Below are 54,725 nucleotides of genomic sequence, written 5' to 3' on the forward strand. Positions count from 1 at the left end.
GCTAACGTCATAGAAGCAAGCTTCTAATCAGTTCGCTCGACTTGCATGTATTAGGCACGCCGCCAGCGTTCATCCTGAGCCAGGATCAAACTCTCCGAAGAAATGTTTGACTTGCTCAATTTAAAAACAAAAATTAACGTTGACGTTTGTCGCTTTGTTCAGTTTTCAAAGTTCAACCGCCGCTCTTAAGCGACTTTATTATCTTATCAAGTTATCAACGTAATGTCAACAACTTTTTAAAATTCTTTTTTCAGCTTCGCTGTTAAGAGTATGTCTCAACGACGCTTTATAATAATATAACGCTTTGCATATAAAGTCAATATGTTTCAAGAAGAAAAATGTTTTTTTCTCTTGTTTAATTTCTTCCCTTACCGAGAAGTAGTTAAACATAAATAAACTAAATTTTCTAATTTTTCATCTGTAACCTATATGTAATCTATATTAAGAAAGAAGCTCTTCACAAAAAGAGCTTCTTTCTTATCTTACTGATTAAGGTAAATAACGACGTGCACCTGCATACTCTTCAATATATCCCTTTGTGTTTAAAGGAATAATCTCTACTGTCCGCTCGGAGTTCGGCGAATGAATCATCATGCCATCTCCAGCATACATCGCTACATGGTGGACGCTTCCTTTTCCTTGGTTATAGGCAAAGAACAATAAGTCTCCAGGTTGAAGGTTGTTCATATCTACTGGTTTCCCTGCTCGAGACTGTGGCCCTGAGTCACGTGGAATCGTCATACCATGGGATTGGTACATCGTAAACGTAAATCCAGAGCAGTCAAATCCAAAACCACTCATGCCAGCCCATAAATATGGAAGATTTAAAAATGCCTTTCCACTTTCAACAAGCTCCGTGCCAGTTGGTACAGGAATATCTTTTTGAGACGCGTAGATTTTTCCTGCTTTTGTAGAAATCCATGCTGTCTTTCCATTTGGTTTTAATACTTTATATGCACTCTTTGACTTTGCCAAAAGAGGTAAGCGCGTATTATAGCTAACTTCAATACCTTTCTTTTTCAAAGAAGGCGAATGATATAAATAAGTAGTCGGAGCCGTCACCATTACAAAAGGCTTCTTTGCATACTGTTCGTACCTTTTGCTATAGATTAATTGTTTAGTAGGCATCCATCCGGGATATCCTAATTCATTTCGAGAAGTAGGCTGTCCGTCTACAGCTACTTTGACCCAGTCTCCTTGTTCGTCTAAAACCGTTACTTTGTTTCCATATAACGCTTGTGTCTCAAGCATCCCATCGCTAGATAACTGCTGCTTCTGTTTCAAATTCATCGATGTGGTCCACTTTCTCATATCTACAGGATTAGTAGCTGACGGAGCGTCCACTTCCCGCAAGATGTTTGGTGCTGTCCACAGAGTAGCTGCTGCGACATCTATATAAGCAGTTTCTTTTTCTTCAGAAGCATGAACAGAAGGAACTGCACTGACCCCAAATGTAGCTAAAATAACTGTTGTTGCCGTTAAAAGCCAACGCTTTATATTCATCGTCTCTCTCCTTCTATTATATTATTATCCTTTTATTTTGAGATAGGAACGGTGATTTCTCCTATTCCAGGAAGATCTGATAAGAAAATCTCTTGACCGCTGTACTTTAACACATCCAGTTCAGTTGAAAGCCAAAGAGGAGCATCTAAGTCAAAATACGTGATATTCGGATGAGCGGCTGCCAGATGAGCAGCTGCTCCCACGGAAAGTGATGGTTCCATCATGCTTCCAATCATACATGCAACACCGTTCGCCTCAGCAATACTTGCGATTTTTCTTGCTTCATTAATTCCTCCGCACTTCATTAGCTTAATATTCAAAAGATCCACGTACCGCCCGCTTACAAGCCTTAATGCATCTTTGGAAGAAAATAGACTCTCATCTGCCATAATGGGTACGTTTACTCGTTCAGTCACAAACTTTAACCCTTCCCAATCATGAGCAGGGACAGGTTGTTCTACCAATTCAATACCAAAGTTGAAAGTTTCCATTTTATTAATTAATTGCACTGCTTGTTTTGGAGTCCACCCTTGATTTGCATCCAAACGAAGTTTTATATGATCCGGAATGACAGAGCGAATATGTTTAATACGCTCAAGGTCTAGCTCAGGAATTGAACCTACCTTTACTTTTAAAATGTCAAATCCGTCCGCTGCACTTTTTTGTGCGTCTTCAGCCATTTTCTCAGGTGTATCAACACTTATCGTCATACACGTAGAGATAGGCTGCTTATCGCCCAAGAAAGCATATAAAGGAATGTTAAGAAACTTTGTATAGGCATCATGCAAAGCGATATCAGCAGCTGCTTTAGCACTTGAATTGTGAATACAGCAGCTTTGAATTTTTTTTAAGAGTTTTTGAAAATGACGTATATCCTCCCCTATTAGCGCTAGTTTAATTGGTCCTTGAAGTGCAGCTTGAATGCCTTCTAAAGAATCGCCTGTAATAACATATGTTGGCGAAGCCGCTCCTTTTCCTTTTATTCCGTTTTCTAACTGAATCTCTACACTTATGCTGTCTATCTCTGTTGCTGTTCGAAGCGCTGTTTTAAACGGAACGAGCAGTGGAACGGTTTGATGCTTTACAGTTATGTCTTTAATTATCATTTCAATCGCTTCCTTTCGATTCAGCACAAATATTCTTTCATACGTATTTTTGGTTTATTCTTAGATCGCCCCTAAAATTTTGGCGATCATCATACCAAAATAAGTACCTAAGAAGGAACCCATCAGAGCCATAATAACTCCTACCGGAATTAGTGCACGGTTATAGGCAGCTGCAAGCATTGGAGCAGACGCCATTCCACCAATATTAGCTAAACTTGCTACTCCGAGCGTAAATAAATCATATTTAAATAGTTTAGCTAGCAACAGCATGATCACTAAGTGCACGAACATAATAAGAAAACCAGATACTAAGTAAATAGGAGCCTGAGCTAAATTTGAAAAATCTGATTGGGAAGCAATTAACGCTACAACGATGTATAACATAACATTTGATACATCGAGCGTACCTGGAATTTTTGCCGCTGGGGTTACAGCAAGCACTAGACCAACCACAGAAGCAATCATAATCGTCCAGCTCGTTGCATTAATAACCGCTCCCACTTCAGGCAAACGCCCTCCGATAAACGTAGAAAATGCTGAAACGAACAAACCTAGACCAAGTAAATAAAGAAGATGCTGAAACTGCGGGCCTTCTTTTTCGCTTTCAGAAGTTGCTGCGACTTCATCTATACTATTCTCAATAAAGCTGACGTCTGCTTTTGTCCATTTATTAAATTTAGATGCAAATGGTACAAGCCAAAACATAAACATAACCCATACGGCATAGTTAATCGTATCCATCATAAGAGCGTAGCCAAATATATTTTCTGGAACATCCAAAATCCCTTGGAGAGCAACCATGTTAGCTGATCCTCCGGTCCAACTTCCTGATAAAGCACCAAAAGCTTTCCACGTGTCCTCTACATAGAAATTCTTAAAGATGGCATAGACGAGGATAAAACCTACCATTATGCTAAAAACCGCAACGATGAATCCTCCCAGCATTCTTGGACCAAGTTTAATTACACTTCGAACATCACACTTTAACAGCATAAGCATCAGCATGGCCGGAAGCAGTGCATTTTTAACGCCCGTATACATGGCGACATTTGATTCGCTATCCCCAAATACCCCTGCCGTTTGCATAAGAGCAGCTCCTATATAAATAAGTACAATACCCGGGATAAATTTAAAAAATCGATTGGCTTTAAATCTTTTTTCAATCCCTACCATGAGCGCAGCAAAGGCAGTTAACACACTCACATACATAAATCCATCTTGAATCATTTATTCTTCCCCCTTCATCTCCACGAAAATATTTTTATACAAAACAAAATCCAGCCCAACGTTTGAAAACGTCAGGCTGGATTTCGTCTAGGTCTATGTAGACAAAGCAGCTGTTATTTGCTGATATTTTTTCTGTGCATCATGAAACGCTACCACCAGCGCTTTTTGGGAAGACCCGAAGTAGCGGCTGTTAATGTCGTCTGTAAGGGTGAGATCACTTATATGACGTCCAATAAAAATTGATTGAACAAATCGAACGGTCAACTCAATCGTCGCTGAGCATTCCACATCAATAATTTTTCCATTTGTTTTATCAACTACCAGTCCTAAAAAATACTGATTGAACTTTTTAGTAATCGGATTGCTTTGAGGAGCTTTGGCATCTCCAATAATATAGATAGTATCTTGATCATACATGATTTTTTATTCCTCCTAAAAGAGATAACAGACGATGCTAGGGACCGGCAAATGAACGTTTGCGGAGCTACGCAACATGTATTCGCTTTCATAAGGAACATTATAATCTATTCTCAATATATCATCTATAAAACAATTTCACAACATAACTTTTATACTATTCAGAATAAAATAATATTTTTTCAAAAAAAGAGATTGAGACATAACAAACTTAATCCAACCTAAAGACGAACAAATGGGAGACATGAGCCGAACCGCTTGTTACACCGCAGTTGATTTCCATGCAAGACTTCGCTTTCCGCGGGCGGTGGCTGAGCCTCCTCGTTGCTTGCGCTTTTTCCGCAGGAGTCTTCGCCTTGCCCTCCAATCAACTGCTAGAAGGACCGAAACAGATGAAACTCACGTTCACCACAACAAAAAAACGAACCACTAATCAAACATGTTGATCAAGGGTTCGTTTTTCACTGTGGATCAAGTACTTTTGTCACAGCTTCTTTCTACGTCATCCTTTGAACATGGTAGAGGAAAAACGGTTAGGGTAATCTGTCATCACGACTTTTACTGAAACCTGCTGGAGCTTTAAAAAATTATCCATTTCATTAATCGTATATACCCGCAAGTCTAATCCTTCTTGCTTTGCTTTTTTCCCATACGCAGAAAGAGCAAACGACATATCACAGTGTAGGTGCGCTCCTATCGATTTTGCTTTTCCAATCGCATCTTTGCTCACCCCTTCAAATAAAAAACCTGTTGGTATATATGAATGGAGAGATCTCACTTTAGCCAAACTATCATAGTTAAAAGATGACAAAATAACCTGATCTTCTAAATCAAACTCATCGATTAGACGAAGAACTTTTTCTTCAAGTTTTGGATAGTAAATTCGGTCATTTTTTAATTCAATATTCACCGTTAATTTTGTCTTTTTGTCCATCATCCACTCAAACACTTCTACTAATGTCGGGATCGATTGTTTAGAAAAACGAGAGTCATACCAACTGCCAGCATCGAATAAACGCAGCTGTTTGTATGAAAATTCTTGAACATACCCCATTCCATTCGTCGTTCTGTCAATTCGTTCATCGTGAATAACTACTATTTCCCCGTCTTTTGTTAATTGTACATCTAATTCAATACCTGCAACTTGCATTTTCCTAGCTTCTTCAAATGCAATCATTGTATTTTCAGGATATCGTCCGCTAAAGCCGCGATGCGCATAAAGATCAATTGAACTATTCATTGTCCTCTATCTCTCCTAACTAGTCATTCACTAAGTAAAAAGCTCGTCCTCAAAATAACTTGAAAGACGAGCTTCGTAATCATACGTTATTTTTGATTGGCTACTTCTAATGCTCTATTTGTTTCTTTTGCTGCTTGATCAAGCGCTTTTTTTGGCTTTACTCCTTGATATAGGCTTTCCATCCCTGTTACTACTTTTTGACGCGATTCAGGAAACACAGAAATTAAAGCACCTTGTGTAGCTGGAGTAGGCTTTGTTTCACGAAGCTGATCAACCGTTACTTTTAACTGCGGATATTTCTCCCACTCTTTTTTCACAATATCTTGTTCATACGCTTTTGGGTTAACTGCAAAGTATCCACTTTCTACGTGCCATTTTGCTTGAACTTCTGGTGTTGCTAAATATTTCATGAAGTCCCAGGCTGCTTTTGATGTTTCATCACTGATTCCTTTAGACATCCATAAAGATGCTCCGCCAATAGCTACTCCTTGGCGATCCTCTTCTTTTGGGACAGGAATATAAGCTACGCCTACATCAAATGGAGCATTGTCTACTAGTGTTTTAATACCTGCTGATGAGTCCAGGAACATTGCAATTTTTTTAGATTGAAATGCTGCGCGCATATCATCCCAGTTTTGTCCTACATTGTAGAATGTACCTTCTTTATACATATCATTGATTAAATTAAATGCGTTTTGTCCTTCTTTTCCATTAAATACTGCCTTCTCAGCATCACCTTTACGGCCGTTTTCGTGATCTACATACAAGCCGCCCTGAGAAGCAACTAGCTCTTCAAAGAACCATCCGTAATTTAGAATTGAAAAACCGTATTGCGATGTTTTATTTCCTTGTTTTTCTGTTAATTTCTTTGCAGCCGCCTTTAATTCATCATACGTTTTTGGAGGATTTTCAGGATCTAACCCTGCTTTTTTAAAGGCATCTTTATTATAAACAAGAACAGGTGTTGAAGAGTTGAACGGCATTGAGTATTGCTTTCCATCTACTTGGTAATAGCTTGAAATGTTTTTCTCCCACTGTGAAGTATCATAGTGGTCTTGATCGATAAACTTTTGAACAGGCTGAATCTTACCGCTGTCTATCATGAATTTTGTTCCCACTTCGAACGTTTGCATAATAGCCGGTGCATCCTTTGTTCCTGCTACTGTGTTAAATTTTGTTTGTGCTTCTTCATACGTTCCTTGGAAAACAGGCTTTACTTCGACTTTGTCCTGAGATTTGTTGTACTCATCGACAATTTTATTGAGTGATTTTTCAAGGTCACCGCTCATAGCGTGCCAAAATACGACTTCTGTTTTACCTGATGCTGTTTTTTTTGTTTCTTGCGCTTCCGAAGAACCAGTTGAATTTGAGCAAGCACCTAGAATAACTAGCAAGCATGCCGTTACGATAGCCAATATCTTTTTCATCACATTCACTCTCCTATTTAATTGCACCTTGGGTTAATCCTTTTTGAAGACGTTTTTGACCTAGGAATAATAGTAATAATGTCGGTAAGATTACAACAATGACAGCGGCCATAACCACTCCCCAATCAGTTGAAATCTCCTGTGTTTGCATTTGCTTTAAACCAATCTGAACGGTGCGAACATCCTCTGTATTTGTCACTAATAGTGGCCATAAATACATATTCCATGTTGTTAAAAAGCTATATACACCAAGCGTAACTAGACTTGTTTTAGACACAGGGAGCACGACGTTCCAAAAGAAACGAAAGCGGCTGATCCCTGCAACTTGAGAAGCTTCATATAACTCATTCGGAATGGTTTTAAACTGCTGACGCAACAAAAATGTCCCAAACGCTAAAGCAAAAAAAGGAATCGTTAATCCTAAATAATTGTTAATCCATCCTAGCTTTTGTGCTGTTAAAAAGTTAGGAACCATCGTTGCTTCCCATGGAATCATCATCGTAGAAATAAAGAGAAAGAAAATAGCATCTCTTCCTTTAAATTTAATAAATACAAATGCAAAAGCTGCCAAACTTGAAACTAACAGCTGCCCGGCCATGACAAAGATAGACACAGCAAAACTGTTAATTAAATAATGAAGCAGCGGAACTTTTTCAAAAGCGTCCCGATAGTTTTCAAATGAAAAAGATGACGGCCAAATCTTCCCTTCTAACACTTCCGCTCCACTCATAAAACTAATGGAAAAAGCGTATAGGATAGGAAACATCAATACTAAAGTAGCTGCAATGAGTAACAAATAAGTTGTCCATTTTCTCGTGATGCTCATTGATAATGTACCTTCCTTTCTCCAAGCTTGAATTGAAGAGCGGTAACCAGTAGAATACAGAAAAATAATATTGTAGCTTGAGCACTTGCAGAGCCAACATTGTAGTTTATAAATGCATCTTTGTAGATTGAATAAACAATGACATTTGTGGAATCTGTAGGTCCGCCTTTTGTTAAAATGTCAATTTGTCCAAACGTTTGAAACGCGTTAATAAAGGAAACCGTAATAATAAAAAACAGCGTTGGCGAAAGCATAGGAAGCGTAATTTTACGGAGCTGATACCAATAGCTAACTCCAGCAATACGCGCGTTTTCATACAGCTTTTCATCAATATTTTGCAACCCGCCAAGTAAAATTAAAAAGGTAAACCCAATGTTCATCCAAATCGTCGAGATAGACACAGCAACCAATGCATACTTAGGATCTAATAACCACTGCACGTCGTGAATCCCTACAAGGTTTAATACTTTATTGATAACCCCGATTGTCGGATTATACATAAACATCCAAATCACAGAAGAAGCCGCTACGCTCATTCCCATCGTAGATGAAAACATTGTTCTGAAAAAACCAATTCCTTTTAGCTTTTCATTTGCGATTAGCGCTAGGAATAAGGCAATAACTAAGCCAATAGGTACTGTGTAGAGTACAAATAGAAAAGTAGCTTTCATACTTTGTAAGAAATTAGGATCTGTAAATAGATATAAGAAATTTTGCAGTCCTACAAAATTCAAGGGATTTCCCTGTGTGTCCGTAATAAAAAGACTTAAATATAATGTCTTAATCATTGGGTAGAAAAGAAATACACTAAATAACAGTAATGATGGCAGTAAATAAGCTAGTCCAACAATGATAGTAGGCATTGATTTTTTTTCTTTTGGGTTTGCTAAAACAGAAACAGGTGAGTTTGCTGTTTTGGTAACAGCACTCATACTAATGCCCCCTTTACAGTTAAATCTTCTGCTGATGGTTCGTAGTGCAAGCATGATCCTGTATCGCCATCAAATAAAAACAGGTGTTTTGGATCGATAAAAATAGGAACTCGCTCCCCCACCTTTATAGTCCATTGACCGTTCCACTTAGCCATCCACTGCTTGTCACCCATATGAAATGTAAGCAGTGTTTCCGTGCCTAGAATTTCTACATTATCTACTTCCACAATAAAACTCGTATTATCGTTTGTGGCAAGCTGTATATGCTCAGGTCTCACTCCAACCACAACTTCTTTTTTACCGTTAAGGTTACTGTGTTGTGTACTCATAGAAATAGCTCTTCTATCTTCAAAAACTAGTAAGTTATTTTCTATAGAAACGTTTGATAAATTCATAGGGGGAGAACCTATAAAAGATGCTACAAACGTGTTCTTTGGTGCATTGTAAATATCAAGCGGACGTCCAACTTGTTGAATATTTCCTCCATTTAAAATCATCATTCGATCCGCCATCGTCATCGCCTCTGTTTGATCGTGCGTGACATAAATCATCGTAATACCTAACTTACGCTGAATCTGGCGAATTTCTGACCTCATTTTCGCGCGCAGCTTCGCATCTAAATTTGATAACGGCTCATCCATCAAGCAAATAGGCGAATGAGTAACAATAGCACGTGCAAGCGCTACACGCTGACGCTGTCCTCCCGAAAGCTGTCTAGGCTTTCTCTTTAGATATTCACTTAAACCAAGCATCTCTGCTGCTTCCCTGCAGCGCTTTTGCTGTTCTCGCTTTGAAATATTCTTTGTATGCAGGCCAAAAAGAATATTTTGTTCCACTGTCAAATGCGGATATAAGGCATAGTTTTGAAACACCATTGACAAATCGCGCTGACTTGGAAGCAGTTTATTTGCTTTTACATCTCCAATTAGTAGCTCTCCCTGCGTGACTTCTTCTAATCCGGCAATCATTCTCAGCATTGTACTTTTCCCACATCCGGAAGGACCTACTAGTACGAAAAACTCTCCCGGTTCAATTATGACGTTAATATCTTGAATAACATTTGTTTTTTGATCGTATGACTTCCCAATGTTAACTAGCTCTACTTTTTTCATTAAAAACGCTCCTTTCTCTATCATTCATATTTTTTCCACAACCATGATTTCCCTGTAGAAACTGCCGTAGCTCCCGCTTTTAAAGCAGCTTGGATATGGCTTTCATTTTGAATGAGTCCACCTGTAATAATAGGGATACTTGTTTTTTTAACGACTTTTTCTATCATCTCCGGAATTAATCCTGGCATTAGTTCTAATGCATCCGGTTTAATATCTTGAACGGTTTTCAACCCTTGTGCTACCGCGTCTGTATCCACTAGAAACAGCCGCTGAATAGCAACCAGTCCTTCTTGCTTTGCGTAATTAATGAGTGAACTTTTAGTGGTTACGATACCTGTAGGTTTTACAAACTTAGCAAGGAATTTAAGCCCTTCTCGGTCATAGCTAATCCCTGGAATTTTTTCAACGTGTAAAAAAACCGTTCGATTATGCTGTTTGAGTAAATCTACATAGTGTTTAATCACACTAATATTGCCCGTTAATAAAAAGGCGGCCTGGATCTCTGTTTCTAAAAATTGTTCTAAATTTTTCGGGCTTTTAATGGATGCAATCAAACGGTCTTGCCCAAGCTGTTGTAAGAAATCTGCTTCCTTATTCAAAACGATGCCTTCCTTTCATTCACAAAAAACCACAAAAAACGCATAGGGTATTGATATAGACCTATTGTTTTTTGTGGTTTCTCAATTTCATAACCTTAGTAACTATTCACTTATCGTTCACATGTTTTATAATAATGGTTATTTATGAAGGAAATATAAAGAAGCTGTTGAGTTTTGTAAAAAAACCGTATAGTTCCTGTAAATCGCCTAAAAATCAAAAAGCCGTTGATTTCTCAACGGCTTTACAGTGCACATTCTTCAATTTCAAATCCTAAATCTTCAATCAGACCCCAGTCAGCTGTAGGTTCTTGACCTTGAGTCGTTAAATAGTCACCTACAAAAATTGAGTTTGCAGCAAACAAACCAAGCGGCTGAAGTGATCTGAGATTGACTTCTCTGCCTCCTGAAATTCGAATTTCTTTCGTTGGATTTACAAAACGCATCATCGCTAACAGCTTTAAGCATTGCATTGGCTTTAACGCCTTTTTGTCTTCTAGAGGCGTTCCTGGAACGGCAACAAGAAAGTTGCATGGAATAGAATCTGCATCTAACTTTTTAATTTGAAAAGCTAATTCCACGGCTTGTTCATTTGTCTCGCCCATTCCAAAAATCGCACCGGAACAAGGTGACAAACCTGCTTTTTTAGATGTAGTAACCGTATCAACTCGATCTTCATAGCCATGCGTAGAACAAATATTGTCATAGTTATCAGCGTGAGTATTTAAATTATGATTATAGCGATGAACACCCGCCTCGACTAGTTCGTGTGCTTGATCATCTGTTAAAAATCCTAGACAAGCACAGATTTTTAAGTCTGTCTTTTGACGGATCTCTTTTACCGCTCCCACTACGTGCGCTACTTCTTTATCCGTAGGGCGGCGGCCTGATGCCACGATACAATATGTACCTGCTTTTCTTTTTTGAGCTTCAAAAGCACCTTCTATAATTTTCTCTTTTGTTAACCACGCATACTTATCAATCGGCGCTTCTGATACGATCGACTGCGAACAATATCCACAGTCTTCTGGGCATAAACCCGATTTAGTATTAATAATCATATTAAGCTTTACTTTTTTTCCATAATGATGATGACGAATTAAGTACGCGGCATTCATGACCTCTAACACTTCTTCATCCGGTACATAAAGAAGTTGAAGCGCTTCATTATATGTAATTTCTTTCCCTTTAATAATAGACTGAGCAAGTGCTTTCCAATTTCTTAAACTTGTGGTTTCCATTGATTCCCCTCCACTTTAGTAAACTAAAAAAATATAAAGTTAACAATTATAACTAAAAGTTACCATTACTTCTCCTTTTATGTCAACACCGTATAAATAATAGTTAACTAAAAAAGCCGCTTCTATGATATAGAAGTGGCTTTTTGCTTATTGTGCTTGCAGTGTGTAAATAACCGATACAAAGTCTCCAGATTTTTCAGCGTATGCTTCAACACCCGGATACTCATGAGTTAGAGCAATACCTGCGTACATGAGCTCATCTCCATAAGCTGTTTGATCTGTTTCCATCACTGTATATTCATAATCAGGATGAAGCCCTTTTAGCTCAATGTGTTCGTAAGAAGGATTTGGTCTAGACAATACTTGATAATAACCGATGATTGCCTGTTTTTGATCGGATGAAACAACCATCCAGCTCGTCACATTTCCATCTTGTTCAAACGGACTTTTTAAACGATAGAATATGCCATTTTGAATAAGGGATCGGTGTTTTTTATAATACTGAATTTGTTGTTTTACAGTTTCTTTTTCATCTTCTGTCATCAGCGTAACATCTAACTCATAACCAAATGCGCCAAAATACGCAACGTCTCCTCTTGTTTCTAGACTTGTTACTCTGCGTACTTGATGATTTGGTACGGCCGATACGTGTGCTCCCATTGAACTGATTGGATAGGCAAAAGACGTGCCGTACTGAATTTTTAGACGTTCAATCGCGTCCGTGTTATCACTCGTCCAAGCTTGAGGAGCATAATAAAGCATTCCCGGATCAAATCTAGCGCCCCCGCTTGCACATGATTCAAATAAAATATCCGGAAACTTCCTTGTTAGTCGCTCATACAAGTCATACACACCTAAAATATAGCGATGTACTACTTCAAACTGACGGTTCGCGGGCAGCCCTACAGATCCAATCTCCGTTATATTTCGATTCATATCCCATTTTATATAAGAGATAGGCGCTTCACTTAAAATAGCTTCCATTCGTTCATAGATATAATTCACTACTTCTTCTCTTGAAAAATCAAGCACGTATTGATTTCGTCCATGAGACTGATGACGATTTGGCACATGAATCAACCAATCTGGATGCTTTTCATACAAGTTGCTTTGCTTTGAAATCATTTCAGGTTCAAACCATAACCCAAAGTCCATACCTAAATCCGTTACTTTTTGAGCCAATGACTTCATACCGCCCGGAAGCTTATTTTCATCTACAAACCAATCTCCAAGAGAAGTGGTATCATCGTTACGTTTACCGAACCAGCCGTCATCCAATACAAAAAGTTCAACGCCTAGCTTTTGCGCTTCTTTGGCAATATGTACAATTTTCTCTTCGTTAAAATCAAAATACGTCGCTTCCCAGTTATTGATTAAAACTGGTCGCTCCAAATCCCGCCATTTTCCTCTAGCAAGACGCTTGCGATAAAGCTCATGATACTCTTGGCTAAGGCCGTTTAGCCCGCTATTTGAATAAGCTAGTACTAGTTCTGGTGATTGAAAAGTTTGTCCCCTTTCTAGTCGCCACTGAAAATCAAAAGGATGAATGCCGATCGTTATTCTTGATACATCATAATGATCTACTTCCACTTGTCCAAGAAAGTTTCCGCTGTATACAAGACTAAAACCATACGCTTCTCCACTGTGTTCAGTTGCAGCTGGATTCTTTAAAATTAAAAATGGGTTTTGCTGACTGCTGCTTGTACCTCTCGCACTAGAAATACTTTGAATACCTGGCTGAAGCATTCGTGTTTTCACGTGTCTTTCTCGAATCCACGCACCGGAAAGCTGAACCATCTCATAATTTGATGTAGGCAAATCAATGCTGCCGCTCATGATACGCAAAATATCGACTGGTTCTTCTCCTCTATGCTCAAATCGTGCGTGACGCGTAATAATATTTCGGTCTTCGTAAACGGTATACGTTAAAATAAGTGATGCATTGAGCAATTTATCAATCAGTTCAACTTCTACACTCGTGGCTTCACTCTCTTCTTCTACATATGTAGCAGGTAAGCCGTTTAATGGCTTCTTGCCTTTGTAAATTTTATGGTTATCGTATTCAAAATTTGTGATTCGGCTTCCGTTTTGTTGAAGAAGTTGATAGGCTGGCTCTCTGAAATCTGTTGTTCCATAAGAAGGATACTCTTGTTTGATTGTTTCAAGAGAAAATGCTAGTTCTCCTTCATATACCGAAGCGCTAGCTCCTCTTGTTTCTACACGTAAAAAATGCTGAAAAGATGAACGGTGCTTAAGCTTTTTTCCATAGTACAAGTGACCAAGCTGCCCGTTTCTCAACACTGAAAAGATATAACTTACATCGCGTCCCTGCAGGTGAAATTCCTTTGTACGTTCATTAAATAAGATTCCCACTTTATCCCTCTCCTTACCATCAAATATCTAACGAGACATTTCCTTTTTCATCTATTGCCGTTGCATGCTCAAAAGCAGATGCTAGATTAATCTCTTTTCTCTCATACCATTTCGCTAAATCTTTGAATAACTCTTCTGTTTCAACCATTCTTGTGTCTACTCGCAGTTCAGTTTCATAGCTATGAAGAGACCAAGTGCTTTCACTAAATAAAGTCATTTCTACATCTAGACACATTTCTTTCCAATTAGTGGCACACAGAATAGGCTGATGCATGTCTGAACATGCAATGGTGTAACGGTTAGAGCCATTCTTATTCATAAAACAATGAACAAAAGAGGCACTCACATCGCCCTTACTAGTTTGTAAAGATTTATATAGTTGGATATCTAATAATGGAACGCTCCATTTTAATTTCATTTTTGGAAGAATTCTTTTTTTAACCGACTTGACCGTTAATTTAATAAAATAAACACCATCTTTTTTCGTTTCATCCAATACGACATGCACACCTGGTTCCTTGTTTATCTCCAAGTTTATATAGGGTGTAGCAATCACTTCCTTCATCTCCTTTACCATCATTCTTAACTTTGTATACCAACAAAAATGTAACCGCATTCAAAAATTTGTTTTCATATTTATTACAAGTAGATCACCCTAAACGAAGCTTTTTTACTTTCTTTCATTTTATGTAAAATACTTTCTAGACTCAATGGTAAAAATCAAAGTGAAAAAAAGCATTTTTTTGCTTTATCTAGTAATCAATTAAACGCTTTTTATCTCTTAGCGCGCAATTTTCTCTTCTTTTTCAAAAAAAGATGACAAACCTAATAATATAGTATAATAATAAATAATGCAGAATGATTATACACAGAAAGGATGACAAATATGAATCATGAACCTTCTCTTCTTAAACAACTAAAATTATGGCATATCGTCGTGATAGGCTTAGGCTACATGGCACCTATGGCCGTTTTTGATACATTTGGCATTGTAACTGAATCAACAGATGGACATGTTTCAGGCGCTTATGCATTCACGTTGATTGCTATTTTATTTACAGCCATTAGTTATGGAAAAATGGTAAAAGCTTTTCCCGGAGCTGGTTCCTCTTATACATACGCACAGCAAGTAATGAATCCAAGCATTGGTTTTTTGGTAGGATGGACGGCTCTTCTTGATTATCTATTTCTGCCAATGATCAATGCACTTTTGACAAATATTTACCTAAGCTCTCTGTTTCCAGGTGTTCCAAAGGCCGTATGGATTATCAGCTTTGTTGTGATCATGACCATAATGAATATTTTTAGCGTTCATTTAACCGTTTCTTTGGGTACGCTATTAGTTGCTTTTCAAATTTTAGTCGCTATTATCTTTATTATTTTAAGTGCTACAACTCAAGGCCAAGAGCTATCATTTAAACCGTTTATAAGTGAATCGGCCTCTATATCTCTGTTATTAAACGGAGCAGCTATTTTATGCTTTTCTTTTTTAGGATTTGATGCTGTAACCACCATGGCCGAAGAAACACTTAAGCCTGAGAAAACCATTCCTAAAGGGATTCTCATTATTGCATGTACGGGAGGCGCCTTATTTATCACAGTTTCTTACTTTGCTCAGCTCCTTTTCCCTTCAGCCTCTTTGTTTCATGATTTAGAAGGTGCATCAGCGGAAATTGCTTATAAAATTGGCGGCCAGCTTTTTCAATCTATTTTTGTAGCAGCGGCCTTGACTTCAACTATTGCTTCTGGACTTGTCTCACATATGAGTGCATCAAGACTTCTCTATGCAATTGGGAAAGATGGTTATCTTCCTCGGAGAATTTTTGGCTATATTCACCCTAAAACAAAGACGCCTATTTGGAACGTGGTGATTATTGGTGGCCTCTCTTTAATTTCACTAGGTCTGTCTCTTGAAAAAGCTACCTCTTTAATTAATTTTGGTGCTTTAATTGCTTTCAGTTCAGTGAACATAGCGGTTTTTATCCATTATTTTATTCATCAAAATAAGCGGTCTTTCAGTGGATATATTTCATATGTACTTATGCCTTTACTTGGCAGTTTATTTTTGTTTTTTATGTGGCTTAACTTAGAAACAACATCCTTATTTATCGGTATTATATGGAGTATAATCGGAATTATTTATTTACTGATTGCTAGACGAAAAAATACTATTACCATTCCTACTTTTTATTTTGATTAAGGAACTAGACTTAACACATGAAAGCTACATTTACTATACCAATGAAAAAATCCGAACGTATTTGATTCTCAACCAAGAATCAAACTCGTTCGGATTTTTCTTCAACTAAAATACTTTCGTACCAGTCTCTTTTTATTTTTGCGATTGTGAGACTTTTTCCAAAATACGTCTTTTACGATAAAGCATCATTCCAACTTCCCCTATATCGCTAATTGCTTGTTTGTTAATATACGCTCCAAATACCATTCCTGCTATAGGAATCATTTGGAACAGCTTTTTCCAGCCCAAGTTGTCCCTGTAGGTTAGAAACACTTCTCTCCACCCTTGCAGCTGCTGCAAGCTCTGCGTTCGATTTCCGCTTGCTAATTCTTCTAAAATCGCACGTTTCCCTACAATGTCAGAAGACGAAAACTGCATGCATTTGACCATAAAAATTCGTTCCTCTTGCTCAGTGGGGTCGTAACCATAAGAAACAGCCACTTCTTGCAGTGTCTTAAGTGTAAGCCCTAATACAAAAGGAACATCAATAGCTAGTGTAAAAATCCCGCCTATCCCGGTTGTGGCTCCTTGAAGCTGTGCGTTCTTTTTTCGGACTTCAATAAAATGCTCTGCCAATTCATCCATTTCTTGCAGAGATAAATGCTGAATATCCTCTATCGAAAGCTGTTTCTTTTCTTGTAATTGTGCTGATGCTTTTTCTAGCGTGGCAGACGTATTAGCTAAATACTGGCCTCCATTATCAACATACTTAGCAATTTCATCTAATAATTTTTCTATTTTTTGATGAATGAATTTTGGCGTTACTTTATCTAAAGCTGAAAAAGGCAAACGAGCCAGCCGCTCCCAGAAAAAAAGTCCTTTTTGGTCTTTCTCCCACTTTTCAATTTTTCGTAACTCTACTCTTAACTGCTCATGCTCTGACATATCCTCACTCTTTTCCTCGATTTATCAGCTCTGCCCTACTTGTTTATTTCGCACATATTTAATGATAAAAAACAATGCAATTAAAACAACAATTCCGATTCCAATAGGCTGCATATATTGAGACACAATCGGCCCCACCTCTTTCCACTTAGGTCCTAACTTATATCCTAAATATACGTAAATAGCCGTTACTGGAAGCATCGCCACAAATGTATAAATAGAAAACAGCCATACATTCATTTTTGCCATCCCGCACGGAAAAGAGATAGCCGTGCGCACTCCTGGAATAAAGCGTCCAAAAAAAGCAACCCCGCTGCCGTACTTATTAAAAAAGCGATCGGCGGCGTCAATTTCTTTTTCTTTCACCAAAAAGTATTTTCCATATTTTAAAACCAGCGGTCGTCCACCGTAACGTCCCAGTCCATAAAGAGTCAACGGTCCACAAACACCGCCTACTGTACCTGCAAGGATAGCCAGATACAAGTTCATATCACCTTGGTACACCCAATAACCTACTAAAGGTAAAACAAGCTCTGCCGGGACAAACTCAAACGTTAATGCTAGAATTACGCCAAAATAAGAGAGCTGTTTTAGCGCTTCAATTAAAGAAAGTAAAACCGACTCTAACAAAAATTCTCCTCCTCATATCATTAAATCTAAGACTGCAAAACTATAATTTAGCCGATTGATAGATAAAAACCAACGCGGCATAGTTTTTTCCTTTCCCTCTTTACGTATTACGTACTACAAAAGTTTCAATAAAAAAAAGCGCTAGTTTTATCCAGCACTTTTATAGTTTAAAGTTAATTTGAATAATACCTACTTTACGAAGAGCATCGTATAAAATAACTAAAGCCGGTCCTAAAAATAATCCGACAAAGCCTAAAAGTTTAAATCCAATGTACAAACTAACTAGTGCAGCCAAAGGTGAAATACCCATATTTGTAGAAAATACTTTTGGTTCTACTACACGTCTTACTACCGTAATGACTCCAAATAGAATAAATAAGCCGATTGCTAATGAGTCATGCCCTTGCGTAAGAGCAAAAATCCCCCATGGAACGAGCACCGAGCCTGTCCCAAGGATTGGTAAGATATCGACAATTACAATTAATAAACTAAGCAGCGCGGTATACGGAACATCTAATAACCAAAGCCCTACATAAGCCATTACAAACGTCATGACACTTAAGATAATTTGTGCCTTAATAAAACCAACCCCCGCTTGGATAAGCTGAGTGATGACAACTTGTAGCTTATATTTCGTTTCTTCTGTTAAAAATGACTTAATTTTATTTTTAATAGCAGGCAGCTCAAGGCTGATAAATACAAGTGCTACTAAATAAATAAGAAACTCTAATAGAAACCCAGGAACAGTAGCAGCAAAACTAATGATGATTTCCACGGTACTTTTTAATAGAGAATCTAATGAATTTACGGTTTTTTCAAGCGTGCGCTCGATAGAAGAAATCACTTCTGTAGGAAGAGCGTTTGAATAGTATTTCCACTTAATAATAGTTGGAAAAATCGCGGTTTCATAGATTTCTTTTACAAAGGAAGGCGCTATTTTTGAAAGAGCAACCACTTGCGTAACGATTGTCCGAACAATAAAAAATCCAATAAGTATGAGCGAAACAACATATAAAATGAAGGTCATAAGCACTGCATAGACTCTCTTCATTTTAAAAGATTGATGCAATTTTTGAACAATACCCTCAAGCGCTAATGCTGTTAATAAAGCAAACACAATTGGTAAACTGTAAGGGATTAACAAACATACGATTACTATCGAGGCGATGACCCATATTCGCTTTTTCCACATACTCTACTATCCCCCTACTAGCTAAGCTATCTCTATATTTATTGATAAAGAAAGGAACCAGTGACTGCTTTTATGTAAGAATAAAATTTGGATATATTTATACCTGATGTTACATATTATAGGGTCAATTCCCATAATAATAAAGGAATTATTATGAAAAAAGCTACTTATTCTAATTTTTCGAATAGAATAAGTAGCTTTTTAATTTATAAATTAGCCGGCTCTCATGATCTCTGTACCTTTTTTAGGGTCAAATTTGCCTTCAGATTTAGACATCACAATTGCTGCTAGTGTGTTTCCTACTAAGTTAACAACCGTACGTGCCATATCCATGATTCTGTCTACTCCAGCAATGAAGGCTAATCCTTCTGCCGGAACACCGATTGTTCCAAGAGTAGCCAGTAATACAACAAATGATGTTCCTGGCACGGCAGCCATTCCTTTAGATGTAACCATCAATACCAGGATAAGCGTCAGCTGTTGAACGATCGTTAAATCAATACCGTACACCTGCGCTAAGAATAACGCTGCAATCGCTTGATAAAGAACGGAACCATCTAGGTTAAATGTATAACCAATTGGTACAACGAACGATACGATAGCTTTTGGACAGCCCATCTTTTCAAGTTTTTCCATAATACGCGGAAGAACTGTCTCAGAACTAGATGTACTGTATGCTAACAATAGTTCATCTTTCATATAGCGGAATAAGTGGAAAATGTTAATTCCTGCCCATTTCGCAATTCCTCCTAATACAACAAGTAGGAAGAAAATTAAAGCTAAGTAAACTAAGATAACAAGCTTTCCTAATGAAAGAAGTGAATCTAAGCCGAATTTTGAAACTGTTACACCAATTAAAGCAAATACACCAATTGGCGCCACTTTCATTACAAGGTTTACCACGTGAAACATTGCGTGAGAAACACCGTCGAAGAATTGTACAACTGGCTTTCCTCTTTCTCCAATTGCCGCTACTCCAAGTGCAAATAACACTGTAAAGAAGATAATTGCTAGCATGTCTCCTTCAACAATTGACTGGAAAAAGTTTGTCGGAACAATGTGTAAGAAAGTTTCAGCCACTGACTTTCCTTCTTGCTGTTCGGATGTTTCAACGTATTGTGAAATATCACTCTTCTGTGCTGAATGAATGTCTACACCTTGCCCAGGATGAAAAATATTAGCAATCAATACACCGATTACAATTGCAAAAGTCGTAATAATTTCAAAATAGAGAATGGTTTTAACGCCGAGCTTTCCGACCTGTTTACCGCTCCCTGCTCCTGCAACTCCAACGACTAAGCTTGAGATAACAATTGGAATAACAATCATCTTAATTAATCTTAAAAACAGGTCTCCTAGCGGCTGTAGGTATGTTACTACACGCGGATCATTAAACCAAATTACCCCTACAAGAACACCGAGGATTAATCCGGTAAAAATCTGCGTAGCCAAACCAAAACGAATTTTTTTCATAGATGTACCTCCCCAAAGATGTATGACATTTGTATATACTTTTCTGAAAAAACAAAAAAAGACTATTCTTAAGAAAGAACAGCCTTTTACTTACGCTATTTTGGGCTCTTTCTCTCAATGAAGCAAACGGGGTTAACTGTCGGATTCGGAATTGAGAGTTTCCTACCTTTTGTAAGGATTCACCCCAAGGCAGCTTTACTGCCGATAATGATTCCCCCGCTCTATACGATTAAGCTTATTATTCAGTTTTTATAAAATTAAAACGATCTATACGTTGTCATACGTTTTTTACAGTCAATAAAACTAAACAGAAGTCTTACTTTTACTTAACTTTATACTGCACAAATATTAATTTACTATTTTTCGACACGTTTTGTCAATACCTATGTTTATAAAACGCTTTCAAAAGGCGATAATATATATTTATGCAAAAAAGCTATTGCAATGTTGCAATAGCTTTTTCTTGCTCTTTGAGTCTCTATTAGAAGTTTAAGGGAATAAAGAACACGCGTATTTTTTTATAAAAATACAAAATATAGAATAGCTGCTAAAACAATTCGATATAGTGCAAATGGTACTAATTTGATACGATTAATTAATTTCAAGAAAAAGCGAATAGATACCAGCGCAAAAATAAAGGCGCTGATAAAACCAGCAATAAAAAACGGTAGTGCATCTGATGTGAAATACTGCCAGTTTTTAACCAATGAAAGTCCACTTGCTCCTGCCATGATTGGCACTGCCATAATAAATGTAAAATCTGCCGCTGCCTTATGGCTCATTCCAAGAAGAACCCCTCCTGAAATCGTTGAGCCTGAACGAGAAAAACCTGGCCAAAGAGCAATACATTGAAACAGTCCTATACCCAGTGCTTGTCCATAAGACATTTGGTCCACCGTCTCTACACGCGGACGTTTAGGTCCAAACAAATCTGCTAGAATCATTAATACAGCTCCGACTACTAAGCCAATTAGTACCGTATTTAAAGAAAACAAATGTTCATCAATGTAATCATCAAACAAAAGTCCTAACACTCCTGCAGGTAACAGTCCAACAATTACCTGCATTAAATTCAAGCGATTTGTCGGTCCAATTGGAGCAGCTGGCTTTTTTCCCAATCCTAATAAATTAATGAAACGATCTTTAAAAATAACTACTACTGCTAAGATCGAACCTAGCTGAATAACAATTTTAAATGTATTAGCTACTGGAGATGAAAATAATTCTTTGGAATTTAACCACAGGTCATCCACAATAATCATATGCCCAGTTGACGAAACAGGAGCAAACTCTGTTAAACCTTCTACAATCCCTAAAATGATTGCTACAATAATTTCCCACATAAAGCTATGTACCTTGCCTTTCTTTCAAATTAATAAGCTTATCGCTTCGTTTTACATGCTCAACTATTTTCCTATTTTGACACTTGCTTTTTTATCATAATTGTTAAAACTATGAAATACAATGTGTATTTGCAAAAAGATAAGAATCTTTAATAATTCGTAATAAAAACCTTACATGCTATAATCAAAAAACACGATATCAGCTTTTATTTATTTTAGAAAGCAGTCACTATGTTCGGTATAAATTCCGGTCCCTTAGCTAAAAATGAATCATCTAGACTATTTTTCTTTAGTATAAAAAATGACTAAATCATTATGTTTTTTCCATCCCCTTTACTGTCATCTATCATTTTAATCAACTAGTGCTTGCTTATACGACATATCCCCTAAGTAATTTGAAACTTTTTTCTCTCTTTTCTCGTATATAGTAGTATCTTTTTTAGGAGGCTTTTTACTATGAATGGAAATGTACGTACAATGAAATGGGTCACTGCTGGGTATGAAGCCTTGCTGGGAATTCCTTTAATTGGCGCGGGGATTGTTATGGGCTTTAGTTATACTCCTCTTTTTATTGGATTTATTCTTCATGCTATCACGCTCATTTTAGCTAATAGACGAGGGTTATCTGCGTATGGAAACATACTAGGGATTGTTACTTCACTGATTGCTTGGATTCCATTTTTAGGGTTTATCATGCATATTATTACAGCTATTGTGATTGCAATCGATGCTGCTAGACAACGCTAATTGTCTAGCTTTTTTTATTTAAGGGTTGATTTTTTACTGAATGATGGTAAACTTAAGCCGTAAATTGAATAATTTGAATGTTATTTCTACTAGGGGTGTCTGATAGCTCAGACTGAGAGAAGAGTGCAATAAAACTCTTTAACCCTTTGAACCTGATTTGGGTTATACCAGCGGAGGGAAGTAGTCTTGAAAAGAATAGTATATGTTTATTCTTTTTTCGCCTATTCCATCGGGTTCTGTCTATCACAGAACCCGATTTTTTTATGGTTCGGTATAGCTACACTTTATGCGAAACCGGAGGAATATGTAATGTCAAAACAAAATGTATCAGTTTCTATGAAAAAGCCTTTTCCAAACAGTCACAAAGTATATGTCCAAGGATCTAGAGAAGACCTTAAAGTGCCTATGCGTGAAATTCATCAGTCTCCTACTACAGGATCTTTTGGGGAAGAAGAAAATAGTCCCGTACGTGTATACGACACGAGCGGTGTTTATACAGATCCCTGTTATGAAATTAATTTACAAAAAGGATTACCGGCTCTGCGTGAAAAGTGGATTGCAGAACGAAACGATGTAGAAACATATCAAGGCCGTACGGTTCAGCCACAGGATAACGGGTATTATGATGGTGATCCAAGAGATCAGTATGAGCGCTTTATCACTAATCGTTTACCTTTGCGCGCGAAAAAAAATCAAAATGTAACGCAAATGCACTATGCAAAAAAAGGAATCATCACGCCCGAAATGGAATTTATCGCTATTCGTGAACAGATGGATCCTGAAGTCGTGCGTGAAGAAGTAGCAAGAGGACGTGCGATTATCCCTAATAATATCAATCACCCTGAGAGCGAACCGATGATTATCGGCCGCAAATTCCATGTGAAAATCAATGCTAATATCGGAAATTCAGCTATTCGTTCAGCTATTGAAGATGAAGTAGAAAAAATGACATGGGCAACGCGTTGGGGAGCCGATACAATTATGGATTTATCAACAGGAAAGGATATCCACACAACGCGCGAATGGATTATCCGCAACTCGCCTGTTCCTGTAGGGACCGTTCCTATTTACCAAGCGCTTGAAAAAGTAAAAGGTGTAGCAGAAGATCTAACGTGGGAAGCATATCGCGATACATTAATTGAACAAGCAGAGCAAGGTGTTGATTACTTTACTATTCACGCAGGTGTACTTTTACGCTATATTCCTCTAACAGCGAAACGTACGACAGGTATTGTTTCACGCGGAGGATCCATCTTGGCGCAGTGGTGTTTAGCTCATCATGAAGAGAACTTTTTATATACTCGCTTTGAAGAAATCTGTGAAATCTGTAAAGCATACGATATTTCTATTTCGCTTGGCGATGGGCTACGTCCTGGTTCCATTGCAGATGCTAATGATGAGGCACAGTTCGGTGAATTAGAAACGCTTGGTGAATTAACTAAAATTGCTTGGAAACACGATGTTCAAGTTATGATTGAAGGCCCTGGACATGTCCCTATGCACCTCATCAAAGAAAACGTAGATAAACAAATGGAAATATGCCAAGAAGCTCCCTTCTATACTCTTGGACCGCTTACAACCGACATCGCTCCAGGCTATGACCATATTACATCAGGTATCGGGGCTGCAATGATTGGCTGGTTTGGGACAGCTATGCTTTGCTACGTAACGCCAAAAGAACATTTAGGTCTGCCAAATAAAGAAGACGTTCGAGAAGGCGTTATCACCTATAAAATTGCTGCGCATGCCGCTGACCTAGCAAAAGGCCATCCAGGAGCACAAAAACGCGATAACGCGCTGTCTAAAGCAAGATTTGAATTTAGATGGAATGATCAATTTAACCTGTCACTAGATCCAGAGCGCGCAAAAGAATATCACGATGAAACACTTCCCGCTGAAGGTGCTAAAACAGCCCATTTCTGTTCAATGTGTGGACCTAAATTCTGTTCGATGCGTATTTCTCAAGATATTCGTAACATGGCTCAAGAAAATGAAAAAGATGTAAACGAAGTAAGAAAAGAAGGAATGAAAGAAAAAGCTAAAGAGTTTGTTAACAGTGGTTCAAATATCTATCAATAATGAAGTAGAACAGCTTAAAGAACAAATTAAGCAGCTTGAAAGAAAGTTATTATTTGTTCAGCAAAATTGTCAGCACATTATCGTTGAATCCTCACATTCTTCCGTAAGACGCTGCATTAAGTGTTTCTATCAGCAAGAAGCAAAAGCTGAGCCAGAAATATTTTAGTTGAAGAAAAATCCGAACGATTCATCGTTCGGATCTTTTCATTGTGATGGTAAACGTAGACTTCATATCTGTAGCTGCTTTCTAGCTATTGATTCAGTTATGTCTCCATCTCTTTATCTTTTTTTGAAACGTGCTTTCAGCACGTTCTTGACCCAATATAGTATTTTAATAATAACCCAGCCTATAAATGTACCTAGCGTATTCAAAAAGATATCATCAATATCAAATACTCGTTCCGTTAGCTTGTACTGTAAAATTTCAATCAGAAAACTGATTAAGAAACCTGTCGTAAACACTTGAATAAAACCGTCAAACCACTTCATAAACAAAGGGATAAACATTCCAAGCGGCGCAAACATCACGATATTCCCCAGTATATTTGTCAGAGTGAGCATTATATTCCCGCTGTCCCACATCAGACGGATCGTGCTAAATAAATCCAAGTTCATTGCTTTTCCGTAAACATGTTCGTTTTCCCGTATGAGAGTAGCATAAATGACCACTGCCGTATACGCAATAAATAGAATGAACATGACTTTTTTAACGATTGACCTGATGCTTACATTCACTTCAACATCACCTTCTTTGACTCCCAAAACCATTTATTATTATCTATATGTACCCGTCCACTGCTTTCATTCGTAGTGAATGCATTTACATGCTTTTTTATCCTATCACATCAATAAATAAATACAATTCCCTTTATACAATTTTATTAAACTTGATTCTTTATAAATAAAAATCCTCATTATTTTATGCTACTCATTTCATTAATTTCTACATATATAAATAATAAGAAGCAGCGAGTAACACTTCGCTGCTTCTTATTTAATCTGGATAATAAGGATTCAAATGGATTAATACTTCCTGAATATTATCATGTTTTTTCATAAGTGTTGCTTTGATTTCTCGTCCTAAATCATGACCTTCCTTAATTGTTTTAAAGTGGTCAATTGAAATACGTACATCCACTAATATGTAATGGCCATGTTCTCTTGCTCGAACGCGATCAATCCGCTTCACATCTTCAAATTCATAAATGCTTTCTTCAAGTTCTTTCAGTAGCTCTTCATCAATATTGCCTTCCATTAAGATTTGAAAAGACTCTCCCATCATTTGTCTGGCAATGTTAAAAATTAAATAAGCAACAAATATACTTGCTATTTTATCTCCGTATAACAGCAGTTGAACATCCATTTTATCACCAATAATCGATAATAAAACACCAATTGCCGCTGCAATAGAAGCAACAATATCTGCTTTATGATCAAAAGCAATTGCCTCAATTGCCTTACTGTGGTGCTGCTTCGCTACGTTTAAAGAATAACGGTACAACAATACCTTTGCTATGTATGAAATAACAGCAATCCACATGGCTAAAATATTTGGAGATTCAACCGGATGGAATAAACCAACGACTCCTTCAAATACCACATAAAATGATACAAGCAATAAAATAATTCCTACGATTCCTGAGACAATCACTTCTGCTTTTCCATGTCCATATGGATGGTCATCATCTGCTGGTTTATTTGCTACTCGTATAACCAATAAGACAATAATAGAGGCAAATACGTCCGCTGCAGAGTGAATACCATCAGCAAATACAGCATCACTATTTCCAATCCATCCTACTATTACTTTTCCTAGCGTAAGAGCAATATTGCTCCATACGCTAATCCATGCTACTTTTTTCGCAATGGACTCCCTTATACTGTTGTTCATTTCCACACCTCGACTTACTTCTTGAAAAATCAGCTTTTTTATCTTATCACTGCTCATTCAAGTGGGTCTAGAGCAATCTATTTTCGCTTAGCTATATATGTTTCAGTACCGCAAAATTACTGATAACCCACAACATGCTCCTTATTATTTCTCCGCCAACTTCTTACGGTCTGTTGCCATTGGAGGTTCTTCCATCCAACCTTGCTCAATCATAATCCGAATTCCATCTTTTCCGTACTTTCCTATACGTCCAATTAGCTGAGAAAATTCTACTGCTACATCCGAACGGAACGACATAGACAAGCCAGCACCGCAGTTATCAATAGCGATCGTCACCGCTGCGGAAGTATGATACATCATCAGTTTATCTGAAAACGGTGAAATCGTTGAGTTGGTTACATACGCATCAAGCAGACGCGGACTTGGTAAATCAGCTTCAGACAGTAACTCGGTAAAGTGCTTGATTTGCTTACTCGCAAGCTTGACTCCATCAAAAAAATAAGAGCGTAATTTTTGTGTGGTGGCTACTTGACTAAAGGCCAGCATCAGCGTTTTACCTAATACATTTGTATTAACAATTTCTTGAATAGCCGTAATCTCCAAAGAAGTTAGAGGATGCATTTGAGAGAAAAGTGGTGATATAAACGTTTTCTGGTCCACAAAATTCACTTTTACAGGATAAGGAATAAACGGAGGTCTCATCAGCATGCTTTTTCTTAAAATAACGTGGTTAGAACTCTCTAAAAGACTGTCGCTCTCTTTTACACATCGAGACAGGTGATCATAAATATCTTGCCTTCTCACTGCGCTTAGGGCTCTGGCATATTTCTTCATACCTCCAATTGCCATTTCATTTACATAAATAGCCATAAAAATTTCATCAAATAAAGCAGGAACTCCTTTGTTCCCATCTTGTTCCCCAAAACCTACTTGTATTGGAATTTTTTCCGAACTGAATAATTCCGTCAATTCGTCTACATGAGTTTGTGAAATCTGATGGGCTTTTTTTAAGAGCTCCTTAATCTCGGCATCTTTTACAACAGATAGAAAATACCCAAGAACACATACATACAGCGTATCGCCTAAATATTGCGCCCATAAGTAACCTAATTCAGCTGCGTTCAACCGCTGATTTTGTTGATGTTTTTGCATTTCGCTCTTTATATTTTCGTTCATTCACTTATTCTCCTTTTGGATAAAGTCGTACTTTTACTATCTCCAAAGAAGCGCTGAATAAACCGCATAAAAAAGACCTAGATAACAAGTCTAGGCCTTTTAGGTTACGCATATTTCTGGTCTTCTGTTTCTTTTCTAAAAAAGCTTTTCATCGCGTGAAAAACGTCTGATTTTTGTTTTAAAATAAAGTGTCTAAAACTTTCGTCTTGAATATTTTTGTAAGCAGACATTAAAGTGGAATGTCGATTGTACTGATTCACTTCCCCATATCCAAACATATTTGACACTTTCATTAATTCATTTACTAACTTTACACACCTTGCGTTATCTGAAGTTAAGTTATCGCCATCTGAAAAATGGAACGGGTAAATATTATAGCGGCTCGGATCATACTTTTGGTTAATTAATTCAAGCGCTTTTCGATAAGCAGATGAACAGATGGTTCCTCCGCTTTCTCCTTTGGAGAAAAAGTCTTCTTCTGATACTACTTTTGCCTCTGTATGATGCGCAATAAATTCAATTTCCACTGTTTCATATTTCGTACGTAAAAAGCGTGTCATCCAAAAGAAAAAGCTTCGTGCCATATACTTTTCCCATATGCCCATCGAACCGCTCGTATCCATCATAGCTAAGACGACTGCTTTCGATTCCGGCTTTATAACTTCATTCCACGTTTTGAATTTTAAATCTTCCGGATAAATAGGATGAAAAGCAGCCTTTCCTGTCATTGCGTTTCGCTTATAAGCGCTCATCATCGTTCGTTTTTTATCAATATTCCCCATCAAACCTGTACGTCGTATATCATTAAATTCAATGTGTTCCACAACAATTTGATCAGATTCTTTTCGCTGAAGATTAGGCAGTTCTAATTGAGCAAATAAAGCCTCTTGAAGCTCCATAAGAGACACTTCTGCTTCAAAGTAATCTTCTCCAGCCTGGTCACCTGCTCCTTGACCTTTCCCTGCTCCTTTTTGACCATCTCCAGCAGATCCATCACGTGCTACTACATCCCCAACTTTACTGTCTCCATCACCTTGACCCACATGTTTGTTTTTATCATAATTGTACCGAATTCGATATTCATCCAATGATTTGATCGGAATTTTAACAACTTCTCTTCCATTGGACATCACGATATTTTCTTCTGTAATTAAATCCGGTAAATTATTTTTAATTGCTTCTTTAATTTTTTCTTGATGTCTTTTTTGATCATCGTGGCCTTTACGATGGAGGGACCAGTCTTCTTTTGAGACAGCAAAACTTTTATCTACTTCTTTTCCCACGCTATTCCCCTCCTTATTTAAAAAACACCTGCACGTTTTTACTCGGCATGCATAAGCTATACCGAAAGTTTCTGACAAATACCTTTAGTTCAAAGGTTGGTTACTCTTATCCTATGCGCAAGAATGGTATACTTGCTAACTAATTCTTTCACTATTAACTATTCATTTTATAGTGTCTAGTGTCATGTATATGTTTATGACTTATCATATGATGGTTAAGTGCAATGCGTACTACACATTAGCCTAATTATGCAGAGTTTATTTTAAGAGATAAGAAAAACATGGCACAGATCGGAAGTGCCATGTTTTCTTGTTAGTACTGAGTTATCGATTTAACAAACTTCCTACATAGCGCAGCAGTTCATTAGCAGATACTGAATTGTATCCATGCTCATCAATCAATCGAGCCACTACTTCATTTACTTTCTTCAGCTGCTGCTCATCTGGTGTTTTAGTGGATGTTGTAATTTTCACTACGTCTTTTAAATCCGCAAACAATTTTTTCTGAATCGCTTCGCGTAAACGCTCATGGGAATTATAATCAAATCGTTTTCCTTTACGTGCATAAGCCGAAATACGAATTAGGATTTCTTCGCGGAATGCTTTTTTTGCATTTTCTGAAATACCAATTTGTTCTTCAATTGAACGCATTAATTTATCATCTGGATTTAACTCTTCTCCTGTTAGCGGATCACGAAGCTTATTTTTGTTGCAGTATGCTTCGACATTATCTAAATAATTATCCATTAATGTTTTAGCGGACTCTTCATACGAATAAACGAACGCTTTTTGCACTTCTTTTTTAGCAATTTCATCATATTCTTTACGCGCCAGAGAAATATAATTCAGGTAACGCTCTCGATCCTCAGCAGAAATAGACGCATGCTGTGCCAGCCCTTCTTTCAATGAACGCAGTACATCTAATGCATTGATTGATTTAATATCTTTTCGAATGATGGTAGATGAAATGCGATTAATGACATAACGAGGATCAATACCGCTCATTCCTTCATCCGTATACTCTTTTTGTAACTCTTCTACGTCTGCATCGTTATAGCCTTCTACAGATTGACCGTCGTATAGGCGCATCTTCTTTAATAAATCGATATCGCCTTTTTTAGGCTCTTTTAATCTCGTTAATGTAGTAAAGATAGAAGCAATACGTAACGTATGAGGGGCAATATGAACATCTGATACGTCACTTTCACGAATCATCTTGTCATAAATTTTTTCCTCATCACTCACTTTTAAGTTATATGGAACAGGCATTACAATAATTCGTGAATGCAAAGCTTCATTTTTCTTATTGGAAATAAACGAGCGATACTCTGTTTCATTCGTATGCGCTACGATTAATTCATCTGCACTAATTAAAGCAAATCTTCCTGCTTTAAAGTTTCCTTCTTGGGTTAAAGAGAGTAAATGCCATAAAAATTTCTCATCACATTTTAACATCTCCTGGAACTCCATCATTCCCCGGTTTGCTTTATTAAGCTCTCCGTCAAAGCGGTAAGCACGCGGATCTGATTCAGATCCATACTCTGCAATTGTTGAAAAGTCAATGCTTCCTGTTAGGTCGGCAATGTCTTGAGATTTCGGATCAGAAGGACTGAACGTTCCAATTCCAGTTCGTTTGTCCTCTGAGAAGAAAATGCGTTCGATAATGACGTCTTCAATTCTCCCGCCATACTCTTCCTCTAATCGCATTGTATTTAAAGGAGATAAGTTTCCTTCGATTCGGATACCATACTCTTCAAAGAAGTCTTTACGTAAATGATGTGGAATTAAATGCAGCGGATCTTCATGCATTGGGCATCCTTTAATAGCATAAACAGCTCCTCGATCAGTAAGCGAATAAGCTTCAAGCCCTCTTTTTAACATGGTCACTAGCGTCGATTTACCACCACTTACTGGACCCATTAAAAGTAAAATACGTTTACGAACATCTAAACGCTTTGCAGCTGGATGAAAATATTCTTCCACCAAGCGTTCTAGCGAATCTTCAAGTCCAAACATTTGTCCACTGAAAAATTTATAATGTCTTTTACCATTTACCTCTTCAATTCCTGCATCCTTTATCATGTTATATACTCTAGAGTGTGCAGGCTGAGCAATTAAAGGCTCATCTTTAATCAGCTTTAGGTACTCTTCAAATGTCCCTTCCCACTTAAGACGATTCTCTTCTTCGCGGTATCTTTCAACTTTCTTTAATATATCCATTAAAGGACCTCCCCTACTAGTTATGGTGCTAGTGAACAAGATTAATACAATCTATGCAGCAAAATGTTTGAACATGCTTTTTAAATTGTAAAATTCAGAAATTTGTCCTTGCTAGGCATTCACAGTAAAGTATTTATTAGCTATAATAAAAGAGTAAGAAGGAACGGCTAAACTTTGTTAGAGAACTTATGTCTCTAGAAGAGTTATTTTGTCATTATTATCGTCATGAGATATGGGAAGTCGGTTTTAACTGCAGTAGCTATATAATCCTTTTAATTAGATTGAGGAGGAAAATCAATGCGCTTACTTTTAGTATTAGGAGTAACAATTGCTTTTTTAGCATCCATCTTCAGAGCGGGATACAATGATAAACCGGGCGTTAAAAAATAACCACTACATATCATCGTCGACATAAATAAAAAAGCGAGGTTCAATAAAATTTGAACCTCGCTTTTTACTTAAGATAAACCAGCATAATTTTGTTGACGCAGCGCTTCATAGATTAAAATAGCTGCTGTATTAGATAAATTTAAAGAACGAACATTTTCTGTCATCGGTAAACGAAGACATCTTTCCATGTTCTCTTCAATAATGTGCTTTGGCAGACCCTTTGTTTCTCTTCCAAATACGAAGAAATGATCCTGCTCTAAGTCACTATAATCAAATGTTGTGTGTGGCTGCTGACCAAATTTTGTGATGAAGTAGAAACCTGCTTCAGGATACTTTTCGAATACTTCCTCTAATGAATCATGATACACCACATTTACAAATTCCCAATAATCCAATCCAGCTCGCTTTAACATTTTATCATCTGTTGAAAAGCCTAACGGACGAACTAAATGCAGCGTCGTATTTGTTGCTGCACATGTTCGCGCAATATTTCCTGTATTTGCTGGAATTTCTGGTTGAAATAACACTACGTGTACTCCCACAAATTTTCACCTCTGCTAACAAATCTATTCATCATTATACCACTAACTTGCTAAAACGAAAGACTTACCGATCAACGATATGGAAAAAATCATACTTAATCTTTGGCGTGTAAGCCGTTGAATCTTCATAAGCCCAATATCTCATTCGACTATTATACGTGTTCGCATTCACAAGAGGCATACCGTGACCGTCTTTTGCTACAACAATCGTCGTATGATTCCATCTTCCATCTCCTTCAAAATCGTAGCAGATAACGTCTCCCGGGACAAGTTCGCTTGCTGAAGATTTCCTCACAGCCCGAAGTCCTGATTTGGAGTTACTTAAATAGCTGTGCATGGAATGAGCAACTGCCCAGCTATAGCTCCAGGCGTTCCCTCTCATCCACCATCCGTTTGCTTTTTTAGGATATCCCCGCATCGGCGCCTTTCCTGCATGCAAACACTGTGAAATATAGTTGGTGCAGTTTACCTCAAACTGCTTATAACTCTCATTAGGTTTATCCCAATGTTTTTCTGCATACTGAACAGCCGCAAGACGATCATAATAAGAGGCTCTTTCTTCGTCTTCCTCTACTTCTTCTACATACATCTCAGCCTTATCTTCAGAAAAACCCTTTACCAGCAGCTCATCTTGAATAAGCGTATCTTTATAAAAAAGAGCTAAACGATCTTCAATTTCTTCCTCTATATAGAAAAAATCGTTTTGTTTTAAAAATGCCTGAATGTGCACCTTATATAATACTCTTGTTTCTTCCTGATCCGTATGAGCAGATTGAATAGAACCTTTCATATTACATTTTAAAACATCAACTTCTCTTTTTTTTATAAGAGACCGCTTTAGCTCACACTGATGTTCAATGAAAGGCTTAAAGTCTTCATGAAGCTCACCTTTTACATAGCTGTCCGCACGCGCTTTAATTAAAGTATATAATACATTCCTTTTTGTTAGCATAATGTCACCACTTTTCTAAGCGTTTATTATACGCTATGACTCATTAGCTAACTTTATCAATAAAAATAAGGTTTAGATCTCTTGAAGCCTCTCTATACCTTTTGACATTTCTTCAATTACTTCTTGGTCCTTTTCTTTTTCTCTTAAGTTCATAAGTATATCTAACGCTTCTTTATCGCCAATTTTGCCTAACGCCCATGCCGCTGTTCCTCGAATGACAGGGCGAACGTCATTTTTAATTAATTCAATTAAATCTGGAACGGCGGTTTGATCTTTAAAATGGGCCAGTGCAATAATGGCATTACGCTGAATTGGCTTTTTCCCTCTCCAAGAACCTGAAACATGTCCAAATTTCTCTTTGAATTCACGATTACTCATCGTTAAAAGCGGTTTTAATTTAGGCTTCGCAAGTTCTGGGTCAGGCTCCATCTCAGAGTGAAAATGAAAGTCTTTTCCTTTATTTTCAGGACACACAGTTTGACATGTATCACAGCCATATAAACGATTGCCTAATTTACTTCGAAATTCTTCAGCTAAAAATCCTTTTGTTTGGGTTAAAAAGGCAATGCATCGCTGCGAATTCAGCTGACCACCTGTTACAAGCGCACCCGTAGGGCACGCATCAACACACTTATTACAAGTACCACAACCGTCCTCTATCGGTTTATCAGGAGGAAACGGGATATCTGTAATCATTTCTCCTAAATACACGTAGGAACCAAATTCAGGTGTAATAATGGCACAGTTCTTACCGCTCCAGCCAATACCAGCTCTTTCTGCTACAGCTCGGTCCGACAGCTCACCTGTGTCTACCATCGATTGAAGGATAGCTGCAGGTACTTTTTCTTTTATGAAGGTTTCAAGCTTTTGAAGCCTATCACGTAGAACCGTATGATAATCTTGCCCCCAAGAAGCACGGCAAAAGATTCCTCGACGATCTTCCTTTGTGCTCTTTGGTGCATCCTTTAATTTAGAAGGATACGCAAGTGCAATTGAAATAATCGATCTAGCTTTTGGAACAACTAATGTGGGATCTACTCTCTTTTCAATATCAGGTTCTTCAAAGCCTGAAGCATAACCTAACTCTTGCTGTGCTAACAATCGATTCTTTAACTCATCAAACATGGAAGCACTCGCAAATCCAATCTTATCGATTCCAATCTCTTTGCTATATGAAATAATTTCTTCCTTCAACTGATACGCATTCATAGTGAATAATGGCCTCCTTTCTAAGAAATTCTATATATTCATGCATTGAACTGTTTTCTCACTCAACGAAATGATAGGATGGTATCTATAAACGAACAAATACTAATTATAATAGAAAGGATCAAAAAAATGAACTTTACATTATCGCCCGCTATTAAACAGCTTTGCCCTTCTTTTAAAATGGGAATCATTCAATATAAAAATATTGAAGTTGGTGATTCTCCTCAAATGCTAAAAGGACGTCTGCGCCTCTTTCAAGAATCCATTTATTTCGACCTTGAGTCAAAAAAAGTAACAGAATTCGAAGGTGTTAGCGAGTGGAGAAAGCTTTTCAAAACATTTGGAACTGATCCAAGTAAATACCGTCCTTCTATAGAAGCTTTAATTAGAAGAATAGGAAAACAAACGTATTTGCCTTCTATCAATTCTGCTGTGGACATTAACAACTTTTTTTCATTGCAATATGAAGTCCCAATTGGAATTTATGATTCCTCTAATTTAGAAGGCCCCATCGAATTTACTATCGGTAAAAAAGAAGAGTCTTATGAAGCTCTAAATGAACGTAACATTTCTTTAGAAAATAAAATCATTTCTAAAGATGCCCTAGGAGCTTTCGGAAGCCCTTATGTCGATTCTAACCGAGCGTACGTAACTGAAAAGACAACACAAGCTGTACAGTTCATTTATTTAAAGCCTTCACTTTCAGAAGAACAGGCTTATAAACTAACTAAATCCCTAAGTGACATGTTCATTCAAATTCACGGCGGCGCAGCAACTTATCAAGTCATTAACTGATGTACGTAAATATAGCGTCTATCTTTTCAAGATAGACGCTATATTTACGCTAAAAATAAAAAACGCAACATCTCAGCTTTGAAAGCGAGACACTGCGTTGTGATAACAATATGTATGGAGCGGGTGATGAGAATCGAACTCACGACATCAGCTTGGAAGGCTGAGGTTTTACCACTAAACTACACCCGCAAATATTATCAAAATTTGTCGACCGATAAGTAAAAATAAAAACAGGAATCATCCTGTCAAGTAAAGCTAAAGTACCGATGGTCGGGGTCGAACCGACACTCCCGAAGGAACACGATTTTGAGTCGTGCGCGTCTGCCAATTCCGCCACATCGGCATAGTATCGAGCTTTCTACTACGTTTGTTCCGTATTACTACGTACGATCACGTTCAAAAGCGATAATGTAATTATAGTACGATATAGCTAAAGAGTCAACACCTTTTTCGAAAAAAATTGTCGAAGTATGTTTACGCTGGTTGTACGTTGGGTACATACGGCATTTTAGGCGAGTTTCTTCCTATTATATATGTAGAACGGAGCAAGCCGAAGAGGCTACTCCGTTATTTTTATGCGCCTGCCTCGCCAGCAAGATAAATTTTACGAGCTAATGACGCAGCAAACTTATCGATATCAGCCTCTTCACGGACGACGATACTATCCGCAAGTTTAGCTATATTGATTCCGCCGTTACCTTTCGCATATTGGCGGTTCTCTTTAGCCGTTAATACACGCTCGTTCTTATGCAGAGTCGCCTGATAACCGTTGTAAGGCACGCGTGATAGGCCGTGGTAATGTTTTTTACCAGATTTCTTAGACGGACCCATTCCGGCTTTTGCGTCGCCAATACTTGGCATTTTGAAGCTCGGCATTTTGAAGCTTTTTACTGCACTAACAAATCCGCTAAATTTCGCCTTTACTCCATCAATCCAGTCACCTACTGCTCCGAATACTGACGCTGCTTTTGATTTTATTGTATCCCAGTTCCCGCAAAGCTTAATACCTGCTGCGATAAGTGCGCCAATAGGACCGGAGAACGCTAGTATTTTCGTAATAAGTGAACCGAATTTAGCCCATAACTGCTGTGCTTTCGCTTTTACCGTATCCCAGTTGCGATATAAAAGAACACCTGCTGCTACTAGACCGGCGATTGCTGCTGCGACTAATCCGATAGGATTGGCTGCCATCGCCGTATTTAGCGCCCACTGAGTTACTGTCATTGTCGCTGCTACTGCTTGATAAGACCGCATTAAGGTGACGATAGCGCCAATAGCCGTAAGAGCTACAACGGATGCTTTATACGCAATGAACGCCGTAGTAGCAACTAATACAACGTCTTTCACGGAAGTAATCTTTTCAAGAAATCCGGTGAGATTATCTACGACCTTTAATACTGCCTGCCCTAACGGAGCTAATGCTGTACCTACGTTTACAATAGTATTCGCTACGTTTGTTAGCGTGTTCCATAAAGTAGGTCCGTTGGTTTGGACATACGCGACGAAGTCCTTAAACCCTTGCGTACCGCTTAAACTTGTCGCCCACTCTTTAAACTTTTGCGTAAGACTGACTAGACTCGTCTCCATACTCACTCCTAAAGGCTGGAAAGCTTGTAGCAGACTCACAACGCCGGAAAATGTGTTTGTAGCGACCTGCGCGAAATTAGTTAGGCTTCTAGCTGCATTCGTCTCTAACCAGGTAAAGAACTTTGTTGCTGCTGAACCCTCTAGCGATTTATTAAGGTTTTGCATTAACCCAACTACCGCCCTAGATACATTCGAAATAGTAGGAGCCATCTTTGTCAGAATGGTTTGTGTAGCGTTCAATCCTTCGGAAAATGCTTGGAATATCGGATTCTCAAATTGCTTCGTAAACCCGCCCCAGAAGCCTTTGAATTCTTGTAAATCCGTCAGAGCGCCACGCTGAGCCTTACTCATGCCTTTATATAACGCTGCGAGCTCTTTCTGCGCTGCCATACGTTCTTTCACCGTATCAGCTTGATCGATTTTTTCTTGAATCTTTCCTAACTCTTCGGATGCGTCAAATACCTTCGTTAATGCGGAAGTTGCTACGGCACCATATGCGACAGCTCCGACGCCTGCAGCTGCGAAACTAGCGCCTAATGCACCGACGGCAGCCACTCCGACAGCAGTCGTTGTAGACATCGCTGACCCTAAGCTAGCAACCGCAATACTAGTTGACGCTGTCGCCATTTTCATCGCTTTGGTTTGAGCGATAATTCTTTTCATTTTACCGGAGTAGTCGTCTTTAAGCTTTAATACCGCCGTTAAGTCATAAGCCACGTCGCGTTACCTCCCCTCGTAAGTGTCCTATTTCTAGTGTTTTATCGTATAATTTGTTATAGTCCACGCTTGCACGGTACATAAACCCAAACGCGGTGCATTCATCGATAAGTCGTAATCCTAACTGGCGTAATTTAGCATCAGTATGGTGATCAAAATATTCGCGGAACTGCTGTACATCTGTGATATATTTTGGCGGTACATCAAAAAATATAGAATTCCCCAAAGCTTCAACTGCGTTATCAAACTCGATTAATTGTTTATCCATCGTTATCTCTCCTTTTTCATATTAAAAAAGAGCCGCCAAATGGCAGCCCGTTAATCCTTTTTAAACATGTCGTTTAGTTCCGCAAGTCCTGCGCTAACTTCCTCATCGGAAATACGTCGGGAGCTAGATTTCTCACTCTCGATTGTAAGTTTGTTCTGTTTAACGCCCATGATTTCGTAGTACAACTGCAGTCCTTTGACGCTAGGAATACCGTTATTAGAAGTACCACGAACTAACTTAAGTAATTGCGCATCAGCTTCAGCGCGATAAGACTCAAGCATACTCGTACTTAATGCCGCCTGATACTTGATAAAGTCGCTATTCTCGGTACGCCATTTGTACAGTTGCATACGCGTAATACCTAAATCGTCGGCTAACTCTTCCTGCGTACGTTTCTCTTTGCCAGCGAACTCATTTTCCGTTAGAAGATGCGCTGCTAACACTTGTTGATCGGATAGACTCGCTTTTAAGTCGCTTAGTGTTGCCATCTAAAATTCCTCCTTTATAGATTCGAAGTGTGATCGATATTCTGCAAGCTCCTTTTCTAACTCTTCAGGATTTGCTTTTAATCGTTCATACTCCGATTTATCTCTATCTAAATCTGGATTATCTTTGTAATAGTTGTAGTCCATATTAATCCAGTAGTGCTCATCTGATACCCTAACCCTTTTATCAAGAAGTTGTAGCCGTAAATACAGCGATTTACTTAGCTCTGCTGAGATTTCTTCTTCTGCCTCAAAGCCTGCCGCCACTTTCTTTTGCGCTTTTTCAACAGCTTCTAACATCTGACGCATTAGGGCACCAGAAGCCCCCGTCATTACCCCTTTTACGGCTTGTAATAATTCGAGGTCTGGTCGGTACTTGTCTAGCGTTGATAAGTCGAAGGCTGGTACTCGCTTAGATTGATTAATAAGTAACGCATATTTAACGAGAAACTCCTTAACAGGTCCAACACGCTCGAGCAGAATAACACCGTAAGGAATCGGTATAAACTCCGGTTTTTCGGCCGGTTTGCCTTGTGCCATTCGTTCCTGTCGATGTTTTTCAAGCCTGCGCTCTAAGTCTTCGTTCAATTTCTCAATGTTGTCGTAGTCTATTTCGTTCATGAGGCACCTCCAAATAAAATAAAAAGCCCTCAATGAGGGCTTTGGCTTACCGTTTATATATTTTCCATTTAATTAACATATATATTTGGCATAGTTTAATGTTTTATATAAATATTTTTACACACTTATACTCTTAACGAATTCCTTACCATAGCTATCAAGAACATAATGACCATTGAATTCTTCCAAAACGTCATTAGGTCCTATTAATGTTTGAAAGCTTCTTCTTTGCTCAGATATTTCCTCTGCTTTGCTATTTACAACATTCTCCATAACAGTCGGAAAATTAAGGTTTGAAGTTAATAGCCCGAGTTTTTCTAAATTCTTAAAATAAAAACTCTTATTCTCTTTATACTGTAATTCTATATTGTTATCAATATTAATAAATATAGTTCCAAAATGATTTAGTGACGTACCGTCTGAAGGATTACTTTTTGAGATTTCTATGACTAATAGAGGCTCTCCATCATTCTTGTAATGGTTGATAATCTTAGCTTCATCTGCACTCAATGATTTTATTACATTAATAAAACTAGGATGAGCATATCTTGATTTATCAACTAGCGATGCATTCACCAGTAAGTTTATATACATTGAGGCGAGTTCCTCATTAGTAACCCGAGTTAATTCCTCTATTATAGGTACACCTATCTCAGGAGGAACACTTCCTATTTGCTCAGGTTCATAAGAATCAACTTGTTGCTGATAATCGCTTAGATGCTTTTTAATATTAATATCTACTTTTTGATTTAATAACCCTAAGTATCTAAATGGTATTGTAACAAGACCTAACGTTTCCCCTAAAGCATATCCAATTTTCTGAACTGCCGGTTGAGCTAAGTCAGGATAAATCATCTTCGTCAGTTCTGTAGTACTAGCACTCATTTCCCCAAGACCAAAAAAATCAGCCATATCTACACCCCTTTTTGTAAATAATTACTATTATAAGGTATAAAGACTTATTTGGATAGACTAATATAACAAGTTTATTTGTTAACTTTCCCTTCGTTTTTAAGGTTGCGAGGTTCTGCTGTCCGACCGCCTGAGCATTTAGAAAACGATTTTCAGCGTTCGAATGTAAATACCTTTGGAGAGATTCGTAACGCCTAGAATCGCCTAATATGATGCTTAAAACACGTAATAAAACGTCAAAGTGCTCGTTTTGTTCTGTATTCTCGGTTGTACTTTCGCTGTTTTAGCTTCCGAATCTCAACGGCGCATTCAACGCAGAATTTCTGCCGATTAGACTTTCGCTCAAATGGATCTCCGCAATGCTCACATCGAGGTTTATTATCGACTTGGCCGCGCGCTGCGTAATATTTCGCTTCTAACGTTGGATTAGCCGGTAATACGCCTTGCTCGAGGTAACTACAGCGACGTAAATTCGTAGTATCGTTTTGGTATACGCAAGGTCTATCTAAGATTAAACAGTGACCGTCCCCATAATTCGCACAGGCTTTTTCAACCAGGCGCATTGTTTCTGATTTCATCGTTAAAACCTCCGTCTAGGTAAAATAAAAAAGAGGACTTTGGCCCTCTTTTAGACATAAAAAATAACGCTCTAGGCGTTTGTGTAAATCAGTAGTTATATCCTTCTGCACCCTTTTCTTGTAAAAAGATATAAAAGTCTTTATGCCCGCCTGTGCCTACATTTGCACCTGCTGTAATAGTTACGTCTAAACTTTTACCATCTGTATTTAGTGCGACTGTTACACTAGCTAACCATGTTGTATCGTTTGTATCTACTATTGTCCGCATACCAACATTGTAAGTAGTATTGTTTTTTCCAAGCCTTACAAGTCCAATAAAACTCACTCCTGCACCTGATGTGGGGTTTGCTGCGGTCATAACAGTCAAATCGTATCCTCCAACACCAAAATACCCATACATACTTTTATTCATAAACACGTTCGGGATTGTTATAGTTTTTGAGGTGCTAGGTTCAATAGTTGTTTTTAGAGCCATATTGCCTGGGTTATTTTTCGTATAAATACCATTCAAAATGCAATCTCGAACTTTTGTAATTCCTCCACCACTTCGATAAAAAGATTCTACATTTACACTAGAAATATCACAATCATGAATGCGTGCAATACCATTCGTTAAGACGGATACACCATATTGAGCTGTAGTATCTATGTCCACGTCGTTCAATTTGCAAATGCCACCATTTTCGACGGTTACATGTGCATGTTGTGAAGGGTTAGTCGCAAAATCAATTTGACGAGCGCTATTATAAATGTTGCCACCGTTTACAGTTACTTTCGCGTTATTGACCTTTAACCCTTGCTGATTACTAGCCGCAATTGTTACACCATCAAGTTCGATATGAGCTGCATCTAGGTTATTACCGACAACATAAATACCTAAACCGTAATTATCCTCAACTTTACCGCCTCTGATCTTAACGAATCCTGTACCGTATCCTAAACGTATACCTCCACTCTGACACGTATGAATATATACATTTTCAATCATACTGTCAGAGAAACCATAATCTGCATTAATGCCCCAACCGTTGCAGCCACTGATATTAACATTTATAAATTTATTTGTAATGCTGTTCCTCACGTATAAACCGTCAGATTTAGCGCCTTCAATCGCTACTTTTTCAAGAAAAATATTATCCTCTTTCAATTCACTAGAACCTATAATTTTAATTCCATTAGTAGCCTTTTTGTTGCAATCAATAATAAGGTTTTCAATCGTAATACCACGCATGTTATCATGATCTAGGTTTTCATATTTAAAAACAGCCTCTATATCTGCTGTAGCTTGTAGCCTTGTTGTTTTAATATCTTGTTTTGTAGAAGCGTAATAGGTGATGGATTGGAAGAAACCGATAGGTGTATCAGACTTTATTTTGATACCTTTCCGTAAATTAATTACTGTTTGAATGGTTAGTATTTTCCCGTTCGGTATAGTTATTGAACTCCCCTCTGGCAAAGAGCTAATTAACTGATTCATCACAACACCGTAATCTACCGTGATGCTGTTGACTGGCAAAACTTTCGTTACACCTTCCGTATCTTTTGATAAAGTTCCAATTTTATCGTCAATCTTGGTAAAGTTATTATTCATTTCCGCCCGTTTAAAAAAGTCTAATTCCGCCCATATATCTAACCCTAAATTCTGTGTTTTATTGCTCGCCATCTTTATCCGTCTCCTTCGGTGCTGTAATTTCGCTGATCTCCTTAAAATCTCGGCCTTCTAGTTCGCCGAATCTGACGTCCTTTTCATTTGCCATCCCGCATTCCCCTTTCGCAAATATAAAAAAGCCGCCCCGGAAGGGCAGCCGTTATGATTGTTCGTTAGCTTTCTCTTCCTCTAGTACGTAGTACTGTGGACTATTTGCAGCACGCGCAAACTGAGGCCCGAATGCTTCTTGGATTGCGTTATATTCGATTCCGTTTTGCAGGAAGATATCACGGCCGAATTCGTTAGCCATACTAGCATGAATTTCCTGCGCTTTCTTTTGCTCGTTTGTCAATGCCTTGTTCCTTACCTCATTCAACGTATTTTGTAAATCGAGCTTATATTTCGCTTTATCTGCACCAGCAGTGTCTAATACCGACTGTACAACGGATGAAAAGTCGTTTAATACCTGTTTCGCAAGGTAAGCATCGTTCTGTGCTTCCGCAAAGGCTTTTAATTTTCGCATAGCTTCGTCTGGACGCGTCTCAAGCATTAGGTCCGTCTTTAATGCGGAAAACTCTCGCTCGAAAGATGCTACTGCTGTCGGCGATGGCTTAGCCGGTCCTTCGTTTAATAAAGATTCGGCAGCTACACTCGCTTTTACTACAGCTTTATCGTAATCCTCACGCAGTTGACGTGCATTTTTAATAAATGCTTCTCCGTACTGTTTCTGAAGGGCAGTACGTGCTTTCGCTTTTCCTCCTGGTGATAAGTCACCGTCTTGATTGATCTTTGACGCCTCTTCTCGGAATAAATTTCTAGATGTCGATACAAGTCCTGCTGTTGAGCCTTTGATTTCTTGAAGTTTAGCTACGCTTTCCATCATTTCTTTAAACTTTGTCATGTTAAATCTCCTCCGATAATTTTTTATTTTTGATTTGAGATATTCCGTCAAACTTTTCAACAAACGTAAAGAACTCATCTGTCATCTCAAAATGTCGAGCCAATTTCGCGATAGTTACTGGAGTTATATTTCTTTGTCCCAACTCAATCAGCGAAACTGTAGGTCTTGAAACACCAATTAAATCGCCAAATCCCTGTTGTGTCATTCCTGTATGCAATCTAATCAATCTAAAAGTTCTCGCGTTCATACATTAGATACTCCTTTCATTGTTTAGTTACATAAACCGTATAAATATCGCCCAGTTAAGGGCTTATCTACTTATACCTTTTTGTCGCCACTTAAAAGTTAAAGCTTATCTCTATCATCACCGTGATAATCGGACGTTCTTCTTTGCTTCCGTCGATTTCCCTCCCCGTACATTTCATGATTATTAGTAACGTAGTCCATTTTCGCTACAGTCATCGGCCTCTCAAACTTCCAGCCGTATTTAAGCATCGAGTACTCATTCGCCCAACACGGGTATTCAAGCCACCATAGATAGTCGTCCTGTAACGTATGCTTTCTAGGTGTCTGCAGCTCCGGATTTAGCAGTACTTTATCCGCCCTTTGTTTACGTCGTTGTAGCGTTTTAATGCTTCGTTTGCAGTCCTCGCAGCATGTTCGCTTGGTATTTCGCAAACTATCATCACGCCACCAATAACCGCAGTAGTCACACCGTTTTATACGCTTATCAGACGGATCATTTAATACGCCTTGCAACAAATCTTCCACGCCAGATTCAATTTCCGTTCGGCTCATTCCGTCAGTTAGTTCTTTCGCATACTTAATCGCACCAACTCCAATTTCTCGATATTGAATTTTCACATTAGCAGCTCCTTTTTGGTAGTTTGAAAGCATTTAGAAGTACAAAATCGACGTTTGAGTACTAAACCCTTAGTCGCTTGCTAAACCTTCTAAAATCGTCTAATTCCACGCTGAAACACCGCGTATTTCCTTCTAAATGTCTAATAAACTAGCTAACTCACGCTGGAACTCCTCCGTATTTTCAAACACAAATACTAATCCGGCTCCTGCCTTTCGTGAAGGCTCTATGTCCAGTACAGTAAAACCTTTTGATATTAATTGACGTGCTACTCGTAACGATAAGACACACTTTCGATTTCTTCGCATAGGTTTGTTCCTCCTTATAATTTGAGTGCGGCGCTGGGCCCAGTTACCGCTTTGCTCTTATCTTTTATTCTTTTATTTAAAAGACCGTCGCCAATAGATACTCAAATGATTTGTAAAAATCATGAAGAGTCGTATGAGTTTACGAATACGATAGGTCTTAATAACTCCGTCTATTAATGTCTTTTTATTAAGAGGCGGTATCTTTTGTTGGTATGTTTATTATTGGTATGTTTAACGTTGGTATGTTTACTCGCATATTAGAGCAAGGTATGCAAGCCGTTATCTAATACCTCCTTAGATACCACCATCTAATGACGGTACTACCTATATAGCGTTAAATCAGGCACCACTTTTTCGCCATCTTCATTAACGATATAACCGTCGTCTGTCACATGGGGACAAAAGGAAACAAAATACCACTTTGATCGCTTCGTACCTTCCCAATGATCCTTGACGTTGAGTAACAAACCGTTCGTCAATAAAACTTCAACGAGTGGCTTGATACGACTTTCTGCGATACCTAACTCTCTGCTTATCTTATCTTTCGATGGAAAACTAGCGCCAAACCTTACGCTGGCCTCTCCGTTCTCCCATGTATGCCTTCCGTCTACATACGACAGCAGGTAGAAGTACAACGCGATAATATCTCGAAACTGTGGCTTACGTTGCTTGCGTTGATACATGGCTTCATACTCGGCGATAATCCTTGGAAACACCTTTCGCATAAGGTCCAGGTTATACATTTCGTAGTTCTTGCCGGTTAATAATTCTCGCTTGTTATTCGGTAATTGTTTTTCAACTTCCGGTAAGTTCATTTAGCAGCTCTCCTTTTTCGAATTGTTATATTAAAGCCGGCATGGAGCCAGCGAATTTTACGCCTATAACGTATCAGACGGTCTTCCCCGATGAATTGTACGAAAAATCCTCTCATTCACTATCTGCAATTACGATGAAAAGTGGACATTGAATTATCTAACCTATATTACGTGTGAAGATAATGTTTGGCACAACTTATATAATGCAGCTAGTTCCAATAGTGGATATCCTACTAAAAAATATGCCGAAGGGTCTTACGTTCGCGCACATTAGCTATAAGACGCTGACTTATCATTTTGTACAACTGATAATACGAAGCTAATTCCGCAATTGTAAAAATTCGTTGCACTCTTATATTCATAAAGAACGTTTTAGTTTCAAAAAGTGGACACAACGCAAAAAAGACATCCGTTTGCCCCCGAATGCCCTGCCGTCCATGCTATATAATTAACTCGCCCGCCAGGCTTAAAATTGTTGCCTAAATCTTCACTTATATGTTATAATTTAGGTGTGTTATAAATCGAATATTATTTGGAATCCGATGCCATACGGGATCCTCTAAGGTCTATCGCAGCCACGCGTTAGGCCTTTTTCATGCTTATTGCCGCAAATCTCCGGAACATTTCCGCCACAGAAAGCTCCTCTATTGCTTCGAAATCAATTGCCGTTACGATTTCTTCAGGGAGGATCAAGTTAGCTATCGTCTGCCAGACCGTAGCTATGCCGTTCTCGTCCGTTTTTTCAATTACTTCAATACTTACGCACTCGCCGTTTGCCGTCACGACCGTGCTAGGCGCGATTACAAGCGCTTGTTTTTCGATAATTTCGCGCTCTCCGTCAAAATTGTACAAGTATTTAAGCATTACAACGTCCGTCATGATGCGTCTCGTCCAAGCGTTAGGTTACTTAGCTTCGTTAAAAGTCCAACTGCCGACAGACCGTATAGTTCGTCAATCTCAAAATCCGCCATAGCTTCTTCGTCTACATGAAGCAGCATAACTTCTTCGACATAAACATAGTTGCCTTTTCTATCCTTAGCCACTCGATCTACTGTAATGCCAGCTTCCGATACTTTAGATACTTTTATTAACACGTCTTCACTAATTTCAATAACCCGATGTTTTTTCAAACACAATGTCATCCTCGCCAAAATCGTATTTATAAGTAACTTCTTTAATCACTTTAATTCCTCCATTACGAAATTTAGTAATTTATTGCTTGGTTTTATTATATGTCGTGAAAAACATAAATGCAACAACAAAATTACGAAATTGCGAAATTTCTTATTTTAATCTATACTAATAACAAATGGAGGTCGGTAACGGTGAAAGAATATCGCATTAAGGTAAATCTCGATAGCATTCTAAGAGAGCGAAAAATAACTCAAAAAGAGTTAATCGAAATGTTAAACGAAGGATTGGCAGAAGGTGAATCGAAGTTTAGACCTGCGGCTCTAAGCGAATTTGTTAATAATCAAAGATCAGCGATTAATAAAAGGTTGGTAGAAAGAATAGCGACAGTACTTCAAATTGATGATATTAATACGCTGCTTACATTTGAGTCTTCAGAATCGACTTTATCAAATGAAAAATAATAAACGAATATCTTTTATAACGGAACATAAAAAGACGCCTTATCAAGTCGTATAAACTTGAGAGAGCGTTTTTTATTTTTGTAAAAATTATGTAAATTATCCTTCATTCTACATTATGGTCTACATATTTGTATTAAAATATAAGCATCAAAGTACGTAGGAGAGGGTGCTCTAATGCGAAAGTTATCAGATGTTATTACGATATTGCTCTTACCGTTAATCCTTATCGTTAGTTTAATTTTCACAGCTTTCGCCGCTACCTATAATCATATAACTGAAGACGAAGAATAAGCGCCTTCACAGGCGCCTTTTTTATTTCGAATGATAGTCAGGCTATCTAACATAAACTTTATCGAAAGCTAATTGGAGGAGTGTGTTAGCGATGAGAAAAGTGAAATTACCGTTGAATATAGCTAGGGCCTTAAATTACACATTAAATAAACGTGGAAAAGGCTGGACGAGGAACATTCCCGAATTAAGTAACGCAGCCAAGAGAAATCCTCAGTATGCGACTATTGTAGACTTTATAAAAGAAAAGGAAGGTAATTATGAACTCCTTCAAGATGCTACTGTCTTAGGTTTTGACTATGATGCTACGCCCGAGGAACGTCTCAGGGATTATTATAACTCTTTAAAGGATGTTGACTACCATCTCAGCGACCTATCAGATGTTGTAGTAGAAGTTTTATCAATATTAGAGAAAGAAGTTGAAGGAATTAACTGTTAGAGGCATCTTTTAGGATGCTTTTTTTATTTAGAAGAAAATTAATGGTAATGCAACTGCAACAGTCTTTCCAACTTCAACTAGTAACGACATCATTAACGGAGCTAATTGGACGAGAATATACCCGATTCCTGCGTGCTGTATGAGCGATAATCCTCTGTCCTTCGATCCAATCATTATAAGTAATGCCCCTCCTGTAAGCATTATCATAGCGACTGGATACGATAATCCCTGAACTAAGCCAACCAATGGCTCAAACGCATGTATTATCTTTTCGGTTAACTGATCGCTAATATAGTCGCTTACCGGACCGGCAGACTCAATCGTTTCTGCATGCGCATAACTAACCGGCTTTGATATTATCGATAGTGTGCTTGCCGCTAAAGTTGCAATAGCTGCCTGCGTTGTGAGACTTTTCGCTGCTTTCGCCTTCGTTTCCTTACGCATAAACTCTCCGATTGTACCTACCGTTTCAATTCTACGCTGTCTGAACATGCTGATCGCCTCCGTTTTATTAGTGAAAATCACTTACGATAAAAATCTTAGCGTCTAGCCCTTCGCATAGCTTAGTTAATTGCTTACGTCGATACTCAGTCGTTGTCATCCAAACGAACACAGGCGGCTTCTCAAATACTCCGTAATCTAATAACTTGCGATATTTAGTTATTTTCGCTCGATTTGCATTCATCTTTTGAATATTATCTACTTCAACCAAATGATAACGGCCATCTTTTATGAATAACGCATCAGTGATGATTTTAATTTGATTTGGAACCTCGAGCTTAACTTCATTTTTCCAACTAGAAGGATTACCGTACGCAATATAAATAGAGTTACGCATGATATAGTGACGAGCAGTAGATGTTTTCTTTCGTATTTTAGTAGCCCCGACTAGATCACGCCCCTCCTTCGTTAGATAATAAACAGCTTCTCCTTCACGAAAATGAGTGACGTATTCACCCATATCTTTTAATACCCTAGACGTATTTCTAGCGCTACCGAGGTCATGAAGCACCTGTAATTGCGATCTTGTGAGGTAATCAAGTTTCTTCAATGATAAGAGAATATTTTCGATTCTTTGTTGACGCTGCACAATTTTTTGCATCTGCACCGAAACTCTCCTTCCGAGGTCTAATATTGATATGCGGCTCAATAGTTCGATCAATAAAATCGTTCTTAATATACGGCGTTTGAACTTCTACACATCGTACAGTCTTGTAAATCGCCCGACCTTGCACTAACGGTAAACTTTCTGCACCTTCTTGATCTAGTACGACTCGGCTTGCAGTCGCTGAATCCACAACGAAGCACAGTCGACCTACACAGTTTCTTTTCACCTGCGATTTTACGACTTCACTTGTTGGATATTGCGTTGTATACAGTAAGCGCAGGCCAGCCGCCCTCCCACGTCTAGCAATATCTGTAATGATTTCCTGACAGGCGTTATCGTCTGCGATATCTGCTGCTTCATCGATTATAATGAAGTGTCTCTCTTTAAATCCGGCCTCTTTTACATCCTCGAATCCGCTATTAGCTAAGTTTTTCATTATAACGTTCATCTCTTCTTGGACATTTTGTAGCGCTTCTAATGCTTCGGCTGGGTTTGTCGCTAGTGATTCGAGTTGTCGTAACGCTTTAAAACGATTAAATGACAAGCCACCTTTTAGATCAATCAACGTAAATTTAACATTATCCGGTTGACGTTGGACTAACGTTGTAATCGTACTCTTTAGCCAGTTAGATTTTCCAAAGTCAGTGGCGCCTCCCTCAATGAGATGAGCAACCTTATCAAAATCATGTTTGATTAATTCGCCGTCTTTAGTAATTCCGACAGGTACCTCCCAGCCTTTCAAGCGACTAAATAGCGACTCATCATACCGAAAGTTTGTTGTTAACGGCTCATTGTGAATACGAAAAATTAACATTCCGTCAAACTGGATATCTACTTCCTTTCGAAGTCTACGTTTTTTCTCTAATAAAACGCGTAACTGTTTAATGAGGTCTTTTTTCCAATCAAGCTTTTTAATATCTGCAAGCGATATATCTAATACATTTCGTTTAGTATTCAATCCGTCCTGGAAATGATTGAGTTTATTGGTGAATTGGTTAGAGGATAAGCCAAGTGGTATTTGATAAACATATTCGTTGTAGGATCCTTTGTTAGTGCGGCGATGTATACGTAATTGCTTTCCATCCTTTGTGATTAGCCCGCAGTTACGAGCGATTTTAATAATCTTTTGATGGTCATTTCCGCCAGCCCCTTTCTCGAAATAATAACTACCGGCTACAACTCCACCCATTACAAGTGACGACGCTATCTCAAATATCATAAGCACCACTCTTTCCGTTATTTATTCATAAGAATAATCCCTTAGAAAAAGACGTTATAAAGCAGCCGTGGTTCCCTTCGTTAAGCCTTTCATTATGTCTTTTTATAATTCTATAGTAGAACCTTATCACGACTGCTAAAACCGTAGGTTGTTCGCGACGTTTGCTGCGATTAATAAAAGGTATTCGGTACTGTTTGTTCAATATGTTACTTTTTTGCGCAAGGTTTAAGAAGTAACTTTTCGGTCAAGGCTGTTATCGAGGTGATAATATGTTTAATTTATTCGGGTTAGGAAAGACACGTACACAATTCGGAAAGTGGTTGGATCAACAAGGAATTACTCAGTTTGATTTGGAGCAGAAAGCAAATTTAAGCCGGCGGACTATCTCTCGACTATGTAACGATAAAACATACCGTCCTAAATATTCGACTGTTTCTAAAATACGAAAAGGATTAAAATCGTTGGGAAAAGACGTTCCAAATGATTACTTTTGGATGTAACCCTCGGTTTCAAAAAAATATTGCGCGAAATTTTACCCTCGTGTTGAGTAAATGCTATTTAGTTTGTTTAGGTACGAGGCGAAGGGTATGCGGGTACACGCGCTTGGGGGATCCTACCGTTGTCTCTTCGATCGCTTCAAGCGCCTTTTATCTCGCTCTGTTTTATGCACGTTTTTATTCATTCGTTAATTTATTTACGTTATTAAGAAACGCTTGATATCAACGCATTTGTTAATGCATAAACGCGTGTGCAACGCAAACACTTACGAAGTGCTACGAATCCCTTTATATCAACGGTTCTTACAATGCGCTAGTTTACATAAGATATGTTCTCGGAACCAATTGTTGTATACGATTGTATGGCGTATGCATATATCGGAGTACTATCGATACACACCATATTATTGAACCCTGAGTTTATTCGAGGTGCGTGTCCAGCAGGACGTCGGTGCTGGTGAAATACCCATTAACCATAGAGAATTAGCTTATATGTAAACTTTCGTAATGTTTAATCGCAGATAATCACGGGTAAATAAAGACTAGCCGAATTATTTTTAGCACCCAAGCTAAGTCGAAAACCCATACCTATTCTATATACGAAACAGGCCATCGATTAAGATGGTCTTTTTCATGTGCAGATTCACCTTTTAAAGAATCGTGCGTTGTATACGAACATTAAAACGTGTAAAATTAGAGATATGCTTCCGGACTCTCGTCTAAATAAACGGAGGTATTACGTATGAGATATACTCAAAGCGAGTTAGCAAGAAAATGCAATGTTTCAGAAAAAACAATAAGAAACCGTCGTAATAAATTCGGTAAATATATTTCACCAACTCGAACAGAAAATAACGTCTATTACACACAATACGATTATTATAAAATAGCCTTTATTCAGTGGTTACTTGAAAACTCTTCTGATTCTCAGGTATCCGATGAGATAGAAGAGTTTTGCGGAGACATAGAAATACTAGAACTACTAAATAAAATAATTAATAAACCAAGATAAAATAACTCGAGAGTCCGTGGCTATATAAGCCTTTACTTACAAGTACGTATTTAACCGTACTGAGAGTAGAACGCTATATAGTTGCGGACTCTTTTGCGTAACAACTAACGAATTTTCAAGCGAAGTCTAACCAATCAAATAACGGATTTTCTCTACGCTTCCATACCGCCAGTTTCGCCTCCACTACGCGATAAAAATATCCTTCGAAGGTATTACGTATCTTACTCGCTTTCTTAGCAAATACGGACTCCTTAAACGCCTGGATTACGTCTTTTAATACTTCCGCCTCTTCTACCGGTCTACTCACCGCGCTCTTTTTGTAAGCAATTAACACACGATTCCACAAACGATAAATAGCGTCTGCTGAGCGATAAAATGGCGATGTAGCATCTACGAATTCTTGCGGAACATTAGACGGTGTGAATGATTCGTCGAGTTGGGCGTCCTTTACGTTAATTCGTTTATTTATTCTCTTAGAAGGCGATGTTTTAGCAATCACAGTTTCGGAGCTTACTTTCGGCTGCTCAACGTTTGGTACATCTACACTTTTCGCCTCTTTACGGGATGACATTTCCGCAGTGACATCCGGGGTGACACAACCGTCAACAGCTCGAATTACATATACGTTATGACCAGATCCGCCCTTCTCTCTCATCGTTGCTTTACGCTCAATCACTCCATAAGATTCCAACGTTTTTAATGCACGCTGAACAGTACGCTTGCTGCTTTCCGTTAACTTAGCGATAGTATCCACCTTTAAGAACGCTACGCCAACGATTTTACATGCGTAACGAGAAACAGTCTTCAGAACGTTGATAGCTGATGATGCTAATTCATGTTTGTATGTATATAAGAAGCCACGAATAGCTTCATTCATTGCAGCGACGTTTTCAAATGACTGCAGTTTTTTCATTTCTGTATAGTTAGCCGACTTTAACATCACGTTTACTCCTCTCTTTTAAGAGGACGCCAACAAAATAGACACAGTTAAATAAGCGTTTGACTATCACGCTTTTTTTCTATATTATTTTAGGTAGGGTTGGGCATCTACTTTTGTGGGTGCTCTTTTTTATTTTTATTTAGAAACGAAAATTATTTATATTTTTGAGTGGACTGAATTGTTTATGTCCTTCGGCTACTTCATTACTAAACAGATTTACATATACTTTTGTCATATCTAGCGTTGTATGACCGAGAATAGCTTGTAATTGAAACGCATTAGCTCCGTTCATTACGCATAACTTAGCAAACGTATGGCGCAACGTATGACAACTAACTCTGACGTCTGTTATCTTCGCCTTCCTAGCGCAGCCAGTAATACGACTCTGTACCTGGCGCTTACTAATCGCTGTACCATCTAATGTTACAAATAAGGCATCTGTAATCGCCTGACCCCGAATGTTCAAATATTTACGAAGCTGTTCTTTCATCTTCGATTGAATCGGCACTAATCTCTCACGATAGCTCTTAGCGTTGCGAATACGAATAACTCCATTGCTGAAATTAATATCCTCAACGTTTATTCCAATTAGCTCGTTAGCTCTAACGCCGGTCTCAACCAATAGCATAATAATCGTGTAATCACGCACACCTATAAAGGTCCGTAAATTACATGCGTTTAAGAGTTTGTTTATTTGCGCTACTGTGAGCGTTTCTATTACTTCTTTGCGATGCCTTAATAGTTCTATCTGATCCATTGGATTGCGTTTTATATAACGCTGTTTATAGAGGAAATTGAAGAACGCCCGTATTGCTCGCAGCCTTGTGTTAATGCTGACCGGCTTAATACCGTGTTCTTTCATGTGTAGGATTACATTTCGTTTAATTACTTCTGCGGTAATAGTTTCCGCATTGAGCTCTACGCCTTGCGCCTGAATAGAACGCATAAACGTCGATAACTCATTACGGTAAAACCTAATTGAATGTTCTCGGAGATTCCTAACGGTGCAGTCATCGATAAATATATCGATCAACTCTTCTAGCGTAAAATTACTCGCAGGCAAGACGCCTGCTAACGCTCTCATTTCTTCGGTGGTCAATTCATTGCTACGTCGACTCATTTCCGACACCCCCACGTACGATATAGTTCATACGATTTTGAACGTAAAATAGTACGCGGACAAACAAAAAACGTCTTCCTACAAACGTAGAAAGACGTTGATAACTCGATATGTATGTTTCCGATTGGTTGTACGTTGGGTTATTCGCTGCCGACCTTCGATTTTGAGTCGTGCACGTCTGCCAATTCCGCCACATCGGCAAAATAAAAAAGGCAAGTTAAAATTATAAATGGTGCCGAGGGCCGGACTTGAACCGGCACGGTAGTCACCTACCGCAGGATTTTAAGTCCTGTGTGTCTGCCAATTCCACCACCCCGGCAGCTTGTAAATAAATGGAGGCGGCAACCGGATTTGAACCGGTGATAAAGGTTTTGCAGACCTCTGCCTTACCACTTGGCTATGCCGCCATTTACTCAAGACTAAATAACTTTATTAAAATTGGAGCGGAAGACGAGGTTCGAACTCGCGACCCCCACCTTGGCAAGGTGGTGTTCTACCACTGAACTACTTCCGCATATATGGCTGGGCTAGCTGGATTCGAACCAACGCATGACGGAATCAAAATCCGTTGCCTTACCGCTTGGCGATAGCCCAATATTGGAACATGCATATCGTTTATAAATGGGGCGACTGATGGGAATCGAACCCACGAATGCCGGAACCACAATCCGGTGCGTTAACCACTTCGCCACAATCGCCACGTCTACATGCAATGTTATTTTATAATTGGCAGGGGCAGTAGGAATCGAACCCACACTGACGGTTTTGGAGACCGTAGTTCTACCTTTAAACTATGCCCCTGTAAATGGTGGAGGGGGGCAGATTCGAACTGCCGAACCCGAAGGAGCGGATTTACAGTCCGCCGCGTTTAGCCACTTCGCTACCCCTCCACAATAACTGTGGTGCCGGCAAGAGGACTTGAACCCCCAACCTACTGATTACAAGTCAGTTGCTCTACCAGTTGAGCTACACCGGCATTTTAAAAACAAATGTTTTTAAAATGGTGGCTCGGGACGGAATCGAACCGCCGACACAAGGATTTTCAGTCCTTTGCTCTACCAACTGAGCTACCGAGCCTTATTAAATTTAAAATGGCGGTCCCGACGGGAATCGAACCCGCGATCTCCTGCGTGACAGGCAGGCATGTTAACCGCTACACCACGGGACCACTTGGTTGCGGGGACAGGATTTGAACCTGCGACCTTCGGGTTATGAGCCCGACGAGCTACCGAACTGCTCCACCCCGCGATGATAATATATGGTGGAGGATGACGGGATCGAACCGCCGACCCCCTGCTTGTAAGGCAGGTGCTCTCCCAGCTGAGCTAATCCTCCACTATTATGTAGATGAAAATAAATGGTGACCCGTACGGGATTCGAACCCGTGTTACCGCCGTGAAAGGGCGGTGTCTTAACCGCTTGACCAACGGGCCACTGTGCTAATTAAATAAAAATGGCGGAGAGCAAGGGATTTGAACCCTTGAGACAGCGTTAACCGCCTACACGATTTCCAATCGTGCTCCTTCGGCCACTCGGACAGCTCTCCAAATGGCTCCACAGGTAGGACTCGAACCTACGACCGATCGGTTAACAGCCGATAGCTCTACCACTGAGCTACTGTGGAATAATAACAGCCTGGCAACGTCCTACTCTCACAGGGACAAAGTCCCAACTACCATTGGCGCTAAAGAGCTTAACTTCCGTGTTCGGTATGGGAACGGGTGTGACCTCTTCGCTATCGCCACCAGACATATTATAT

Annotated in this window: 54 protein-coding genes, 17 tRNA genes, 2 rRNA genes and 2 riboswitches; of the genes, 9 read left to right on the plus strand and 64 right to left on the minus strand. The window is 38.6% G+C overall.

The genetic code is table 11. The features are described from left to right. The 14 genes from AC0C45_RS27755 to AC0C45_RS27820 all read right to left on the minus strand — a co-directional run. Window positions 1-101: ribosomal RNA gene (locus tag AC0C45_RS27755) — 16S ribosomal RNA — on the minus strand; the annotation flags it as partial. Between the two features lie 388 nt (window positions 102-489). Then, window positions 490-1,503, minus strand: a complete 1,014-nt coding sequence (locus AC0C45_RS27760) for a C40 family peptidase (protein ID WP_047933233.1) — start codon at window positions 1,501-1,503, stop codon at window positions 490-492. 32 nt (window positions 1,504-1,535) lie between these two features. Then, entirely contained in the window at window positions 1,536-2,609 is a 1,074-nt protein-coding gene (locus AC0C45_RS27765; protein ID WP_047933230.1) for a dipeptide epimerase, read from the minus strand. A gap of 60 nt (window positions 2,610-2,669) precedes the next feature. After that, entirely contained in the window at window positions 2,670-3,836 is a 1,167-nt protein-coding gene (locus tag AC0C45_RS27770; RefSeq protein WP_016762895.1) for a DUF819 family protein, read from the minus strand. 93 nt (window positions 3,837-3,929) lie between these two features. Further along, window positions 3,930-4,253, minus strand: a complete 324-nt coding sequence (locus AC0C45_RS27775) for a DUF3870 domain-containing protein (protein WP_013081578.1) — start codon at window positions 4,251-4,253, stop codon at window positions 3,930-3,932. 502 nt (window positions 4,254-4,755) lie between these two features. Then, on the minus strand, window positions 4,756-5,493 hold the full coding sequence (locus AC0C45_RS27780) for a glycerophosphodiester phosphodiesterase (RefSeq protein ID WP_047933229.1): 738 nt from the start codon (window positions 5,491-5,493) through the stop codon (window positions 4,756-4,758). An 86-nt stretch (window positions 5,494-5,579) separates the two neighbouring features. Next, on the minus strand, window positions 5,580-6,920 hold the full coding sequence (locus tag AC0C45_RS27785) for an ABC transporter substrate-binding protein (RefSeq protein WP_472929170.1): 1,341 nt from the start codon (window positions 6,918-6,920) through the stop codon (window positions 5,580-5,582). Window positions 6,921-6,933: 13 nt separating this feature from the next. Beyond that, the gene (locus tag AC0C45_RS27790) at window positions 6,934-7,746 is read right to left on the minus strand and encodes a carbohydrate ABC transporter permease (RefSeq protein WP_047933226.1); all 813 of its coding nucleotides are present in this window, start codon (window positions 7,744-7,746) and stop codon (window positions 6,934-6,936) included. After that, entirely contained in the window at window positions 7,743-8,678 is a 936-nt protein-coding gene (locus tag AC0C45_RS27795) for a carbohydrate ABC transporter permease (protein ID WP_047933224.1), read from the minus strand. The genes AC0C45_RS27790 and AC0C45_RS27795 overlap by 4 nt, the downstream gene beginning before the upstream one ends. Further along, complete coding sequence (locus AC0C45_RS27800) at window positions 8,675-9,790, minus strand: ABC transporter ATP-binding protein (protein WP_171777741.1); 1,116 nt, start codon at window positions 9,788-9,790, stop codon at window positions 8,675-8,677. Before AC0C45_RS27800 ends, AC0C45_RS27795 begins: the two co-directional genes overlap by 4 nt. 20 nt (window positions 9,791-9,810) lie before the next feature. Further along, on the minus strand, window positions 9,811-10,389 hold the full coding sequence (locus tag AC0C45_RS27805; protein ID WP_016762890.1) for a glycerol-3-phosphate responsive antiterminator: 579 nt from the start codon (window positions 10,387-10,389) through the stop codon (window positions 9,811-9,813). Window positions 10,390-10,631: 242 nt separating this feature from the next. Continuing rightward, a complete protein-coding gene (gene bioB, locus AC0C45_RS27810; RefSeq protein WP_047933219.1) occupies window positions 10,632-11,627 on the minus strand; it encodes a biotin synthase BioB in 996 nt (331 codons plus the stop codon). Between the two features lie 147 nt (window positions 11,628-11,774). After that, window positions 11,775-14,000, minus strand: coding sequence for an alpha-galactosidase (locus AC0C45_RS27815; RefSeq protein ID WP_034654657.1), 2,226 nt, complete (start codon window positions 13,998-14,000; stop codon window positions 11,775-11,777). 19 nt (window positions 14,001-14,019) lie between these two features. Beyond that, window positions 14,020-14,565: a hypothetical protein gene (locus tag AC0C45_RS27820; RefSeq protein ID WP_233335406.1), complete on the minus strand. Its 546-nt coding sequence runs from the start codon at window positions 14,563-14,565 to the stop codon at window positions 14,020-14,022. Window positions 14,566-14,886: 321 nt separating this feature from the next. On the opposite strand from AC0C45_RS27820, the gene AC0C45_RS27825 reads away from it, so the two are divergent. Further along, complete coding sequence (locus AC0C45_RS27825; protein ID WP_016762886.1) at window positions 14,887-16,200, plus strand: APC family permease; 1,314 nt, start codon at window positions 14,887-14,889, stop codon at window positions 16,198-16,200. A 132-nt stretch (window positions 16,201-16,332) separates the two neighbouring features. On the opposite strand, the gene AC0C45_RS27830 is transcribed toward AC0C45_RS27825, so the two are convergent. From AC0C45_RS27830 to AC0C45_RS27850, 5 genes are all read right to left on the minus strand, one after another. Next, complete coding sequence (locus tag AC0C45_RS27830) at window positions 16,333-17,124, minus strand: EcsC family protein (RefSeq protein WP_013081567.1); 792 nt, start codon at window positions 17,122-17,124, stop codon at window positions 16,333-16,335. A gap of 24 nt (window positions 17,125-17,148) precedes the next feature. Beyond that, window positions 17,149-17,754 carry a DedA family protein gene (locus AC0C45_RS27835; RefSeq protein WP_013081566.1) on the minus strand — a complete coding sequence of 202 codons (606 nt, stop codon included), beginning with the start codon at window positions 17,752-17,754 and terminating at the stop codon, window positions 17,149-17,151. 160 nt (window positions 17,755-17,914) lie between these two features. Then, complete coding sequence (ytvI, locus tag AC0C45_RS27840) at window positions 17,915-18,946, minus strand: sporulation integral membrane protein YtvI (protein ID WP_016762885.1); 1,032 nt, start codon at window positions 18,944-18,946, stop codon at window positions 17,915-17,917. 213 nt (window positions 18,947-19,159) lie between these two features. After that, on the minus strand, window positions 19,160-20,419 hold the full coding sequence (locus AC0C45_RS27845; RefSeq protein ID WP_016762884.1) for a cation:dicarboxylate symporter family transporter: 1,260 nt from the start codon (window positions 20,417-20,419) through the stop codon (window positions 19,160-19,162). Window positions 20,420-20,525: 106 nt separating this feature from the next. After that, window positions 20,526-20,665, minus strand: a riboswitch (cyclic di-AMP (ydaO/yuaA leader). A gap of 272 nt (window positions 20,666-20,937) precedes the next feature. Beyond that, window positions 20,938-21,762, minus strand: coding sequence for an undecaprenyl-diphosphate phosphatase (locus AC0C45_RS27850; RefSeq protein ID WP_013055186.1), 825 nt, complete (start codon window positions 21,760-21,762; stop codon window positions 20,938-20,940). 456 nt (window positions 21,763-22,218) lie between these two features. Between AC0C45_RS27850 and AC0C45_RS27855 the strand changes: the two genes are divergently transcribed. The 3 genes from AC0C45_RS27855 (at window position 22,219) to AC0C45_RS27865 (ending at window position 24,754) form a co-directional block, all read left to right on the plus strand. Next, entirely contained in the window at window positions 22,219-22,509 is a 291-nt protein-coding gene (locus AC0C45_RS27855; protein ID WP_034654652.1) for a hypothetical protein, read from the plus strand. Between the two features lie 81 nt (window positions 22,510-22,590). Then, window positions 22,591-22,705, plus strand: a riboswitch (TPP riboswitch). Between the two features lie 113 nt (window positions 22,706-22,818). Continuing rightward, on the plus strand, window positions 22,819-24,588 hold the full coding sequence (thiC, locus tag AC0C45_RS27860; protein ID WP_016762883.1) for a phosphomethylpyrimidine synthase ThiC: 1,770 nt from the start codon (window positions 22,819-22,821) through the stop codon (window positions 24,586-24,588). Next, complete coding sequence (locus AC0C45_RS27865; RefSeq protein ID WP_034654651.1) at window positions 24,566-24,754, plus strand: hypothetical protein; 189 nt, start codon at window positions 24,566-24,568, stop codon at window positions 24,752-24,754. The genes thiC and AC0C45_RS27865 overlap by 23 nt, the downstream gene beginning before the upstream one ends. Window positions 24,755-24,867: 113 nt before the next feature. Here AC0C45_RS27865 and AC0C45_RS27870 read toward each other — a convergent pair whose 3' ends face one another. The 8 genes from AC0C45_RS27870 to queG form a co-directional block, all read right to left on the minus strand. After that, window positions 24,868-25,323 carry a VanZ family protein gene (locus AC0C45_RS27870; protein ID WP_228459479.1) on the minus strand — a complete coding sequence of 152 codons (456 nt, stop codon included), beginning with the start codon at window positions 25,321-25,323 and terminating at the stop codon, window positions 24,868-24,870. Between the two features lie 259 nt (window positions 25,324-25,582). Then, a complete protein-coding gene (locus AC0C45_RS27875) occupies window positions 25,583-26,479 on the minus strand; it encodes a cation diffusion facilitator family transporter (RefSeq protein WP_014461808.1) in 897 nt (298 codons plus the stop codon). Window positions 26,480-26,623: 144 nt separating this feature from the next. Continuing rightward, a complete protein-coding gene (locus tag AC0C45_RS27880) occupies window positions 26,624-27,655 on the minus strand; it encodes a DUF3231 family protein (protein ID WP_472929173.1) in 1,032 nt (343 codons plus the stop codon). A 104-nt stretch (window positions 27,656-27,759) separates the two neighbouring features. Further along, window positions 27,760-28,938 carry a sporulation protein YhbH gene (gene yhbH, locus AC0C45_RS27885; protein WP_013055180.1) on the minus strand — a complete coding sequence of 393 codons (1,179 nt, stop codon included), beginning with the start codon at window positions 28,936-28,938 and terminating at the stop codon, window positions 27,760-27,762. Window positions 28,939-29,262: 324 nt separating this feature from the next. After that, window positions 29,263-31,158, minus strand: coding sequence for a PrkA family serine protein kinase (locus tag AC0C45_RS27890; RefSeq protein ID WP_013055179.1), 1,896 nt, complete (start codon window positions 31,156-31,158; stop codon window positions 29,263-29,265). A 458-nt stretch (window positions 31,159-31,616) separates the two neighbouring features. Beyond that, on the minus strand, window positions 31,617-32,090 hold the full coding sequence (trmL, locus tag AC0C45_RS27895) for a tRNA (uridine(34)/cytosine(34)/5-carboxymethylaminomethyluridine(34)-2'-O)-methyltransferase TrmL (protein ID WP_016762878.1): 474 nt from the start codon (window positions 32,088-32,090) through the stop codon (window positions 31,617-31,619). Between the two features lie 64 nt (window positions 32,091-32,154). Then, window positions 32,155-33,042: an amidase domain-containing protein gene (locus AC0C45_RS27900; RefSeq protein ID WP_237893380.1), complete on the minus strand. Its 888-nt coding sequence runs from the start codon at window positions 33,040-33,042 to the stop codon at window positions 32,155-32,157. Between the two features lie 72 nt (window positions 33,043-33,114). Beyond that, the gene (queG, locus tag AC0C45_RS27905; protein WP_472929175.1) at window positions 33,115-34,251 is read right to left on the minus strand and encodes a tRNA epoxyqueuosine(34) reductase QueG; all 1,137 of its coding nucleotides are present in this window, start codon (window positions 34,249-34,251) and stop codon (window positions 33,115-33,117) included. Window positions 34,252-34,380: 129 nt separating this feature from the next. Here queG and AC0C45_RS27910 point away from each other — a divergent pair, with 129 nt between their 5' ends. Further along, on the plus strand, window positions 34,381-35,046 hold the full coding sequence (locus AC0C45_RS27910) for a B3/B4 domain-containing protein (protein WP_034654644.1): 666 nt from the start codon (window positions 34,381-34,383) through the stop codon (window positions 35,044-35,046). Between the two features lie 115 nt (window positions 35,047-35,161). Here the strand turns inward: AC0C45_RS27910 and AC0C45_RS27915 are convergent. From AC0C45_RS27915 to AC0C45_RS27990, 16 genes are all read right to left on the minus strand, one after another. Continuing rightward, window positions 35,162-35,235, minus strand: a tRNA-Gly gene (locus tag AC0C45_RS27915). A 72-nt stretch (window positions 35,236-35,307) separates the two neighbouring features. After that, a tRNA-Leu gene (locus AC0C45_RS27920) sits at window positions 35,308-35,389 on the minus strand. Between the two features lie 230 nt (window positions 35,390-35,619). Continuing rightward, entirely contained in the window at window positions 35,620-37,350 is a 1,731-nt protein-coding gene (locus AC0C45_RS27925) for a hypothetical protein (protein WP_472929176.1), read from the minus strand. Beyond that, window positions 37,340-37,618, minus strand: a complete 279-nt coding sequence (locus AC0C45_RS27930; RefSeq protein ID WP_472929177.1) for a hypothetical protein — start codon at window positions 37,616-37,618, stop codon at window positions 37,340-37,342. The genes AC0C45_RS27925 and AC0C45_RS27930 overlap by 11 nt, the downstream gene beginning before the upstream one ends. A 50-nt stretch (window positions 37,619-37,668) precedes the next feature. Beyond that, the gene (locus tag AC0C45_RS27935; RefSeq protein ID WP_433781840.1) at window positions 37,669-38,106 is read right to left on the minus strand and encodes a phBC6A51 family helix-turn-helix protein; all 438 of its coding nucleotides are present in this window, start codon (window positions 38,104-38,106) and stop codon (window positions 37,669-37,671) included. Further along, window positions 38,107-38,724: a hypothetical protein gene (locus AC0C45_RS27940; protein ID WP_472929178.1), complete on the minus strand. Its 618-nt coding sequence runs from the start codon at window positions 38,722-38,724 to the stop codon at window positions 38,107-38,109. It lies immediately after the preceding gene. A 117-nt stretch (window positions 38,725-38,841) separates the two neighbouring features. Beyond that, window positions 38,842-39,636, minus strand: a complete 795-nt coding sequence (locus AC0C45_RS27945) for a DUF4393 domain-containing protein (RefSeq protein WP_472929179.1) — start codon at window positions 39,634-39,636, stop codon at window positions 38,842-38,844. Window positions 39,637-39,872: 236 nt separating this feature from the next. Beyond that, window positions 39,873-40,214 (minus strand): cysteine-rich VLP protein, encoded by a 342-nt coding sequence (locus AC0C45_RS27950; RefSeq protein ID WP_472929180.1) that lies wholly within the window; start codon window positions 40,212-40,214, stop codon window positions 39,873-39,875. Window positions 40,215-40,302: 88 nt separating this feature from the next. Next, complete coding sequence (locus AC0C45_RS27955; protein ID WP_472929181.1) at window positions 40,303-41,877, minus strand: right-handed parallel beta-helix repeat-containing protein; 1,575 nt, start codon at window positions 41,875-41,877, stop codon at window positions 40,303-40,305. Between the two features lie 145 nt (window positions 41,878-42,022). Continuing rightward, window positions 42,023-42,763 (minus strand): hypothetical protein, encoded by a 741-nt coding sequence (locus AC0C45_RS27960; protein ID WP_472929182.1) that lies wholly within the window; start codon window positions 42,761-42,763, stop codon window positions 42,023-42,025. A gap of 1 nt (window position 42,764) precedes the next feature. After that, a complete protein-coding gene (locus AC0C45_RS27965; protein ID WP_472929183.1) occupies window positions 42,765-43,010 on the minus strand; it encodes a helix-turn-helix transcriptional regulator in 246 nt (81 codons plus the stop codon). 98 nt (window positions 43,011-43,108) lie between these two features. Beyond that, window positions 43,109-43,627: a hypothetical protein gene (locus AC0C45_RS27970; RefSeq protein ID WP_472929184.1), complete on the minus strand. Its 519-nt coding sequence runs from the start codon at window positions 43,625-43,627 to the stop codon at window positions 43,109-43,111. A gap of 132 nt (window positions 43,628-43,759) precedes the next feature. Then, window positions 43,760-43,933 carry a hypothetical protein gene (locus tag AC0C45_RS27975; RefSeq protein WP_472929185.1) on the minus strand — a complete coding sequence of 58 codons (174 nt, stop codon included), beginning with the start codon at window positions 43,931-43,933 and terminating at the stop codon, window positions 43,760-43,762. A gap of 320 nt (window positions 43,934-44,253) precedes the next feature. Then, window positions 44,254-44,748, minus strand: a complete 495-nt coding sequence (locus AC0C45_RS27980) for a hypothetical protein (protein WP_472929186.1) — start codon at window positions 44,746-44,748, stop codon at window positions 44,254-44,256. A gap of 582 nt (window positions 44,749-45,330) precedes the next feature. Next, complete coding sequence (locus AC0C45_RS27985; RefSeq protein ID WP_472929187.1) at window positions 45,331-45,627, minus strand: hypothetical protein; 297 nt, start codon at window positions 45,625-45,627, stop codon at window positions 45,331-45,333. Further along, window positions 45,624-45,878: a hypothetical protein gene (locus AC0C45_RS27990; RefSeq protein WP_472929188.1), complete on the minus strand. Its 255-nt coding sequence runs from the start codon at window positions 45,876-45,878 to the stop codon at window positions 45,624-45,626. The genes AC0C45_RS27985 and AC0C45_RS27990 overlap by 4 nt, the downstream gene beginning before the upstream one ends. Window positions 45,879-46,073: 195 nt before the next feature. On the opposite strand from AC0C45_RS27990, the gene AC0C45_RS27995 reads away from it, so the two are divergent. Next, complete coding sequence (locus AC0C45_RS27995) at window positions 46,074-46,343, plus strand: helix-turn-helix domain-containing protein (protein ID WP_472929189.1); 270 nt, start codon at window positions 46,074-46,076, stop codon at window positions 46,341-46,343. Window positions 46,344-46,725: 382 nt separating this feature from the next. Then, window positions 46,726-47,070, plus strand: a complete 345-nt coding sequence (locus AC0C45_RS28000; RefSeq protein WP_472929190.1) for a hypothetical protein — start codon at window positions 46,726-46,728, stop codon at window positions 47,068-47,070. Window positions 47,071-47,097: 27 nt separating this feature from the next. Here AC0C45_RS28000 and AC0C45_RS28005 read toward each other — a convergent pair whose 3' ends face one another. Genes AC0C45_RS28005 through AC0C45_RS28015 form a run of 3 tightly spaced genes read right to left on the minus strand, consistent with a single transcriptional unit; the run spans window position 47,098 to window position 49,136 of the window. Next, window positions 47,098-47,562 carry a hypothetical protein gene (locus AC0C45_RS28005; protein WP_472929191.1) on the minus strand — a complete coding sequence of 155 codons (465 nt, stop codon included), beginning with the start codon at window positions 47,560-47,562 and terminating at the stop codon, window positions 47,098-47,100. A 19-nt stretch (window positions 47,563-47,581) separates the two neighbouring features. Next, entirely contained in the window at window positions 47,582-48,172 is a 591-nt protein-coding gene (locus tag AC0C45_RS28010; protein ID WP_263046115.1) for a replication-relaxation family protein, read from the minus strand. Further along, the gene (locus tag AC0C45_RS28015; protein WP_472929192.1) at window positions 48,108-49,136 is read right to left on the minus strand and encodes an FtsK/SpoIIIE domain-containing protein; all 1,029 of its coding nucleotides are present in this window, start codon (window positions 49,134-49,136) and stop codon (window positions 48,108-48,110) included. Before AC0C45_RS28015 ends, AC0C45_RS28010 begins: the two co-directional genes overlap by 65 nt. A gap of 530 nt (window positions 49,137-49,666) precedes the next feature. Here AC0C45_RS28015 and AC0C45_RS28020 point away from each other — a divergent pair. Both AC0C45_RS28020 and AC0C45_RS28025 read left to right on the plus strand, forming a co-directional pair. After that, window positions 49,667-49,897, plus strand: a complete 231-nt coding sequence (locus AC0C45_RS28020; protein WP_328128194.1) for a helix-turn-helix domain-containing protein — start codon at window positions 49,667-49,669, stop codon at window positions 49,895-49,897. A 739-nt stretch (window positions 49,898-50,636) separates the two neighbouring features. Further along, window positions 50,637-50,906 carry a MerR family transcriptional regulator gene (locus AC0C45_RS28025; RefSeq protein ID WP_472929193.1) on the plus strand — a complete coding sequence of 90 codons (270 nt, stop codon included), beginning with the start codon at window positions 50,637-50,639 and terminating at the stop codon, window positions 50,904-50,906. 115 nt (window positions 50,907-51,021) lie between these two features. Here the strand turns inward: AC0C45_RS28025 and AC0C45_RS28030 are convergent, their stop codons facing one another. The 18 genes from AC0C45_RS28030 to rrf all read right to left on the minus strand — a co-directional run bounded on the left by AC0C45_RS28030 (window position 51,022) and on the right by rrf (window position 54,715). Continuing rightward, window positions 51,022-51,846 carry a helix-turn-helix domain-containing protein gene (locus AC0C45_RS28030; protein WP_472929194.1) on the minus strand — a complete coding sequence of 275 codons (825 nt, stop codon included), beginning with the start codon at window positions 51,844-51,846 and terminating at the stop codon, window positions 51,022-51,024. Between the two features lie 139 nt (window positions 51,847-51,985). Next, window positions 51,986-52,966 (minus strand): tyrosine-type recombinase/integrase, encoded by a 981-nt coding sequence (locus AC0C45_RS28035; protein WP_472929195.1) that lies wholly within the window; start codon window positions 52,964-52,966, stop codon window positions 51,986-51,988. A 230-nt stretch (window positions 52,967-53,196) separates the two neighbouring features. Then, window positions 53,197-53,285: transfer RNA gene (locus AC0C45_RS28040), tRNA-Leu, on the minus strand. Window positions 53,286-53,299: 14 nt separating this feature from the next. Further along, window positions 53,300-53,373, minus strand: a tRNA-Cys gene (locus AC0C45_RS28045). A gap of 32 nt (window positions 53,374-53,405) precedes the next feature. Next, window positions 53,406-53,480, minus strand: a tRNA-Gly gene (locus AC0C45_RS28050). 5 nt (window positions 53,481-53,485) lie between these two features. Then, window positions 53,486-53,560, minus strand: a tRNA-Gln gene (locus AC0C45_RS28055). Window positions 53,561-53,588: 28 nt separating this feature from the next. Continuing rightward, window positions 53,589-53,664 (minus strand) — tRNA-His (locus AC0C45_RS28060). Window positions 53,665-53,693: 29 nt separating this feature from the next. Beyond that, window positions 53,694-53,767 (minus strand) — tRNA-Trp (locus AC0C45_RS28065). Between the two features lie 5 nt (window positions 53,768-53,772). Beyond that, window positions 53,773-53,856: transfer RNA gene (locus AC0C45_RS28070), tRNA-Tyr, on the minus strand. 10 nt (window positions 53,857-53,866) lie between these two features. Beyond that, a tRNA-Thr gene (locus AC0C45_RS28075) sits at window positions 53,867-53,942 on the minus strand. A 25-nt stretch (window positions 53,943-53,967) separates the two neighbouring features. Further along, window positions 53,968-54,043 (minus strand) — tRNA-Phe (locus AC0C45_RS28080). Between the two features lie 15 nt (window positions 54,044-54,058). Continuing rightward, a tRNA-Asp gene (locus tag AC0C45_RS28085) sits at window positions 54,059-54,134 on the minus strand. Between the two features lie 3 nt (window positions 54,135-54,137). Further along, window positions 54,138-54,214 (minus strand) — tRNA-Met (locus AC0C45_RS28090). 11 nt (window positions 54,215-54,225) lie between these two features. Further along, window positions 54,226-54,301 (minus strand) — tRNA-Val (locus tag AC0C45_RS28095). A gap of 23 nt (window positions 54,302-54,324) precedes the next feature. Then, window positions 54,325-54,399: transfer RNA gene (locus AC0C45_RS28100), tRNA-Glu, on the minus strand. Window positions 54,400-54,420: 21 nt separating this feature from the next. After that, window positions 54,421-54,512, minus strand: a tRNA-Ser gene (locus AC0C45_RS28105). A gap of 3 nt (window positions 54,513-54,515) precedes the next feature. Next, window positions 54,516-54,590 (minus strand) — tRNA-Asn (locus tag AC0C45_RS28110). Between the two features lie 9 nt (window positions 54,591-54,599). Beyond that, window positions 54,600-54,715: ribosomal RNA gene (rrf, locus tag AC0C45_RS28115) — 5S ribosomal RNA — on the minus strand. Window positions 54,716-54,725: the final 10 nt, after the last annotated feature.

It is taken from the genome of Priestia sp. VA7, from assembly GCF_055710015.1.

Coding starts and splice junctions, on each gene's coding strand:
- AC0C45_RS27960 (WP_472929182.1), bottom strand. CDS start 42,763: ATGACAAAGTTTAAAGAAATGATGGAAAGCGTAGCTAAACTTCAAGAA.
- AC0C45_RS27875 (WP_014461808.1), bottom strand. CDS start 26,479: ATGAACAACAGTATAAGGGAGTCCATTGCGAAAAAAGTAGCATGGATT.
- AC0C45_RS27940 (WP_472929178.1), bottom strand. CDS start 38,724: ATGAACGAAATAGACTACGACAACATTGAGAAATTGAACGAAGACTTA.
- AC0C45_RS27830 (WP_013081567.1), bottom strand. CDS start 17,124: ATGTCAGAGCATGAGCAGTTAAGAGTAGAGTTACGAAAAATTGAAAAG.
- AC0C45_RS27800 (WP_171777741.1), bottom strand. CDS start 9,790: ATGAAAAAAGTAGAGCTAGTTAACATTGGGAAGTCATACGATCAAAAA.
- AC0C45_RS27900 (WP_237893380.1), bottom strand. CDS start 33,042: ATGCTAACAAAAAGGAATGTATTATATACTTTAATTAAAGCGCGTGCG.
- AC0C45_RS27790 (WP_047933226.1), bottom strand. CDS start 7,746: ATGAGCATCACGAGAAAATGGACAACTTATTTGTTACTCATTGCAGCT.
- AC0C45_RS27820 (WP_233335406.1), bottom strand. CDS start 14,565: ATGAAGGAAGTGATTGCTACACCCTATATAAACTTGGAGATAAACAAG.
- queG (WP_472929175.1), bottom strand. CDS start 34,251: ATGAATGCGTATCAGTTGAAGGAAGAAATTATTTCATATAGCAAAGAG.
- AC0C45_RS27985 (WP_472929187.1), bottom strand. CDS start 45,627: ATGACGGACGTTGTAATGCTTAAATACTTGTACAATTTTGACGGAGAG.
- bioB (WP_047933219.1), bottom strand. CDS start 11,627: ATGGAAACCACAAGTTTAAGAAATTGGAAAGCACTTGCTCAGTCTATT.
- AC0C45_RS27850 (WP_013055186.1), bottom strand. CDS start 21,762: ATGTGGGAAATTATTGTAGCAATCATTTTAGGGATTGTAGAAGGTTTA.
- AC0C45_RS27890 (WP_013055179.1), bottom strand. CDS start 31,158: ATGGATATATTAAAGAAAGTTGAAAGATACCGCGAAGAAGAGAATCGT.
- AC0C45_RS27795 (WP_047933224.1), bottom strand. CDS start 8,678: ATGAGTGCTGTTACCAAAACAGCAAACTCACCTGTTTCTGTTTTAGCA.
- AC0C45_RS27880 (WP_472929173.1), bottom strand. CDS start 27,655: ATGAACGAAAATATAAAGAGCGAAATGCAAAAACATCAACAAAATCAG.
- AC0C45_RS27930 (WP_472929177.1), bottom strand. CDS start 37,618: ATGGATAAACAATTAATCGAGTTTGATAACGCAGTTGAAGCTTTGGGG.
- AC0C45_RS28025 (WP_472929193.1), top strand. CDS start 50,637: ATGAGATATACTCAAAGCGAGTTAGCAAGAAAATGCAATGTTTCAGAA.
- AC0C45_RS27935 (WP_433781840.1), bottom strand. CDS start 38,106: ATGGCAACACTAAGCGACTTAAAAGCGAGTCTATCCGATCAACAAGTG.
- AC0C45_RS27910 (WP_034654644.1), top strand. CDS start 34,381: ATGAACTTTACATTATCGCCCGCTATTAAACAGCTTTGCCCTTCTTTT.
- AC0C45_RS27980 (WP_472929186.1), bottom strand. CDS start 44,748: ATGAACTTACCGGAAGTTGAAAAACAATTACCGAATAACAAGCGAGAA.
- AC0C45_RS27950 (WP_472929180.1), bottom strand. CDS start 40,214: ATGAAATCAGAAACAATGCGCCTGGTTGAAAAAGCCTGTGCGAATTAT.
- AC0C45_RS27975 (WP_472929185.1), bottom strand. CDS start 43,933: ATGCGAAGAAATCGAAAGTGTGTCTTATCGTTACGAGTAGCACGTCAA.
- thiC (WP_016762883.1), top strand. CDS start 22,819: ATGTCAAAACAAAATGTATCAGTTTCTATGAAAAAGCCTTTTCCAAAC.
- AC0C45_RS28030 (WP_472929194.1), bottom strand. CDS start 51,846: ATGTTAAAGTCGGCTAACTATACAGAAATGAAAAAACTGCAGTCATTT.
- AC0C45_RS27945 (WP_472929179.1), bottom strand. CDS start 39,636: ATGGCTGATTTTTTTGGTCTTGGGGAAATGAGTGCTAGTACTACAGAA.
- AC0C45_RS27785 (WP_472929170.1), bottom strand. CDS start 6,920: ATGAAAAAGATATTGGCTATCGTAACGGCATGCTTGCTAGTTATTCTA.
- AC0C45_RS28000 (WP_472929190.1), top strand. CDS start 46,726: ATGAGAAAAGTGAAATTACCGTTGAATATAGCTAGGGCCTTAAATTAC.
- AC0C45_RS27845 (WP_016762884.1), bottom strand. CDS start 20,419: ATGAAAAAAATTCGTTTTGGTTTGGCTACGCAGATTTTTACCGGATTA.
- AC0C45_RS28010 (WP_263046115.1), bottom strand. CDS start 48,172: ATGCAAAAAATTGTGCAGCGTCAACAAAGAATCGAAAATATTCTCTTA.
- AC0C45_RS27765 (WP_047933230.1), bottom strand. CDS start 2,609: ATGATAATTAAAGACATAACTGTAAAGCATCAAACCGTTCCACTGCTC.
- AC0C45_RS27780 (WP_047933229.1), bottom strand. CDS start 5,493: ATGAATAGTTCAATTGATCTTTATGCGCATCGCGGCTTTAGCGGACGA.
- AC0C45_RS28005 (WP_472929191.1), bottom strand. CDS start 47,562: ATGTTCAGACAGCGTAGAATTGAAACGGTAGGTACAATCGGAGAGTTT.
- AC0C45_RS27955 (WP_472929181.1), bottom strand. CDS start 41,877: ATGGCGAGCAATAAAACACAGAATTTAGGGTTAGATATATGGGCGGAA.
- AC0C45_RS27855 (WP_034654652.1), top strand. CDS start 22,219: ATGAATGGAAATGTACGTACAATGAAATGGGTCACTGCTGGGTATGAA.
- ytvI (WP_016762885.1), bottom strand. CDS start 18,946: ATGTGGAAAAAGCGAATATGGGTCATCGCCTCGATAGTAATCGTATGT.
- AC0C45_RS28035 (WP_472929195.1), bottom strand. CDS start 52,966: ATGAGTCGACGTAGCAATGAATTGACCACCGAAGAAATGAGAGCGTTA.
- AC0C45_RS27825 (WP_016762886.1), top strand. CDS start 14,887: ATGAATCATGAACCTTCTCTTCTTAAACAACTAAAATTATGGCATATC.
- AC0C45_RS27775 (WP_013081578.1), bottom strand. CDS start 4,253: ATGTATGATCAAGATACTATCTATATTATTGGAGATGCCAAAGCTCCT.
- AC0C45_RS27760 (WP_047933233.1), bottom strand. CDS start 1,503: ATGAATATAAAGCGTTGGCTTTTAACGGCAACAACAGTTATTTTAGCT.
- AC0C45_RS27965 (WP_472929183.1), bottom strand. CDS start 43,010: ATGAACGCGAGAACTTTTAGATTGATTAGATTGCATACAGGAATGACA.
- AC0C45_RS28020 (WP_328128194.1), top strand. CDS start 49,667: ATGTTTAATTTATTCGGGTTAGGAAAGACACGTACACAATTCGGAAAG.
- AC0C45_RS27770 (WP_016762895.1), bottom strand. CDS start 3,836: ATGATTCAAGATGGATTTATGTATGTGAGTGTGTTAACTGCCTTTGCT.